Source organism: Myroides odoratus (assembly GCF_965118575.1).
In the GTDB taxonomy this organism is placed as follows: domain Bacteria; phylum Bacteroidota; class Bacteroidia; order Flavobacteriales; family Flavobacteriaceae; genus Flavobacterium; species Flavobacterium odoratum_B.
The window spans coordinates 1-57,671 of record NZ_CBCPHW010000022.1 but is presented as its reverse complement, the minus strand read 5'-3'; the positions used below and the strand labels follow the sequence as shown (position 1 = coordinate 57,671).

At 33.6% G+C, this 57,671-nt stretch carries 44 protein-coding genes and 5 tRNA genes (1 of these 49 running past the window's edge); 28 read left to right on the top strand and 21 right to left on the bottom strand.

The window, feature by feature from the left end:
- Positions 1 to 1,313 carry the final stretch of an MBG domain-containing protein gene (locus ACMHJ2_RS15615; protein ID WP_413513800.1) on the top strand. It extends 3,148 nt beyond the left edge of the window, so only the last 1,313 of its 4,461 coding nucleotides appear in the window; the start codon falls outside the window, past its left edge; the stop codon is at positions 1,311 to 1,313.
- A gap of 493 nt (positions 1,314 to 1,806) precedes the next feature.
- Here ACMHJ2_RS15615 and ACMHJ2_RS15610 read toward each other — a convergent pair whose 3' ends face one another.
- Together ACMHJ2_RS15610 and ACMHJ2_RS15605 are read right to left on the bottom strand one after the other, a co-directional pair.
- Positions 1,807 to 2,520, bottom strand: a complete 714-nt coding sequence (locus tag ACMHJ2_RS15610; protein ID WP_413513799.1) for a hypothetical protein — start codon at positions 2,518 to 2,520, stop codon at positions 1,807 to 1,809.
- A gap of 219 nt (positions 2,521 to 2,739) precedes the next feature.
- Positions 2,740 to 4,026: a hypothetical protein gene (locus ACMHJ2_RS15605; RefSeq protein WP_413513798.1), complete on the bottom strand. Its 1,287-nt coding sequence runs from the start codon at positions 4,024 to 4,026 to the stop codon at positions 2,740 to 2,742.
- A gap of 147 nt (positions 4,027 to 4,173) precedes the next feature.
- On the opposite strand from ACMHJ2_RS15605, the gene ACMHJ2_RS15600 reads away from it, so the two are divergent.
- Entirely contained in the window at positions 4,174 to 9,510 is a 5,337-nt protein-coding gene (locus ACMHJ2_RS15600; RefSeq protein ID WP_413513797.1) for a hypothetical protein, read from the top strand.
- A 117-nt stretch (positions 9,511 to 9,627) separates the two neighbouring features.
- Here the strand turns inward: ACMHJ2_RS15600 and ACMHJ2_RS15595 are convergent, their stop codons facing one another.
- The 4 genes from ACMHJ2_RS15595 to ACMHJ2_RS15580 form a co-directional block, all read right to left on the bottom strand.
- Positions 9,628 to 10,611 (bottom strand): hypothetical protein, encoded by a 984-nt coding sequence (locus ACMHJ2_RS15595; protein ID WP_413513796.1) that lies wholly within the window; start codon positions 10,609 to 10,611, stop codon positions 9,628 to 9,630.
- A 204-nt stretch (positions 10,612 to 10,815) separates the two neighbouring features.
- Positions 10,816 to 12,627, bottom strand: a complete 1,812-nt coding sequence (locus ACMHJ2_RS15590) for a hypothetical protein (RefSeq protein WP_413513795.1) — start codon at positions 12,625 to 12,627, stop codon at positions 10,816 to 10,818.
- Positions 12,628 to 12,803: 176 nt separating this feature from the next.
- A complete protein-coding gene (locus ACMHJ2_RS15585) occupies positions 12,804 to 13,115 on the bottom strand; it encodes an ATP-binding protein (RefSeq protein WP_413513803.1) in 312 nt (103 codons plus the stop codon).
- Between the two features lie 41 nt (positions 13,116 to 13,156).
- Positions 13,157 to 13,777 (bottom strand): hypothetical protein, encoded by a 621-nt coding sequence (locus ACMHJ2_RS15580; protein WP_413513794.1) that lies wholly within the window; start codon positions 13,775 to 13,777, stop codon positions 13,157 to 13,159.
- Positions 13,778 to 14,039: 262 nt separating this feature from the next.
- Between ACMHJ2_RS15580 and ACMHJ2_RS15575 the strand changes: the two genes are divergently transcribed.
- From ACMHJ2_RS15575 to ACMHJ2_RS15490, 18 genes are all read left to right on the top strand, one after another.
- Positions 14,040 to 14,402, top strand: coding sequence for a hypothetical protein (locus ACMHJ2_RS15575; protein ID WP_413513793.1), 363 nt, complete (start codon positions 14,040 to 14,042; stop codon positions 14,400 to 14,402).
- Between the two features lie 491 nt (positions 14,403 to 14,893).
- The gene (locus ACMHJ2_RS15570; protein ID WP_413513792.1) at positions 14,894 to 16,087 is read left to right on the top strand and encodes a hypothetical protein; all 1,194 of its coding nucleotides are present in this window, start codon (positions 14,894 to 14,896) and stop codon (positions 16,085 to 16,087) included.
- Positions 16,088 to 16,091: 4 nt separating this feature from the next.
- The gene (locus tag ACMHJ2_RS15565; protein WP_413513791.1) at positions 16,092 to 17,279 is read left to right on the top strand and encodes a beta-ketoacyl-[acyl-carrier-protein] synthase family protein; all 1,188 of its coding nucleotides are present in this window, start codon (positions 16,092 to 16,094) and stop codon (positions 17,277 to 17,279) included.
- Positions 17,280 to 17,357: 78 nt separating this feature from the next.
- The gene (locus ACMHJ2_RS15560; RefSeq protein ID WP_413513790.1) at positions 17,358 to 18,278 is read left to right on the top strand and encodes a beta-ketoacyl synthase chain length factor; all 921 of its coding nucleotides are present in this window, start codon (positions 17,358 to 17,360) and stop codon (positions 18,276 to 18,278) included.
- 5 nt (positions 18,279 to 18,283) lie between these two features.
- On the top strand, positions 18,284 to 19,546 hold the full coding sequence (locus tag ACMHJ2_RS15555) for a nucleotide disphospho-sugar-binding domain-containing protein (RefSeq protein ID WP_413513789.1): 1,263 nt from the start codon (positions 18,284 to 18,286) through the stop codon (positions 19,544 to 19,546).
- Positions 19,539 to 20,606 (top strand): class I SAM-dependent methyltransferase, encoded by a 1,068-nt coding sequence (locus ACMHJ2_RS15550; protein WP_413513788.1) that lies wholly within the window; start codon positions 19,539 to 19,541, stop codon positions 20,604 to 20,606. Before ACMHJ2_RS15555 ends, ACMHJ2_RS15550 begins: the two co-directional genes overlap by 8 nt.
- Before the next feature lie 11 nt (positions 20,607 to 20,617).
- Positions 20,618 to 21,562 carry a hypothetical protein gene (locus ACMHJ2_RS15545; RefSeq protein WP_413513787.1) on the top strand — a complete coding sequence of 315 codons (945 nt, stop codon included), beginning with the start codon at positions 20,618 to 20,620 and terminating at the stop codon, positions 21,560 to 21,562.
- A gap of 8 nt (positions 21,563 to 21,570) precedes the next feature.
- Positions 21,571 to 22,329, top strand: a complete 759-nt coding sequence (locus tag ACMHJ2_RS15540) for an SDR family oxidoreductase (RefSeq protein WP_413513786.1) — start codon at positions 21,571 to 21,573, stop codon at positions 22,327 to 22,329.
- 3 nt (positions 22,330 to 22,332) lie between these two features.
- A complete protein-coding gene (locus ACMHJ2_RS15535; RefSeq protein ID WP_413513785.1) occupies positions 22,333 to 23,037 on the top strand; it encodes a methyltransferase domain-containing protein in 705 nt (234 codons plus the stop codon).
- A gap of 33 nt (positions 23,038 to 23,070) precedes the next feature.
- Positions 23,071 to 25,281, top strand: coding sequence for a TonB-dependent receptor plug domain-containing protein (locus ACMHJ2_RS15530; RefSeq protein WP_413513784.1), 2,211 nt, complete (start codon positions 23,071 to 23,073; stop codon positions 25,279 to 25,281).
- 12 nt (positions 25,282 to 25,293) lie between these two features.
- On the top strand, positions 25,294 to 25,956 hold the full coding sequence (locus tag ACMHJ2_RS15525; protein WP_413513783.1) for a hypothetical protein: 663 nt from the start codon (positions 25,294 to 25,296) through the stop codon (positions 25,954 to 25,956).
- Entirely contained in the window at positions 25,957 to 26,934 is a 978-nt protein-coding gene (locus ACMHJ2_RS15520; protein WP_413513782.1) for a hypothetical protein, read from the top strand.
- Positions 26,935 to 27,167: 233 nt separating this feature from the next.
- Positions 27,168 to 27,440 (top strand): phosphopantetheine-binding protein, encoded by a 273-nt coding sequence (locus ACMHJ2_RS15515; protein WP_413513781.1) that lies wholly within the window; start codon positions 27,168 to 27,170, stop codon positions 27,438 to 27,440.
- Positions 27,441 to 27,463: 23 nt separating this feature from the next.
- A complete protein-coding gene (locus ACMHJ2_RS15510; RefSeq protein ID WP_413513780.1) occupies positions 27,464 to 28,678 on the top strand; it encodes a site-2 protease family protein in 1,215 nt (404 codons plus the stop codon).
- Positions 28,679 to 28,759: 81 nt separating this feature from the next.
- Positions 28,760 to 28,927, top strand: coding sequence for a hypothetical protein (locus tag ACMHJ2_RS15505; RefSeq protein ID WP_413513779.1), 168 nt, complete (start codon positions 28,760 to 28,762; stop codon positions 28,925 to 28,927).
- A 69-nt stretch (positions 28,928 to 28,996) separates the two neighbouring features.
- Positions 28,997 to 29,749: a type II CAAX prenyl endopeptidase Rce1 family protein gene (locus tag ACMHJ2_RS15500; protein ID WP_413513778.1), complete on the top strand. Its 753-nt coding sequence runs from the start codon at positions 28,997 to 28,999 to the stop codon at positions 29,747 to 29,749.
- 102 nt (positions 29,750 to 29,851) lie between these two features.
- A complete protein-coding gene (locus ACMHJ2_RS15495; protein WP_413513802.1) occupies positions 29,852 to 30,031 on the top strand; it encodes a hypothetical protein in 180 nt (59 codons plus the stop codon).
- Positions 30,032 to 30,034: 3 nt separating this feature from the next.
- Entirely contained in the window at positions 30,035 to 30,331 is a 297-nt protein-coding gene (locus ACMHJ2_RS15490) for a relaxase/mobilization nuclease domain-containing protein (RefSeq protein ID WP_413513777.1), read from the top strand.
- 992 nt (positions 30,332 to 31,323) lie between these two features.
- Here ACMHJ2_RS15490 and ACMHJ2_RS15485 read toward each other — a convergent pair.
- The 4 genes from ACMHJ2_RS15485 to ACMHJ2_RS15470 form a co-directional block, all read right to left on the bottom strand.
- A tRNA-Leu gene (locus ACMHJ2_RS15485) sits at positions 31,324 to 31,409 on the bottom strand.
- Between the two features lie 16 nt (positions 31,410 to 31,425).
- A tRNA-Gly gene (locus ACMHJ2_RS15480) sits at positions 31,426 to 31,498 on the bottom strand.
- A 157-nt stretch (positions 31,499 to 31,655) separates the two neighbouring features.
- The gene (mutS, locus tag ACMHJ2_RS15475) at positions 31,656 to 34,256 is read right to left on the bottom strand and encodes a DNA mismatch repair protein MutS (protein WP_413513776.1); all 2,601 of its coding nucleotides are present in this window, start codon (positions 34,254 to 34,256) and stop codon (positions 31,656 to 31,658) included.
- A gap of 81 nt (positions 34,257 to 34,337) precedes the next feature.
- A complete protein-coding gene (locus ACMHJ2_RS15470) occupies positions 34,338 to 34,850 on the bottom strand; it encodes an FUSC family protein (protein ID WP_413513775.1) in 513 nt (170 codons plus the stop codon).
- A gap of 199 nt (positions 34,851 to 35,049) precedes the next feature.
- On the opposite strand from ACMHJ2_RS15470, the gene ACMHJ2_RS15465 reads away from it, so the two are divergent.
- Positions 35,050 to 35,583, top strand: a complete 534-nt coding sequence (locus ACMHJ2_RS15465; RefSeq protein WP_413513774.1) for an RNA methyltransferase — start codon at positions 35,050 to 35,052, stop codon at positions 35,581 to 35,583.
- 47 nt (positions 35,584 to 35,630) lie between these two features.
- Here ACMHJ2_RS15465 and folK read toward each other — a convergent pair whose 3' ends face one another.
- Entirely contained in the window at positions 35,631 to 36,767 is a 1,137-nt protein-coding gene (folK, locus tag ACMHJ2_RS15460; RefSeq protein WP_413513773.1) for a 2-amino-4-hydroxy-6-hydroxymethyldihydropteridine diphosphokinase, read from the bottom strand.
- Between the two features lie 126 nt (positions 36,768 to 36,893).
- Here folK and sppA point away from each other — a divergent pair, with 126 nt between their 5' ends.
- Together sppA and ACMHJ2_RS15450 are read left to right on the top strand one after the other, a co-directional pair.
- The gene (sppA, locus tag ACMHJ2_RS15455; protein ID WP_413513772.1) at positions 36,894 to 38,657 is read left to right on the top strand and encodes a signal peptide peptidase SppA; all 1,764 of its coding nucleotides are present in this window, start codon (positions 36,894 to 36,896) and stop codon (positions 38,655 to 38,657) included.
- An 89-nt stretch (positions 38,658 to 38,746) separates the two neighbouring features.
- Positions 38,747 to 41,404 carry an AsmA-like C-terminal region-containing protein gene (locus tag ACMHJ2_RS15450; protein ID WP_413513771.1) on the top strand — a complete coding sequence of 886 codons (2,658 nt, stop codon included), beginning with the start codon at positions 38,747 to 38,749 and terminating at the stop codon, positions 41,402 to 41,404.
- 49 nt (positions 41,405 to 41,453) lie between these two features.
- Here ACMHJ2_RS15450 and ACMHJ2_RS15445 read toward each other — a convergent pair whose 3' ends face one another.
- The gene (locus tag ACMHJ2_RS15445) at positions 41,454 to 42,251 is read right to left on the bottom strand and encodes a DUF2797 domain-containing protein (protein ID WP_413513770.1); all 798 of its coding nucleotides are present in this window, start codon (positions 42,249 to 42,251) and stop codon (positions 41,454 to 41,456) included.
- Positions 42,252 to 42,359: 108 nt separating this feature from the next.
- Here ACMHJ2_RS15445 and ACMHJ2_RS15440 point away from each other — a divergent pair, with 108 nt between their 5' ends.
- Entirely contained in the window at positions 42,360 to 43,889 is a 1,530-nt protein-coding gene (locus tag ACMHJ2_RS15440; protein ID WP_413513769.1) for a GH3 auxin-responsive promoter family protein, read from the top strand.
- A gap of 52 nt (positions 43,890 to 43,941) precedes the next feature.
- Here the strand turns inward: ACMHJ2_RS15440 and ACMHJ2_RS15435 are convergent, their stop codons facing one another.
- The 3 genes from ACMHJ2_RS15435 to ACMHJ2_RS15425 form a co-directional block, all read right to left on the bottom strand.
- Positions 43,942 to 44,163 (bottom strand): hypothetical protein, encoded by a 222-nt coding sequence (locus ACMHJ2_RS15435; protein ID WP_413513768.1) that lies wholly within the window; start codon positions 44,161 to 44,163, stop codon positions 43,942 to 43,944.
- Between the two features lie 128 nt (positions 44,164 to 44,291).
- Positions 44,292 to 46,448, bottom strand: coding sequence for a S46 family peptidase (locus ACMHJ2_RS15430; protein ID WP_413513767.1), 2,157 nt, complete (start codon positions 46,446 to 46,448; stop codon positions 44,292 to 44,294).
- Positions 46,449 to 47,172: 724 nt separating this feature from the next.
- On the bottom strand, positions 47,173 to 48,417 hold the full coding sequence (locus tag ACMHJ2_RS15425) for a 3-deoxy-D-manno-octulosonic acid transferase (protein ID WP_413513766.1): 1,245 nt from the start codon (positions 48,415 to 48,417) through the stop codon (positions 47,173 to 47,175).
- A gap of 163 nt (positions 48,418 to 48,580) precedes the next feature.
- On the opposite strand from ACMHJ2_RS15425, the gene ACMHJ2_RS15420 reads away from it, so the two are divergent.
- Complete coding sequence (locus tag ACMHJ2_RS15420; RefSeq protein WP_413513765.1) at positions 48,581 to 49,711, top strand: DegT/DnrJ/EryC1/StrS family aminotransferase; 1,131 nt, start codon at positions 48,581 to 48,583, stop codon at positions 49,709 to 49,711.
- A gap of 60 nt (positions 49,712 to 49,771) precedes the next feature.
- Here the strand turns inward: ACMHJ2_RS15420 and ACMHJ2_RS15415 are convergent, their stop codons facing one another.
- From ACMHJ2_RS15415 to ACMHJ2_RS15390, 6 genes are all read right to left on the bottom strand, one after another.
- Positions 49,772 to 50,953, bottom strand: a complete 1,182-nt coding sequence (locus tag ACMHJ2_RS15415) for a multidrug effflux MFS transporter (RefSeq protein WP_413513764.1) — start codon at positions 50,951 to 50,953, stop codon at positions 49,772 to 49,774.
- Between the two features lie 67 nt (positions 50,954 to 51,020).
- Positions 51,021 to 51,893 carry an ACP S-malonyltransferase gene (gene fabD, locus ACMHJ2_RS15410; RefSeq protein WP_413513763.1) on the bottom strand — a complete coding sequence of 291 codons (873 nt, stop codon included), beginning with the start codon at positions 51,891 to 51,893 and terminating at the stop codon, positions 51,021 to 51,023.
- A gap of 110 nt (positions 51,894 to 52,003) precedes the next feature.
- Positions 52,004 to 54,097, bottom strand: a complete 2,094-nt coding sequence (locus ACMHJ2_RS15405; RefSeq protein ID WP_413513762.1) for a SurA N-terminal domain-containing protein — start codon at positions 54,095 to 54,097, stop codon at positions 52,004 to 52,006.
- Positions 54,098 to 54,581: 484 nt separating this feature from the next.
- Positions 54,582 to 55,139, bottom strand: coding sequence for an LPS export ABC transporter periplasmic protein LptC (lptC, locus tag ACMHJ2_RS15400; protein WP_413513761.1), 558 nt, complete (start codon positions 55,137 to 55,139; stop codon positions 54,582 to 54,584).
- Between the two features lie 12 nt (positions 55,140 to 55,151).
- A complete protein-coding gene (locus tag ACMHJ2_RS15395; RefSeq protein ID WP_413513760.1) occupies positions 55,152 to 56,417 on the bottom strand; it encodes a hypothetical protein in 1,266 nt (421 codons plus the stop codon).
- Positions 56,395 to 57,144 carry a type III pantothenate kinase gene (locus tag ACMHJ2_RS15390; RefSeq protein ID WP_413513759.1) on the bottom strand — a complete coding sequence of 250 codons (750 nt, stop codon included), beginning with the start codon at positions 57,142 to 57,144 and terminating at the stop codon, positions 56,395 to 56,397. The genes ACMHJ2_RS15395 and ACMHJ2_RS15390 overlap by 23 nt, the downstream gene beginning before the upstream one ends.
- A 126-nt stretch (positions 57,145 to 57,270) precedes the next feature.
- Between ACMHJ2_RS15390 and ACMHJ2_RS15385 the strand changes: the two genes are divergently transcribed.
- From ACMHJ2_RS15385 to ACMHJ2_RS15375, 3 genes are all read left to right on the top strand, one after another.
- A tRNA-Phe gene (locus tag ACMHJ2_RS15385) sits at positions 57,271 to 57,343 on the top strand.
- A gap of 31 nt (positions 57,344 to 57,374) precedes the next feature.
- A tRNA-Phe gene (locus ACMHJ2_RS15380) sits at positions 57,375 to 57,447 on the top strand.
- A 25-nt stretch (positions 57,448 to 57,472) separates the two neighbouring features.
- Positions 57,473 to 57,545, top strand: a tRNA-Phe gene (locus ACMHJ2_RS15375).
- Positions 57,546 to 57,671: the final 126 nt, after the last annotated feature.

Genomic DNA, 57,671 nt, shown 5'->3' with positions numbered 1-57,671 from the left:
CACGAGCTAATTATTTTGTAGCTTCCTTTACAGGCGCTGATTTTGAAATTAGACAGAGTCAGATTAGTGGACTTTCTCTACCCTCACAAACGCATGTTTACGATGGACAAGTGAAAGCTCTACAAGTAGAAGGAACTAGCTTGCCAGAAGCAGTAATTACCTACACCAATAATAATCAAACGAATGTTGGAATCTATCAAGTAACCGCAGTAGTAGATTATGGAATAGATTATGAACCTTTGACATTGATAGGAACGTTGACTATCACCCAAGCCGAGCAAGTGATTGACTTCAGAACTGTAACAACCGTTGTAATTGAAGATACACCAACTTTACAACTTACGGCCACAGCAAGCTCATCTTTACCCGTTTCTTATCGCATAGATAATAGGGAAGAACAACAAATTGCAGAAGTGGATGCATCGGGATTGGTTCGTTTTTTACGTACAGGAACAGTAACCCTAACGGCTTTTCAATTGGGTAATTCAAATTACAAAGCGGCGCTACCTGTTGCTAGAACGATAGAAGTGGTTAGTCGTGATGCGAGTATCTCGAATTTAAGTATTGATGGAATATCCTACGGAAAACCAGAGAAAGAAGTGTATGTAATCATTGGCTGTGATCGTGCACAAGAGGAAGTAATAATTGAAGTTGAGGTGGCTGAGGGAGCACATGTAAGTCCTTCAGACTATCTAACAGTGGCGGTAAAAGAATATGGAATATATGAACAAATACTTACAGTTATATCTCCGAATGGAACCGTTACCGAAACCTATAAAGTAGTGATTGAAAAACGCATACCTACAGAAAAGATTGTCGTTCAAAAATACGATAATGTACTGTTGGTTAATAATAACAAACAAACGAATGGAGGGTATGTTTTCCAAGCCTATCAATGGTTTAAAAATGGAGAACCGATTGGAGATAAACAAGCGTATTCTGCAGGGGATGCTTTTGGAACTACCCTAGAGACAGGTGCAGAGTATTATGTAGAATTAACCTTGTACAATGGCAAAAAAATTACAAGTTGTCCAATTTTTATTCAAGATAAAGCACCAGCGAATTGGGGGTTATATCCAAATCCAGTAAAAAAGAATCAGTTGCTGCATATCCGATTAGATGAAGATAAACAACAAGCAACCAGTTATGTTATTTATAATGTAAAAGGACAGACGATAAAACGAGGAGAATTTATAGAAGGCAATACCAATAAGAGTATTGAAATACCTACTACAGTCGCTTCAGGATCGTATTTCTTAGTGCTCAAAGTAGACGGAAAACAACAAAGTGTACAGTTTATTGTAAAAGAATAATTGTAAATAAAAAAACCAGAGCTAGTAACTCTGGTTTTTTTTTTGGAGAATAGTTTCCAAAAAAAAAGTCCTAAGTTAATACTTAGGACTTTTGTACTCCTAAAAGGACAAATATCGAACAATTTTATTGAAGATGTCAAACGTTTTCAGGAATTATTTTAGTCATGAGATTAAGTATAAAAAGTTAATTTAATCAAAAAGATCTAGCCAAGTTGGTTAGATCTTTTTTTTACCAAACATTAAATAGTTGTAATCCAATTTTTTCATTCTGATTTTTTACTGTTTACTCCTTCTAATGAACGTTTTTATCAATCGTTAGATTATAAAACATTAGCCGAAATGTATTACAAAAAATATGTACCATAAAATCAGAACAACTTTTTAGGTCTTTTAATTGACCAAAAGTTATTTCCGATATTAGCCTTAAAACGAAAAAAACTATCTTAAGTTTTTGAATAAGTTGTATCAGAAAACGGGCTCAGCATATTAAGTATTAAAAATCAACATAGACTTCTTCATTAAGCGTAAGGTAGTTATTTAAATTAGCCGTTTCGATTAATAATTTTTGTACCTGATTTCTTCCTTGTGTATAATTATTTTTCTCAATTAAGCTCCAATAGAATTTATTATTATAAACAATCAGCTTTAAATCATCAGTAGCAATTTTAAGATATTTCGTTCCTAAATCATATATCTCACAAATAGTAGTTTGTTGGAAATGCTCGATATTTCCATGCGGAAAATTATCCGTTGTAATTATTCTCATAGTATTATCCAATGTAAATCCTACGCAATACTTAACATTTTTGATTGGCTCAAAATAGTAATAAATGGAATATTTAGCAGAACAATGTTTCATATCTATTGAAGGGATATGGTGTTTAAAATCATCAATTCTATCAGGAGAAACAATATCTAAACAATAAAATTTCAAATTATCCAAAAAATAATTAGTTGTTTTATTTAATATATGTTGTCTTACTATGGACTCCACATTCAAAAATTCCTCTTTTACTAAATCAATATTATTATGATTTAAAATATTTAATTCTACTTCATTATTATGAGGAGTGAAAGAATATTGGAATGCTGGGCAAGGCAAAATAAAACGTACATTATCAAAAGTTCCAGTCAATAATTTAGCACCGCATTGGGAGTATGTAATATTGGAAAAAATAACACCTATAAATAACAGTAAATATTTCATGGTTGTAGAATGTATTGTTTATGAGAAAGAGTCTCCGTAAACTTTGGAAAAATATCAGTAAATATAGGGTTTTCAACAATTATCTGTTAACAGGTGTACCCATAGGGTAACTTGCAGAGCATTAAGCTATTTGACAAAGATAAGCTATTTTTTTTTGACCAAAGCTGCAGATAGTGGGAATATAAATAAAGCTATAGCAAACTGAATCAAATTAGCTAATCAGCTAACATCTTCTTCAATTTTGTTAAAGTATTCTTTTATCAACTCTGTATTTTTAAATTTCATTCCGAGAATGGTAAATAAGATATTTGAGTGATCATTTACCAAGATTTTACTTCCGTCAATTTTAAAAGTCTTTATCCTTGTCATGGCTTCTCCTTTCTGAATGGGATTTACCAATCGATTTTCAAATTCTTCCAGCGTGTAGAATATGAATTCATGATCTAAATGGGTAATGTAAAAGTTGGAGCCTTCAGTTATAAACTGACTGTGTAGGACTTGTGTAACGACCATATCTTCATAAATTTTAAAATCCTGTATAATTTCTTCAAAGGTCAAATCATTGCCGTCTATTTTTATCCAAAGATTGTCATAGGATTCATTGTAGAGTTTTGTTAATAGGTTGCCTTTAAAGTTATCGATATGAAAATACTTCCCGGTTTCTAAATGTTCATAAACAGCCGTCGCATTCTCGTAACCATCTATAAAATATAATGAGCTCGGTTTCAATGACAATTGAAAGATATTTGTTTTTGATAATTGGATGAGATATTCAAATACATGATTTTCAATTCCATTCAGGAAAATTGTTGTATCCAGATCTTTATTATAGATCCTGGCAGGGTACGATTCTACAAGTTCATATTTGTCATCAATCGTTATAATCTTATAGCTTGAAAATTGAGGGTCGCTCATTAGGTCGTATCCTTTTGAGAGACAGAATTCTTTTAAAATGCTATAATCATTAGAAATTGCCTCAACAGGATCTGATGCTTTTTCGAATTCATTGTCGATAAGGATTACTGCAAGTGCAAATGCTCTCTTATGTTGGGTATAAATCGTGTTATCACTTAATAGATGATCAAATGTGCCAATACTAGACACGAGAACCTTTTCAATTTCACTATCAGCCTTGTAATCTACTTTTGAAACTATTACATCTTTTGGATTACTTAATGCCAGTTCTAATTCATTTTCGTCAAGTAAGATACCTGAATTTTGGTAAAGCAAATCTTTGAATTGCTCTAGTTCCATACCGTTATTCAAACACGTCTTTAAGGTGAAATTAAATCCTTTTTCGATGTCTTTCAGTCGTCTTTTTTCCAATAAGGGTTTATTGGCTTTTATTGTAGCCTCAATATCTTTGTCTATTTCGAGTACAACAGCTTCCATTGAAGGAGAGTCATAATATTTTGTGATTTCGATTCCTAGTGGGGTAATCTTCTGAAAGCTTTTTGTAGCTTCCTTTATAAAAGAATTAATAGCTGTCTTTATAGATGTATTCATGAGAAAAGTTTTTTACTGGTAATTTAAGCTTAAATTTTTTATTGGTATATTCAAGTATATAAATACCTTATATTTTTTTATGTTGGATTACCTTTGGGAATCAGACGGTTCCTTTTATAGTATTATTGGAATCAACACAAAAGAGGCATGGGTAAGAAAAATAGTAAAAGTTCAGTACGTGAAGTCGCTACGGCGAAGCAGACTGGCGGTGGCGGATTTGTATTTGAAGGTAAAGCAGCAGCATGGTTTGTTGCCCACTTTCTGGCGGACCAATTTCCATTCAGTCCTGAAATGGGAAAAATCAAGAGGATTGACTTTCAGGTCCGGCCTGAAGGTTGGCTGTTTGACGATCTACTGCTTACACTTGGAACTGCTGATGGCGACATTAAAGTTGCCATCTCAAGCAAAAGTAATGTACAGGTAAATAGTAAAGGCCCGACAGATGATTTATTGAACGATTTGTGGAACCAGTATCTAGGTTTAGATTCAAAGATATTTAATCCTGTAAAAGATTATTTGTGCATTGTGAGCGCGCCTTTACCAAAGGGCGTGGCCGACGACCTCAATGGTTTGATAATGTCTGCCAAAACTATGGACGGGTCCGTATTTTATGATAGGATTTCAAACGAGGGAAAAGGATTTTCAAAGTCAAAACGGGATCTATTTAAACTATTTCATTGCCCTCTGCCCTTAGCAGCTGCCCACGGTGTAAAGCCGTCCGATACGGCAACAGTCCTAAGCAGGTTGCTTTTGCTTGAGTTCGACTTCCAAAGTGACACTTCAAGAGATGCTACCGCTGTCATTGCGCTGGCAAGAACATGCCTCAAGAAACCTCACGGCGAAAATGAAGTCAGGCTTTATGAATCTATGTGTGCTGTCCGTTCTGAGCTGGCTTCTTCGGGCGGATTTATAGATTATGAAAAACTGGTTAACCGATTCAGGAATAAATTTGATTTGATCGATTATTGGAATCATGTAAATGACTGGGAGAAGATTCGCAAAGCCAGCATGGCGAGGATGAATTCAATACTTGATAAAATTGGCAACAAGGTCAGTTTACCCCTGGCAGCTCAAATCGGTGCGCTTAAAGAAGAGCTGACCCAAAATAACGTACTATTTGTATTGGGCAAATCTGGGCACGGTAAATCAGTATTGGCAAAAAAGTTCATTGGTGCAGAAATCGGTGAACATTCTAATTTCATATGGATAGACTCGCAAAGCATAGAGCACGGTAACCTGACGCGGTATTTTGGGCTTGAAAACAGCATTTCGGATATCATTATAAATATACAGCAGGCAGAGACCTATCTGGTTATTGATGGAATTGACCGCTTTTTCAAGGAGGAACAATTAAAAGGCCTATACGAAATCCTTGATCTGGCAATAAAACCTGGATCGGGATGGAAAGTCATTATTACCTGCCAAACAGACGACTACAGCGATGTCATTGAGCGTCTGTATAGGATAAATATTCCTTTAAACGCGGGAAACTTCAGGCTTAGCCTTGATGTTTATAAGCATTTTCCTGAGTTGAGAGAGCATTTTCCAGGGCTGTCAGATTTGTTTAAGCACGAACATTTGAGAAGCATTCTTAACAACCTCAAGTATCTCGACCTTATGGCTTTTAAATTGTCTGCGGGATTAAGAATTTCTGATAAGGATCTTTTGGGTGAAACGACATTGATAGACTGGATATGGAAAGAAGAAATCGATAGTATTGGCGCCGCTAATGCAAGGCTATTGCAGGACTATGCAGAAAAGCAGGCACAGCGATTTTCAGCAAGTATTCCCATTTCCGATTTCAATGCTGCCGAATTATCGTTCCTGGATGCATTGAAGCAGCGGAAAATTCTATATGATGTCGATGACAAGCTTTACCTGGTCCATGATCTGTTCGGAGACTGGGCAAGGTATAAACTAATACGTTCCAACAGCGAAAATCTGAATTCCTATCTTTTGTCTAAAGAACTGGCCTCTTCGCTTTGGCGCAAAGCAGTACGCCTGTACGGAATATACCTGCTTGAGAAAAATGATAGGGGAGCATCCTGGATTGCATTTTTCAGAAGCCTTTCTGCCCATGAACCAAAACAAAAAATCATACAGGATCTATTGCTTGAATCAATTTTGTTTTCCGCTTCCACGGCCGAGCACTTAATTACGCTTTTTGATTTCCTGAAAGATGAAGATGGTGCCATGTTCAAAAGGTTTTTGGACCAGTTCTTAATGAGTGCCACCCTGCCGAATCAGGGCGTAATGAAAATAGCCAAGGATATTCCCGGAATTACGATTGCGGAAGCTGCTTCTTATCACAGGATACCCAATTACCTGTATTGGCCGCAAGTAATCGAATTTCTTTTTAGCCACAAGGCTGAGGCTATAGAATTTTCAAGAAAAAAGGTCGCCATAATTTGTGAAATGTGGCTCAGCAATACTGCTATTGTTTTCCCATACCGTGAAGAACTGGCTGCCATCGCGCTCGAAAACGCCAATTTGATGTTTACCCTCAAGCATGAGGGAACTTATGTTCGCGATGACGTAGATGAGTTTATTTACAAAGCTTTTCTAGCAGGAATCAACGAATATCCTGAGGGTGTCATTGAATTGTCATTGAAACTTTGCAAACGGATCAAGGTTGAGCGTAAACCAAAGCCTATGGCTGCAGAAACAGGGACTGATCTGATTTCAAGTGAACCTCGACAATCGATCTTTTCTAGGATGAAGGTCCGGGATAGAGTACAATGGCCTGATGGGCCTTACGAAAATCCGGATGATGCCTTTGAAAAAATATGCATCAATAGCAGCGCAATCAATCCGTTGATCTTGGCGTATCCTGAAAAGGCGAAGGAAATTCTACTTGCATTATTTATTGAGCCGCCGAGGGAAATCTCATACGGTTTTGATTCGACCCATTACGGACTGGATATAAACGAGCCAAGCCAATGGTTTCCGCCATTTTATAACAGGGGACCTTTTCTGTTTTTCCTGAAAAATCAGCCAATGGTCGGATTAAGGTTTGTGATTGCCCTGATAAACTTTGCCTGTGAGCAATGGACAAACGATTACAAGCATAAGCAAAAGGAAATACCAAGGCTGGCGATTGAATTTCCTGACGGCAAGCGTGAATATATCGGTGATTCCAGAATATACTTCTGGTACCGTGATCACGGGCAGTGTCCACATGCTATCGTAAGTGCGTTACAGGCTTTGGAAAAGCTTCTGATTGATACCATTGATAATGATGGTCCTGTAAGTGATTATATTGATATTGTTTTAAGGGAAGGCAATTCGACTGCTTACCTGGGCGTGATCAATTCTGTGGGCAGGTATGACGCAGACTTGTATCGGACCGCACTAAAGCCCTTGTTAGGGATCCTTGAATTCCATTTATGGGAAAAGAATCTCGATTATGGAGCTTTGGATATTGAAGGGCATCAGATGATAGGCTCTAATTTTTATGACAGAACCACATGGAAGCTGGCCAAGGAATGGAACGAATTGCCTCACCGCCGAAGGTCAATTACAAGCACCGCGCTGACCCTGTATATGAGTGATTCGGAGATTCGAGAATACTTTGTAGATGTAGTTTCGAAATGGACAGCCCTCCTAACTCAGATTGAGGATCAGGGCGAAACTTTTCCCTACCTGACGCGGCTCATTACCTTTTTCAATATAGAAAACTATGAAATTAGAAATGACGGCACAAATACCTTTTTTGAATATAAAGAACCTGAATCAATTACAGTTGAATTTGAGCATGCTCGGGCGGAAATGAAGGCGGGGAATGACCTCTTTATGTTCCCGTTCAAGTGCCTGCAGGATATTGAGAAGGGTGTAAGATATGATTTGGAGCAAAGTGAGGTACTGTGGAGGTCGGTTCAGGAGATTGCTGAAACCGACGACGAGGATCCTTATGAGTCTTTTGGTGGAAAACACAGATCCGTATTAGGAGGGTGCGCTGTTATGCTTTACAATGAGGAAAGCTGGATTTTGGAACATCCTGAAATTATCGGTTGGATAATTTCGTACCTTGAACAAGTCCTTGATGGTTATCAAATCGATTCTTATGGCAGGACGCAGGCTGACATGGGAGATTCTTGGACTGCATTTGCAGCACGCATCTTGGGAATACTATGGCCAGGAAAAGCTAAAGACAAGCAGCTAAGGAGACAAATAGGGCAGCTTGTTTTGAAATCGCCCTACGATACCACTAATGTTTTGTTTACAGTTGTCTCTAAAAAATTAGGATGGTCTGATAAGAATTTTGTACAAGTCCAAAATTTTCTGATACAGTTCAGCATTGGATCCGATAGAAATTATTCCTTAAATAGCCGAAGATATCTGCACCTTAGCCAACAAAAAGAAGAGCAGACCACATTAGGACGTTTTTTGAAATTTACAGGGCTAGGCCGATTCATCAAACATGAAGGAAAGGGATTCGATCTGGATAAATATACCGATAAGATATTGAAAGCCTTTATTGATAACAAGACCCCAACTGAACTCGTAGACTGGTCAAAATTAAGGCTGTCGCTTCCTAAAGCAAGACAGCATTGGAGGTATGAGGAAGATGATACCCTTGGAAATGAGCCTGGATTGGATAAAAAAATGCTGCAGCATGCCCTTGTATCGATGCCTTCGATAGGGGGGCTCGCTATCTCGGACCGAAGGCATCTGCTTACTTTTTGGAAACAGGTGGTAGAACAGATAACATTTGAACTCGGCGATATAACTGAGCAGTCTGTCCAGCATGACTCTTATCCGCATGCTTTCGATGTATGGGCTATGGAAAAGATTGCTAGGGTTGTATTGGATATCGGACCTGATGACACATGCGCTCCTGAAAGCTTTTGGCAGCCTATATTTGATTACGGCTACCAGGCCTGCGAATGGATTGACAGGTTCTTACTATATTATTTCGTGAACGGTGCTGAAAAAAAGGTAAGCCCAGACCGATTCTTCACGGAATTATCTAAGATGATCGCTTTTGCGGATCAATGCACCAGGTGGGATACGAAACGGCATTATCGAGGGAAAGATGTATGGGAATCATTGGTTGGCGTTTCAGGACCAGTATTGCCTTGGTGGAAAGATGATGACTGTGCTGCCTTCTTCGTGAGGCTCGTGCCCGAGACCATGAAATGGGGGAAGAAACATTCCTACGACCAGGATGCTGTCTATAAAATTCTTTATATACTTAGGACCAAGCCTGGCGGAACAGTCTTGAAGGACGGGATTGCAATTGTCAATAGGCATCTGAACTTTATCAAATTCAGCGACAAGACAGGTACACCTGACGGTTATGTGAGGGTAGGCTTTAAGCATGAGGATTTTCTGGCCGGAACGGCGAGCCATCTTTGGGAGTATTGTAAAGAGCAGATTAAAAATGATGCAGAATTATTGGCCGGTTTTAAAGAAACCATAACCTTCCTTGTCGCAAGGCAGAATCTGATCGGGATTGAGTTGCAGGAAAGGGTGATTTTGTAATTGGTGATTCAAGACTATCCATGACGGACCTGTAAATTTGGCAAGCGTAACAAAAAGCAAAAACTTAGACAGTAATAAAATGTTGAGCTAAGGCAATTTACATTATAGGTATAAACATTAAGGATATTTTATTCTTAAATCATCAAAGGCTTTTACACTAGAGTTAGTTTCCCCTTTTTTGTTATATTGGTTCAGTAGCGCTTCATATTCCGCCATATTTGCCTCAAATGATTTTCCATTGCGACGTGAAATATCGCTGATACCATTTTTAATAAAATCAGCCGCCAGCAGGTTGGTGAACATTTGTGTATATTTTTTATAAAACATATCTGGCCCAACGATAATTTTTGTTGATTCCTGGTTTAAAAGATTAAAAGCGCCTTCGAATAAAATTGTATCCTTTTCCGGGATTTCGCGCGTATAAAGTTGCACAATCACATCACATAAAAAGAAAATGTATGGAGGATCAAAGGTATTTGATGTGCCGATATGCAAACTTTCATCAGAAGTTTTATCGAAGATTATCGAGAGCTTATAGTGCTTAATCTTATCTGTATAGTCTTCCTGTGAAGCATATAAATAGCCATGGACAAATTCTTTTATTGCATCCAATTCCTGTGATGTCAAATATTTACCCTGTCCTTCGATTTCGTATACTCTGCACGTCCTGTAAATGATCGAATAAAAGTAGGCCAGAATTTCAAGATGGCTTATCTTATTTGGCTCATATACTTCGAGGTGTGCGGTCTTGCTCTTGGTAAAATTTGCTGCATATTTATCTTTTCTAAATTTTGTCAGGAATTCAGCCGAGAATCTTGATTCGATGGCTGCCAGCCTGCTTTCGCACTCCTTACAAAGTATGTGATCTCTCTTATAGGGATTTGGTTTGATCTCGGTCGAAGTATTTTTAAGGTTGTCCCGGCCAAAGTAAACGTCGCCTGCTGCTTTTTTTACATCAATCTCATAGGACTCTTCTCTGTAATGCTTACCAACACAATTTTTGATCAAACTGGCAGGAACAATATGCGAGCCGGTCTCGTCTGCTTCACGGTCGCAAATGAAACAGGCTTTCTTTTCTATATTTGCCGTGGTCTTCATCATATTTTTTACTGACGATATTGATCTGTAATGATAAAATGCTATGGTAACAATTCCAATAAATATAAAAAATAAAATAGGTTCCATAAGCTAATGAAAGGTTTGTTGAATCAATTTTACAAATGTCACTATAAAATAGTCATTATTGAAATGAGTATTTGGTTTTTAGCAAAAGATCGAAACGGCAAGGGAACAAAGGGAAATCTTTTAATTCCTTTTTTCAAATTCCTCAATAGTTTTAAAATCATCGATAATATTATCTGCATAGCTTCTTAGCTCTTCGTACTCTTTTTGATGTTTATTGATCAGTTCAGAAATTGTAACCAACCTGTCTTTTACTGCACTATATAAGTCAAAACGCTTATTATTCGATTTTTCAAAGTTCTCTTTCAGGATAGAGTAGGTGTCAATAATGTCTCTTAGGCATTTCTCTACATTTGGATTCTCTTTTAAATTAAAAACACATCGTCGGGCAATTTGCCCCAAATCTCCTTCCCAAATCAAGCCTCCAAAATCTAATCCGCCGAGAAACCATCTGTCCAATTTCTCAAGTTCTTGAAGACGCAATAATAAATAGCAATATTTTTGAAGTACGGAAAATGAATACAATTTTTCCTTCCTTATATCTTCTTCCAAAAGCGTTGGCAGAAGTCCACTTGTGTCGCTACCTGTAGTAAACAGATTCTCTTTAAAGGCACTGTATGCATAGTCGGTTATCATTCGCGAAGATCTTAAATATAGTAGACATTGTTTATATTTGCCAAGATAATCTTTTCGTTCGATATCTGCATTCAGTTCATTTAGCGTATCAAAGCACTTATTCAATAGTTCCGGCTGATTATGTTTGATAGCTTTTTGCATCAACAAGGAAAAATAGGAGTAAAACTCGATTGCTATTTCCGACCAGTGCCTGGATTTCTCATGTGCATCTTCTGCATACTCTACGGGGTAGCTGAAATCTTCTTCTACTTGCGACCGTAGGCTATCTACATTGTATAATTCTTCATCAGGGGGCATGTTTGATACCATCTGATTGTAGATAATATCCCGGATGGTTTCGATTCCTATAAAGATTACTTCTTCCTTATTGTTTTCGATTAAGCGATTAAAATAGCGTTCGAACAAGTTCCCTCTAAAATCTGCCAGATTGTAGGCATACTTCTTTTCGGTAATCAGTAGCCCATAGATTGATTCGACTGAATGCCAGATGCTATTGAGCATGCCGGAATTATTAGGTTGCAGTAAAGTATAATCAATTACATTTATATAAAAATTGACCAGTCTTTCGGAAATATATTTTTGTTCCTCCACATTTTTACTGTCAATTATTAATCCTCCGATTTTAGTTGCACACTTCACAATGATAGCCTGGGCTTTGATCTTATCAGAAACTGAGATTAAAGCAATGACGATGTTTTGGATCTTATTTAAATGATCATCCTCTATGCGCTCAACCTGTGCATCAATACTAGCGTCTTTTTCGTGAATTATGAAAATTGTCCTGTAATCAATCTTTTCTAATTCTTCACTGGCAAGTTTTCCAGGATTTAATGACGAAAACAGATTGAACGCTACCGGAAAGAGCAAAAACAGGACAAGAAAGAACAGTATTGAATTGTAATATATTATAGAGACTTCATTGTAGTTTGGGGTTTGAAGGTCTATCACTAAGCTGGAAACAAAAACAACAATAATGGTAGAGACAGAAAATGAAATAAATATTGCATTGGTTTTATTGATAAGAAATGATTTTTGAAAATCAATTCCAGATTTTTGTTTAAAAAACTCGTATGCAACTAACGAAACGGTTATGTAAATTCCGATTAACGAAGTAAGAGAACTGATTATCAGATTGAAAAGTTCATATGTTTTTGAATAATGTTTTAGATCAAAAAAGTCCGGGAAGATTGAAAATTGAATTGAATAAATGCCGACCCCGGTTGCTAAAACAACTACAGCGGGAAAAATGGTGAAGGTATATTTATTTAAGTTTTTTGTAAATGGCCGACCTAATTTCATAATTAAAATATTTACTGCAAATTCCAGTGATATTGAGCACCTCATTCCAGTTTAAAGTAAGCACCTCATTCCAGTTCAAAGTGAGCATGTAATTCCAGTTGAAATTGACCACCCTAATTTTTATTAAAAAACTACTTTTATCTGCTGTTATAATTTATTCAAATATACTTAAAAATTTATCCGATATTTTTACTCCTTTTTTTGCGCATTGATTCACCTGATAATTCAATTCTGTGTGCATTATGGATGAGTCGGTCCAAAATTGCATCGGCAATGGTTTTCTCTCCAATAATGTCGTACCAGCCTTGAACGGGTATTTGCGAAGTGACAATAATAGAACCGTTATTATGCCGGTCTTCGATTATTTCCAAGAGCGTAATTCGGTTCTGCCCATCTAGTGCTTGAAGTCTAAAATCATCTAATATAATCACGTCTTGACGTTCCAGTTTGGTAAGTTCTTTCAAATAGGAGCCGTCTGCTTTGGCTATTTTGATAATATTTTCACAGCTCCTTCCACTAGCGACTTATCTCATGGCTTGTAAGCTCTGGCAGGCAATATTGTGGTTTGATAATGGTCTGCAAAGTCGGCTAAAGATTCGTTGATCGTAGGTTCAAAACGACTGCTCTTTATCACGGCCGATTTTAAATTATCGGGAACAATGGCCGCTGGTGTGCCTCCAAAAAAGTGGATCGCATTTTCTACAGAAGTCACAAAATCTTCTTTTTGCTGGCTCATCGAAGCTTCGGCATAGGTGTATTGGTTAGCTCCTAAAATCGCCACAAAGAACTGTATTTCCTTGATTTCACCAGTATCTTGATCGATTATAGACCTTGTTTTTCCGGCATAATCCACATACATTTTATCGTCCGCCTTGTGGTTCATGTGCATCACAGGATTAACCCGATTACTCCAATTTTTAAAGTGATACCTAAATTGAGAACTTTTAAGACCGTCAGGGCTTTCTTTATAATATTCTTCCCAAAGATGCTGCACCGTTACCCCAACTTTTTTGAGGTCGCGTTCCATTTTAGGAAAATAGGATTGGAGTTTTTCCAGCGTAGGATTAATCGTTTCCAGCGTAGATTGCGAAAATAAATCCTCTAAATCGGCATCTGTTTTTTTTTCAAGATCCTCTAGATTTAATCCCAAGGCATCAAATAAGACGATATATTTCTTTACTGTATTTCTGGAAAGAGAGAGAGATAATTACTGATAAAGAGTTTGCTCTTGCCACTACAATGGAATTTAATTACTTTTCTAATTTTACTCATGTCTGTTAATTTATTAGCCATAAATCCGTCGTTTTTTAAACGAATTTAAGGGCTAACAACATGAAAAAAGTAGTCGTTTTTTAGGTGGTCAATTTGAACTAGAACTGGGTGGTCAGTTTCAACCGAAACAGGTGGTCAATTTGGACTGGAATTGGGTGGTCAATTTGACCATTTTTTCCAATCATAACTCAAAAAGTGTCTATAAGGGATCTGATCTAAGTAAAAGCTTATCTGCTAATATGCTGAATCAGAAATGGAGTAGTACAGAAAAACAATCTAGCTCAGCTCTAATAATACAAAAGCATATAATTAATACGGCTCACATTAACCTAAGAGAAACCTCTGAAATACACCCTTTATTTGAGTATCTAAATTCTGATTCATTGAGTTTAGATAGTTGTGAATTTATTTCATTGTTTAATCTGCTATCTAACAGCCAAGAAGCGGATTACGAAGAATTGAGTTTCCAGCAAAAGATGAAACGAAAAAAAAGAAGAAAATAATTAATCATCATTCAATTTTTTTTGTTTTCCAGTTTCTAACAATTTTTAAAATACAAAATTCCAAGTAGGATTATTTAATTCTGATTGCAAATAGATAAGGCAGTATTCATAATTTACTTATATTTTCATATAGATAGCGAAATTTTAATAATATATTATTTTATACGTAAGATATCTCTAATTTATTTTAAAATAAGTTTATATATATATTAAATTTTAGATTTTTTTAACAAATAGTAAGGTAAAAGATCCTCCTTTGTTAAATATTGGATGAGTATTCGGTTAGGCCATTTTGTTTATATAATTTAGTAAAAAATATAAGAAATATTAACTAGATTTAATAAAAAAGCACTCTAGAAGAAACCTGTGAAACTTCGAAACCTGTGAAAAATTTTCGAATTAAATCTCAATAAGTTTTTTTATTAGCTATTTAGAGAAGGTAAGACCTTAATTTATTAATATCAAAATAATTTTGATTTGAATAATAAAGTATGATAGAAACATATGAAAAGTATTTATCAGCTATTGACAAGATTAAAAAAGAAGTTTTAGAAGATGAAAATATTGATAGTTTAGTTGAGAACCCTTTCGTTAATATAAAAACAAACACCGATAAGTTTCTTACCAATCTAAATTATTTTCACTTGTTAACTTCTAATGATGACTTTGATAGAAAATCTTTGTTTTATAAAGAAGTTTTATTTTATCAACTAATTAATCAATTAGATACGATTTGTGATTATAAGCTTTTTATTGACGAGTTAATTAGTATTGAAAATCAAGAACTTATAAGTGTTGGGAGCTTGTATTGTTCTTTTCATTATGGTGCATATATCCAGGTTCCTACAGTTTTAAAGATGTTGAATGTAGATTTTGTTATTGTTTCAATGGGTATCGATGGAAATGATGTTATTAGTTGGGAAATAAATTGTGACAACATTGATGCGAAGTTGAATCAGCCACATTCTATTAATCCAATGGATAAAGAAAGTATTTTTCAAATTTTCAAATATTTGAGAAAAGGAATAAGCGTGTTGATATATATAGATGGTGTACAAGCAAGTATGGATCAGCAAAATAAGAGAAATCAAAAAATTTTATTTTTAGAACAACAAATCTTGCTTTCTACTGGCATTATGGAAGTAGCACGTAAATTAAAAGTTCCAGTTATTTCGATAGTAGCTGAAAGATTAGAGAATTTTAAAATTTTAGTTTCTCTTTATTCAATAAAGACAGTTGATGATTATTCTGAAAAAGTAGATGTTCAAAATTCTATTCAAAAAATGATGAATATTCTAGCAACATATGTAACAAAAAAGCCCGGACAGTGGCAAGAATGGTCAAATATTCATCAGAAAATGATTTTTAGTCCCAGAAAAAATAGAAAGAAATTTAGTGAGTATGTTGTATTTCGTGATTTATTTAAATTTTTAAGTTATAAGAGCATTTCTGGTTCATGGAAGCCGTCTTTTAATTGTGAGAAATATGAAATTTTGGAGGTTAATTCTGAGTCATATGTATTATGCATTGATAATTATTTGAGTTTTAAGATTACATTTAATTTAGCTCAAATATTATTGTCTTTAAATAAGATGGATATTACTCAGAATCAATTAAAACAGATATTACCATATGGATTATTACAAGATTTGTTAAGTCATAATATTATATATAAGAGATCATAATAAGATGGGGATTAATGTAGTTGTTACTGGAATTGGTATTATTTCTGCCTTAGGAAAGGGGGTAGAAGTAAATAAGAAAAATATATTTTTAAAAGATTCATTTATTGGTTATCCTGAATTTCTGAGATTAAAAAACAAAGAAATTGTTGCGGGAGAGGTTAAATATAATGATGATGAATTGCAAAAATTTGCAAAGTTAAGTAAGAAATTTTCTAGGACTAGTATGCTTTCTATTATTGCAGTTCAAGAAGCGGTAGAAGACGCAGGGTATCAATCGAGTTTTAGTAATAAAGAGGTGGCAATAGTATCAAGTTCCACTGTTGGGGGAATAAGAGAAATTGAGAATAGATATAAAAAATATATACTTGGGGATCTTTGTGATCCTTATCTTGATAGTCATGAGGGTGCTAGTATAACAGAAGATCTGGCAAGGCTATTAAATATTAATCAAAATGTATCAATTAACACAGCATGTTCGTCATCTCTTAATTCCATTATGTTAGGAGCCAGAATGATTAAAAATGGAATTTGTGATGTAGCTATTGTTGGAGGTTCAGATGCTTTATCTAAGTACACTCTAAATGGTTTTAATTCTCTTTTTTTATTAGATAAAGATGTTTGTAGCCCCTTTGATAGAAATCGAAAAGGTATCAACCTTGGTGAAGCAGCGGGATATTTGATACTTGAATCGGAAGAGTCTGCAAAAAGTAGAAATAAAATCGCGAGAGCTACAATAAGTGGGTATGGTAATGCTAATGATGCTTTTCATGCGACATCTTCCTCATCAGAGGTGACTGGTTTGTGTCTGGCTATGGAAAAGTCATTACAAATGGGCAAATTAAAAGCTTGCGATATAGATTATATCAACGCACACGGAACAGGTACTCGTAACAACGATATAACAGAAATTGCAGCGATGAAGAAAATATTTGATCAGGTTCCAATATTTAGCTCGACAAAATCTAAGACTGGTCATTGTTTGGCTGCTGCAGGGGTTATAGAATCCATATTCTCAATTTTCGCACTTCAAATGAATAAACCTATTATTAGTTATAACTTCAGTAATCCAATGGATGATGATTTACTAACTCCTTATACTGGGGAAAATTTTGATAAGGATATTTGCCATGTCATGAATAATTCAATAGCTATGGGTGGATTCTGCTCAAGTTTAATTTTTTCTAAAGTATAATTCGCAATGAGGATGTATATTAAAAGTTCGTGTAGTGTTGGACCTTATAAGCAAGATAAATTCCAAAACATTCAATTTTTGTATAATAAGGAAGATGAGGTATACCATATAGTTGAGCCCGATTATTACGAATACTTGACCACTCATATAGTTAGAAGAGGGTCACGAAGTGCTAAATTTGGTATGTATGCAGCTCTCAAGTGTGTAAACAAAAAAAATATAGAATTATTAGATGGTATATTAGTAGCGACATCATTAGGCGGGCTTAAAAACAGTGAAGATTTCATGATTCAATCGATAGATAATGAGGAGTCAAATCTCTCTCCAAATTATTTTATACAGTCTTTACATAGTACTTTGTCAGGAAATATGGCTATAGAACTTTGTGTTAAAGCATATAACATCACTTATACTAATAGAGGTAATGCTTTTGAAATGGCCTTATTAGATGCAAGTATGCTTTTTAATGAAGGAAGCAAAGACTTATTAATTGGTGCTTCAGATGAAGTTTCTGATAATTATAAAAAGGCTGTTATAAAAGATTGTTTCTTGGGAGAGTCTTTGGGAAAACCATACCAATTTGGTGAAGGTGCCTCATTTTTCAGATTGTCTAAAGTTAGAACTAAAGATGCAGTATCTATAATAGGCGTGAAGACATTTTACAAACTAGTAGATAATAATACATTCAGTGAAAAGATTTTTGATCTTTTAAATGAAAAAGAAATGACAATTGAAGATATTGATATATTAATTTCTGGAGTTACAAATGTTTCTTGGTTTAAAAAGAAGTCTAATATTAGTCCAATTATTTTATATAAAGATTTTGTAGGTGAATATCCTACTTCCATTTCATTTGCAGTTTGGTTAGGAGAACAAATTATAAAAGAACAATCAATACCGTCACTCTTTAGTATTGAAGGTCTAGAATTAGTAAAAACAATAATGGTTATTAATAAGTATAAAGAATATGAGTCGGTAATTATTCTTTCTAAAAATTAAATATTGTGGCAAAAATAGGTATCATTTCTCCACCGACACTAGGGCATGTAAATCCTTTACTTATATTAGGGAATAGACTCTTAAATAATGGTCATGAGGTTGTTTTTTTTCAACAAAAAGAAATGCAAGAACGAATTGAAAAAGCAAGTATTAAATTTAGTAGATTAGGGAAAATTCTATCTGAAAGTTCTATCAGAGATGTGCAAATAGAGTTGGGTACCATGTACGGCATTGAAGCTATGCGATATTGGATGAAACAACAAATAGGTCTATTTAAGATATGGTTTATTGATTTAGAAAAGAGTATAGAAAGTGAAAAAATAGATTTACTGTTAGTTGATCAAAGTGATCCAGTTGGAGCTTGTATCGCAGATTATAAAAGAATTCCCTTTATCACAGTTTGTTTGGGTTTAGACTTAGATTGGGAAGAAAGTATACCGCCTTTTTTCCTAGATTGGCAATACGCAGAAGATGATAGAACGGTCATTAGAAATAAAATAGGTTTTAAAAATTTTGTAAAAGACTTTAAGCCATTATTTGACTATATTAATAAAAAAAGAATTGAATTTGGACTTGAAGAGTATGATTACACAAAATCATTGTATCCCGTTTCTGCTATCGCGCAAATAGCACAATTACCTAGTTTTCTTGACTATCCTAGGAAAAACAAATCGAATATTTTTCATAATGTCGGTCCTTTCTTGGATGAGAATAATACGGTAGATATGGCTTTCCCTTATGAAAGACTAAATAATAAACCCTTGGTTTATATCTCACTAGGGACAATTTTGAATATGCGATCTGATGTTTTTGAGATAATTGCATCTAGTTTTTTTGATATAGATGTACAATTAGTAATCTCTACAGGTGATAAATTATGTGTCTTAAATGAGGATTTACTTCCCCTAGAATCCATCGTTTGTAGTTATGTTCCGCAAAGAGAGATTCTTTCTAAAGCTGTATTATGTATAACGCATGGGGGATTAAATACTGTAATGGATTCTTTAAGCAATGGAGTTCCTTTAGTAGTAATTCCAATATCTTTTGATCAACCTGGAACAGCAGCTCGGATAAAATATAAAGGAGTAGGAGAATATCTGAAATATAGTTCACTAAGTAAAGATAACATTAAGACGTGTGTAATGAATATTTTAAATACTCCAAGTTATTACGAGAAAGCATTGGAGATGAAAACTCTTTTCTTAGAACTTGATGGGCTATCAAGAGCAGTGAATATAATAGAAAAAAAGATAGTAGAATATGTTTGATAAAGATAATTTGACAGCATTAGAGGCACAAAAACGAGCTAGTTTTATATGTTATTCCCCGATGATATTCCAAGCTGTAAAAACTATGCTTAATTTAGGAATCATTGATTTACTTAAAAAAGCAGGAAATAATGGGATGACAATAGAAAATATAGCAGATGAAATTACTATTTCAAAGTATGGAGTAAGAGTTCTTCTGCATTCAGCATTGGGCGCAGAAGTTGTTTATAAGAAAGATAATAATTATTTTCTCACTAAAGTTGGAGTTTTTTTAGTTTCAAAACAACTTGCATCTCAGATTCATATCAATTTTGTAAATGATGTTTGTTATAATGGAATGTTTTACTTAGAAGATAGTATTAGAAATAACAAACCAGAAGGATTGAAAGTTCTTGGTGATTGGGACACCATTTATGATGGGCTTCAGTTTTTACCACCTCACATTAAAAAAAGCTGGATGGATCTAGATCATTATTTCTCAGATATTTCCTATGAAAAAGCATTTACCATATTGAATATGGATAAATTTAAAACAATATTAGATTTAGGAGGAAATACTGGTAAGTTTTGTCGATTTCTCATCAAAAAACTTCCAAATATAGAGTTTACGATTGCGGATTTGCCAGGACAAATTGAAATGGCAAAAATTGAAATGAAAAACTTAAAAATAGATGTTTCAAAAGTAAAATTTCAAGAACTAAATGTACTAGATATTAATACTGAAATTTCAGGAAAATACGATATTATCTGGATGAGTCAGTTTCTCGATTGCTTTCATGAAGATGATATAATCACAATACTTGAAAAATGTAAAATTGCATTAAATGATGATGGAATAATTTTTATACAAGATGCTTTTTGGGATAGACATAGATTTGAAGCAGGAGCTTTTTCGCTCCAGCAATTTTCATTATATTTTACTTCCATGGCTAATGGAAGAAGTCAAATGTATGATTTTGATACTTTTAAGAAGGCTTTAGAAAGTGTAAACCTAGAAATATTGGAAATTACTGATCACATAGGACGAAGTAATAGTTTAATAAAGCTAAAAATAAAGTAATTTTAAAGTTTATGTATTTTCTTCTATTCTCTCATAATGTTATTGTCTCAGGCAAAGAAAAATCTGCAATATATGATTTGCAACATGCAAGAATATTGTATATACCAAATGTTTTTGTTGCAATTTTAGAAGAGTTAAAGACAAATCCAATAGATTTAGTTAAGAAAACAAAATTTAGTAACAATTCTTTTTTATTGGATGCCTATTTAAAAAAGCTTGTTGATAATAGAATGGGGCATTTTGTTAATCAGATTGAAGATTTCCCTGAATTAGATTTTGAATATTATTTTCCAGGAACTATACATTCTGCACTGTTAGAGACAAATTTAAAGAATTATAATATTTTTAAAGTTATTGATACTTTAGATCTATTAGGTTGTAGACATGTTGAGTTAAGACTGAATATTAGCATAATTAATATAGAGACATTGAAGAATGCACTTTCCATTTGGGAGAATAATTTGTTACAATCTATAGATCTTTACCTAGAACATGAAAAGTCTATCTCTAAAGAAATTATACTAGAACTTTACAGAACATTCAATAAAATAAATTCAATAGTTATAGTTAATTCCCCTATAGACGCTCTATTACAAGAAAAGCAAATTTGTTTACAAAAGTGTTCACTAGTAGTCCTTGATGAAAAGGGATTGAAAAATAAGAAGCTTATTTTAGATCTTCGATACTATTCGGAGAGTTTAAAATATAATACTAATTATAATAATAAAGTAAGAATTGATATAGAAGGGAATATAAAAAACACCTTGTTTGACCAAAGAATTTATGGAAATGTTAAGTCAGATGTATTACTTGATATAATAGAGAGCGAAGAGTTTCAGCAATTTTGGAGAATAACTGTAGATAATATTGAAGAACTGAAAGATTCACCTCTGCGGCATGCAATTTTTTCTCCAAACGCTATGGAGAAAAGAGAAGGAAAATATTATTTAATTTAAGATGTATAATGAACAATAAACTAGCATTAATAACAGGAGCAGCAAAAGGACTTGGGAGACATATTGCCATAGCTTTAGCAAAGCAAAAAATTGATTTAATTCTTCATTACAATACATCAAAAAAAGAAATGGAAAGTTTGCTTTTAGAATTAGAGCAGTATGAGATTTCGATATTTCCGGTACAGTTAGATTTCATTGATGGTGCTAAAGTAGAATCCTTTTTTATGGAAAAAATAAACCCAATTTTAATTAAAAGGGACAATAAAGGTTTGGATTACCTTATTAATAATGCTGGTATTTATGAGTTTGATTATTTAAATAAAATCACTTCGGACTACATTGACAAAGTCTTTAGTATAAATTTTAAAGCACCTATGTTATTAATAAGAGATTGTATGGATAAACTAAATGATCATGGACGAATTATAAATATACTTTCCACTACAGCAGATCGACCATATAAGAGAATGATTATCTATGGTGCTTCTAAGGCTGCACTTAAAAATGCCGTTATAGCTATGATTTCGGATTTTGGTAAGCGAGGAATTACAGTAAACAATATAATTCCTGGATTGCTTGAACAAGATAGTTGTAAATCCAAAATTAATGAAGGTATTATGAATAAAATATATGAGAAAAATTATGCTATTAAAAGAAAAGGTGGTGTTGATGATGTAATTAAACTTCTTTTGTTCTTGATAAAAGATGAAACAAATTGGATCTCTGGTGAGAGCATTGAGATTTCAGGAGGCTATTTATACCAATAAATTATGAGAGACATAGAAAGTAAGTTGAAAATTTTAAATAAATTATTTGTTAAGTACTCCGATAAATCCGATGTGTATTTTCATGCTGAATATCTTCATAAAGATGTAAGGTCCGCAGAGATTATCTTAGCCTTAGTGCACGAGTTACTAACTGTTAATAGTGCGGTTGATGTGGGGTGCGGTTTAGGGGCTTGGTTGTCTGTTTTAATGAATCAAGGGATTGATGATGTTTTAGGTATAGATGGGAAGCATCTTCCTTTAGATAAAATTCTTATTCCTTCAGAGAAGATATTATTAAATGATTTAGATGTTTCTTTTCCGAAAATTACGCGGAGATATGATTTAGCAATATGTTTAGAAGTGGCTGAACATTTAAAACCAGAATCTGCGGAAAAGTTAGTTAGGTATCTCACAGACGTAAGTGATACCATTTTATTTTCAGCAGCTGTTCCGTATCAAGGAGGGATTAACCATATAAACGAGCAATGGATAGAATTCTGGCAAGAAAAATTTGAAGTTCTAGATTTTGAATATCACGATTGTATTAGAGAGTATATATGGAATAATAATCAAGTGAAATGGTGGTATAAGCAGAACTGTTTTATAATTGCCAAAAAAGGACTTTATCCTACCTTAAAGAAAAAAGAAATACTAAATATTATTCATCCTGAATTGTTTTTACAATATAGAATACTCGATATCAAATAGTCGTCGTTTGAAAGATTCAATGTATAAAAAATAATGAAAAAAACGTACCATATTATTGTGAAATTGTTTTGGCTAATTATTATATGTTTTCCAGTTGATGTTGCTGCACAATTTACGATTCATGGAAAAGTAGTCGATAAAGATATGAATGCTATTAGTGGAGTAATTGTATATGTAGAGAATGATTTTATTGAATTTGATACGAATGAATTGGGGGAGTTTCAATTAAATATAGAATTGTTGGAGTCGGTACAGATGTTTATCATTGGAGCCTATAAGAAAGGGTATGAAGAAAAGAAAGTAAAGGTTGTACCTAAAGAAAAAGATATTTATGTTACTATTAATATGGGGAGTAAAAATGCGATAATAAATGAAATTTTTATAGTTAGTAAAAAAACTAGTAAAGAAATATTAGAATCAAATTTTTTTTCCAAAAATGATTTGGAAGTAATTATAAGTTCTCCGGAATCTTCCATAATTTCTGCAATTAGTTATTTACCAGGTGCGCAAGTCGTAGGGGAGACAGGAGAGTTGTCTGTAAGAGGAGGTGATGGCAATGAAACAAAATACCTTTTTGATGGTATGCTCATGAGTAGTATGATTGGAAGTAATGTAAGTGGTCAAGCAGGATCTTCACGATTATCACCTGCTTTATTTAAAGATATGAATATACTACAGGGCGGTTACTCAGTAGAATACGGAAATGCACTTTCTTCTATTATAGAGATGACTTCTAAGGATGTAGCGTATAATAAAAGTATGAGTATTCTTCTTTCTCCTTTTGCTTTGGATATTCAGACAGCACTACCGTTAACTAAAGAAAAAAAAGCATCGTTAGAGGTTGGGATTAATCTCATGAATTTTGATTTGTATTCCCAAATTATGAAGAGCGATCTTGATTATCAATCATTAAAGAAAGGACCTTATAGTGCTTCGTCTAATCTTTTTTATAAAAACAACATTTCTGAAAATTTAAAATTTAAGTTTTTTTCTAATCTCTCATTTACTCATATCGAGGCTATATCTAATGATATTGATGAACCAGCAATCGAATTATTCACAAATATTAAAAATCAGCATTACTTTAACCAAGCTACGATACAATATGTTATGAATACTAATACCGAGTTTTTCGTTGGTATTAATAATACTACAGAAGTAGATGATTCACGCTTTTGGAAGCTAAACAACTCATTTACTACTGATAATAAATTTTCCGTTACACAGTTAAAAACAAATATGAGTAATAAATTAATGAATGATATATATTTGAAAAGTACTGTAGAATATTTTATCGAACAAAGTAATATGCAAAACGGGGATCAAATTTTAGATTATAGTAATAATAATATTGGTATAGCTACGGAATTGTCAGCAAAATTATTTAGAGGTATTTATGCTAAAGTAGGAATTAGGGGGGAGTATTCTAACCTACTAAAAAATAATAATATTGGCGGACGATATGATCTAAAATATATTGATAACGGAAATAATCATGAAATAGGTGTTTCTTATGGTGATTTTTTTCAACAACCACCGGTGGTTGTTTATGGTACTGATTTTAATGATATGAGATTTTCAAAAGCAAATCAATTTAATATTTATTATAGATATAAAGATAAAGGGAAAACAACTTCATTAGATATCTATCATAAAAAGTATAAAAATCTATTAACCTATAATTCAAGGAATATAGATTACGATGGAAAAGGGTTTTCTAAAGGATTTGATGTTTATTTTAAGGATAGTGAGACTTTTAGTAATTTTCAATATCAAATTTCTTACTCTTACAATGATGCCAAACGAAAGTATCTTAACTATCCAATTGAAGCTCCTTTTCATCTAAGTTCAAGACATAAATATTCGATGGCCATTAATTATTCCGCGTTTAAAGGGAGCTTAATGGTGGGAATGTTTTATAATTATACTTCAGGAAGGCATTATTTTAATCCCAACCTAAGTGAAGAATTTTTTAATTCTGACAAAGCCCCAGATTTACATGATTTATCATCAAATCTTATTTACTCATTTAATATAAAAAATAAACCAATGTTGTTGATCCTTTCTGTGAGCAATTTATTAGGAGCCAATAAAGTATACGGATATAGTTATTCCGATAATAATTTTTCTAATAGAAGAGAAATCGCTCCTATGAATAACCGATTCGTTTTTATAGGATTTAACATAGCTTTTGGCCTAAAGAAAAATAATGCTCTTATCGATGAAATCTTAAATTTTAAATAAAATTTTATACTTATGAAAAATATTACAAGGTACCTTTTATTATTAATATTCATTGTTTTCACTTCGGGTTATGGACAGTCTGTAAAGCAATCACAAAATTACGATCAGGCACTTATACAAATAGTAAAAGAATTAGCTAATTCAAAAAGTGAAGATGCTTACGATAAAGTCTTTTATAAATTAGAAAGACTAAATCAAATGAAGGACGGAAAAGATTGGATTTTGTTATATCATATGGCTTATTGCAAGACAGTAGTTGCACAAACAAAAAAAAGTTCGGAGGCAAAGATGGATTTAGATGATGCTATGAATTACCTCCAACAAGCTAGCGAAATAACGAGTGATAGTGAGATTTTTACTTTGTTAAGTCGAGTATACATTGCATTAATAGGACTAAGCCCTTTAGAGAATGGACCAAAGTATACCGCTAGTGTTACATATAATTTAGAAAAAGCTATTAAATTAAATAAAAACAATCCGAGAGTCTATTTAGTATATGGGATGTATTATGTTCATTTTCCAAAATTTATCGGTGGTGATGTAGAGAAAGGGTGTAAGTCTTTTGCAGAAGCAGTTAGTTTATATGATAAAATGAAGTTAGAACCTGCTTCTACAAAACCAAATTGGGGAAAGGAATTAAATGAATGGTATTTAAGTACACAATGTCCAAAATAGATGATATTAATACTAGGTTCTTCAAATTATGAACAGGGGACCGACCCTGTTATAGATTGGCTTATTTTTTATAAGGCTCCCTTTTTAAAAATTACTTTAAATGATTTATTTTATAGTGATAATAAAATTAAGGTAGATATACAAAATAAACAGATTTATTATAATAATATTAATCTAACACAAGAAGTAACGGTTGTTTTCTATAGACATTTATTAGAATCTTTCCTCCCAATTTTAGAGGAAACCTATTCACACAATAGACGAATTAATAAAGAGACGTATGGTGAAATTGAATGTTTTATAAATTTATTAGGTCAATATCTAAATTGTAAGAAATGGTTTTCTAATATGGAGAGTATATATCTTAACAAACTAACAGTTCTCAATGTAGCAATGGAATCGGGTTTAAGTATTCCTTATTCAGAAATAGTATCGTGGAAGGAAGATGGTTTAAATCTATTTAAGAAAAAAGAGTTTAAAAAAATTATATTAAAACCCTTTTCAGATCGGAATAAGTCATATTATACATTTGGTAGTGAATCTTATTTATCGTTTGCTAAAGAATTTACCATCGAAGATATTCACAAATTGGAAGATTATTTCTTTCCATCTCTTTTTCAGGAAAAATTAAATACTGAATTTGAAATACGTGTTTTTTATTTAGATGGAGAGTTTTTTTCTTCTGCTATATTTATTGAAGGGGGGTATACCATGGATGATCGCAAGAAAGTAATGGATAATGAAAAGCTTTATGTAGTTAGATATAAACTTCCTGTATCTATTGAAAACGCGATAATAATATTAATGAATAAATTAAATTTAAGCATAGGTGCTATAGATCTTATTTATACCACTGATGGGATGTATTATTTTTTAGAAGTTAATCCTATTGGTCAATATTTATATGAATCCGAAAAGAATAATTTTTTTATTGAAAAACGTATTGCAGAGAAGTTGATGAAATATACTTTGGTATGAATTTGGTTTAAAAAAATATTTATATATGTTAAAAAAATTTAATTTAGTGTATAAAAACTATAGATTACCATTATTTTATAGTTTTCTAGAAAAAAAAAACAATGTTGAACTTCAAGAACTAAATGTTAATAGAAGATTTGCTAGAAGTGAAAGGCATCAGTGCATTAGTTATATAAAAAAAACAAGTTTTAAACCAATTTCAGTAGTCAATATTTAAAATTAATTAAATCAGTATGGAAAATAAAAATTTAGATCAACTTTTGAATGAGTTAAAGTTAAGTATCTTAAGAGAATTAAATCTTGAAAAGATTAGGCCAGAAACTATAGATGAAGCTACTCCTTTATTTAGGGAAGGATTAGGGTTAGACTCTATTGATGCGTTAGAGTTGGTCGTTATTTTTGAAAGAGATTATGGTATTGAAGTAGAGGATATTGAATCATTATCTCCACATTTTGCAACACTTGGAACGCTTACTCATTTTGTAAACAATAATAGAACTAATTAGACCAAAAATTTAAAAATATTTTTATGATTATAAATCGCGATCTTCTTTTAGAAATAAATCTTATAAAAGTAAATGATTCATTTTATACTGTTGGTTATGGGAACAACGTGTTTTCAGTAGGCGCTATATTGTATGATACATTGAAACATGTAAAGGAAGGAGGTTCTATTAGTGACGCGAAAATAAAAATTAATGAAAAGTATAAAACTGAAATCAGCGAGTCTTTTATCAACGAAGAAATTGTGAAATTCACCCGTAAACTTACAGCTTCTCAAGAGAAAAAAGGTTCAAACGAGCAGTATATATATATGAAAGTAAAAATATTAGGTAAAAAGGCAATCAACTTATTGACTTATCCATTTTTGTTTTTATTTAATAAATTTTTCTTTATTTTTCTAGTACTAACAGCAATCGGATGTAGCTTTCTTTTATTAAAAAATATTTATAGTGAAGGAATTTTGAATAGTGAAGTGTCTTTGAGTTACTCTTTTTGGGGTATTATTCTAACTTATCTTGGTTTTTGCGTTTTAGGCTTGTTTCACGAATTAGGACATGCGACGGCATCGAGGTATTTTGGTAAACCATCACAACAAATTGGTTTTGGTTTTTATTTAATTTTCCCAGTGTTTTATACAGATGTAACTCAGATATGGCAGATTAGTAACAGTAAGCGCGTTATTGTAAATCTTGCAGGGATATATTTTCAACTATTAATTAATATACTGTTATTTGTATTATATGTGTACGCTTCAAGTATGGATTTGAAAATAATTATTAAGTTTTTCTTTGTATCAAATGTTATACTCTTAGTTTATTCATTGAATCCCTTTCTGAGGAATGATGGATATTGGGTTTACAGTGATTTATTTAATATTCCAAATTTGATGAGTCAGGCAGCTTTATATCCAAAGAAAATGTACAGTATTTTAAAGAATAGAACTACATTAAAAGAAAAGCTCAAATTTATTTTTAATAATAAAGCATTAGGCGTCTACTCAGTCTTTTTATATATTGTTTTTAGTTTATTTATATTCCTATTTATATGGCTTACCTATCAAAATATTTTAGGAATAATTCAGATTTATTTTGCTTTTGACACTTTAGACTTGTACTCGTATCAAATATATTTTAAGCTTTTTAGGTTGCTATTTGGATTGACTATCAATGTGTATTTTTTAAGAGTTATTTTGAAAAGATTTTTTAGAAAGAAAAGAAATCTTTTATACAGCAAACAATAACGAAAGACGTTATTTGTGTTTATAATTACATTTAAATTAAATTTTATGAAGAATCTTGAACAACAATTAGTTGAGGGTTTCATGTCTGTAGAACTAGAAGAAAGACTTGAAATGGTGAATTTAACAGTGTTAGCAGGTGAGGCTGCAGCTAGTAGTGCACTTTGTGATTTTAGTACAGCTCCTGCTTCGCCAGGTGAATTAACATTAGCACCAGTGGAAATGGTTCAATTTAGTAGCCCACTACAGTAGTGTGAAATTTCACGATTATTTTTTAGACAGTTTTTTTATAAAACTGTCTTTTTTTAATTTATAGATATTATGATTTTTAATATAAAATGGGTAAGAGCTTTGGTGTTTTTTACCTTAGCAATAGTTATTTCTAATATTTTTAGATTTAATGTTTTTTTAGTGAAAGATTACCTTAACATAGAGCCAGTTTGGTTTTATTTGATTTCAATTTCTTTTTTGGAAGGAAGTGGTATTCTTATAGGTGTTTTAGTTGTGATTTTATTACTATATAAAAGAGAAAGGATTAAGATTAGTTTATTTGGAACTTCAGTTAAGTATAGTTTATTGATGTTAGTTGTTCCTCTTTCACTGTTTTTAATTATTGGAGTTGATAATGAATACGATATGGATAAACATTTATATGGTCTCTTGTCTTTTACTAGCACATTTTTATATTGTATTTTGGAAGAGTCAGGTTGGCGTGGTTATCTACAAGGAGAATTTAAAGAAATGAAGTCATGGAGAAAATTCACTTTAATTGGATTTATGTGGTATTTATGGCATTTACCTTTTTTAACGAACAGTGATTTTTTTAGCAATATACTTTTCTTAGGTTTATTAATATTTGGTAGTTGGGGTATAGGACAGGTTCTAATTGCTACAAAATCAATAGTTGCATGTGCATGTTTTCACTTAGTAGTCCAAATAATATCTTTTAATTCTTTAATAAAAGATGGATTAAATATTAATGCTAAGTTAATAATCCTCGCAATCTGTATAACTAGTTGGATTATTATTTTAAAAAGATGGGAAAAGATAACATTAAGCAAAGGAGTAATATAATGAATAGTTATAATAGTATTTTTAATTCTTAAAGATATTTACTTATATATAATGTTGATATATGTTAGTGAAATTTATTATGGAATTGCAAGTTAAGTATAGATAGTAGGAGTAAACTACAATCAGATTGTAAAGCTGTGTAATCAGTACTTTTCTCAAGATAGAGCTAAGCGTTCTATTTCAAAACTTGAACAGTACACCAAAGATTTAACTAAGTTGTGTTACTATATCATAAAGCTAAGTAAAGAATTTGAAGAGAAACATCTTAATTCTAACCGATAAGTTATGATTGCAAAGATTAGAAAAGGAAGTAATCTAATAGGAGGAGTCTTGTCTTATAACCAGCTAAAGGTTGATAAGGTTGTTGGGACTGTAATAGCTACCAATCATCTACCTGAATCTAACAACTCGTCAAACTATATTAATTCACTTTATAAGCATTTTGAACCATATCTAATTGTGAAAAATAAAACTGAAAAGATAGTAAGACATATTTCTTTAAACCCCAATCCTAATGATAAGCTAACTGACGATGCATTAAGTGAAATAGCTAAGCGGTATATGAAGGAGATGGGGCTATAAGTTATTCTGTAAAACAAAGTGGTCAATACGCTCAGTATATATGCTTATAAATCCAATGATAAAAAAAGATTGATTTATATAGTCATAAAATATCCCGTAAGAATTGAAATTTAATTAGTGTCAGTGAATCAATAATACATTGAAAGACCAAGTACTACCTTTAATAGCCGAAATTCTCAGTAGGTTAATACACTGCTTACTTTTCAAGTAAATAGTAGTATAATGACAACAAAACTTGAAATTCCAAAAATCTCAATAGAAGAAGGTAGAGTTTACTTTAAGAAAGAGGGAATAAATTTAACTGAAGAAGAAACTACCATTGTATTGGAGTTTATGTACTAAGTGCAGTAGAAATTTAACAGGTAGTTTGTCAAAGGGTAGAAATAGTAGTTATTACTATTATCATTGTACTGGTTCTTGTGGATTTAGACAAAGCGCAAATAAGGCAAATTTAATATTTGAAGAGGGATTGAATCAAATACAATTAAATGAAGTGTTTTTAACCCGTTTAAAGAAACTACTATTAGATACCTATAAGAAGACATTAAAGAATCCAGTTGACGAAAAGAAAACGATACTGAGCGAGATAGAAAGATTAAGCACTCAACTGAGTATGGCGAGAACAAAATTATTAAGTGGTACGCTTGAAGACGATGATTATCTTGAAATCAAGAAAGAGAACAAGATGAAGCTTGAAGTATTAGAAGGGCGATTAATGAAGGAGAATAGCAAAGTAAAGATTGATATTAACGCAATACTGAACAAAGCACTGAAAGTTGTTGCAAACATAGGTAAACTGTACACTCTGGGAGATACGAAAACGAAAAGAGAAATAATTGGTTCAATTTTTCCTGAGAAAGTAGTTTTTGATGGAGAGGTATATCGAACCGAGAGAATTAATGTTTTAGTGAAGTCTATCTTGTTGATCAACAGGGAAATGAATGAAAATAAAAACGGGAGAAATGAACAAAAAATTCAATTCTCCCGTTTAGTACTCGAGGCGGGACTTGAACCCGCACGAACATTACTGTTCACTGGATTTTAAGTCCAGCGTGTCTACCACTTCCACCACTCGAGCCTGATAAAAACTCTCGAGCGAAAAACGGGATTCGAACCCGCGACCTCAACCTTGGCAAGGTTGCGCTCTACCAACTGAGCTATTTTCGCAAGCGTTTATAAGATCGTGCATTTTTGTGTAATGCGAGTGCAAATGTAAAATAATTTTTAACGTATACAAGTGCAGAATACTATTATTTTTTGCTTATTTCGTCAAGTCTTTGGCTTTCAGAAAGTAAAAAAGGATATTTTTTCTACTTAATTGCTCTTATTGAATCATTTTTTTAAGTTCATGTAGCTTCATTAAAGCTTCTACAGGCGTAAGCGTATTGATATCAATTACGGATAATTCATCTTTTATACTGCTTAGTAAAGGGTCATCTATATTAAAAATACTCAATTGCAAATCCTGCTCAACCGGTTTTAAACCTGTGTTTTCTTCTTTGTGATGTGTCTTTTCTAGTTGTTTTAGCATTTTTTGCGCTCGATTGATTACAATCTGTGGCATTCCTGCCATCTTTGCTACGTGAATTCCAAAACTATGCGCACTACCGCCAGGTACTAGTTTACGGATAAATAGAACATTGTCTTTGAGTTCTTTTACCGAAACATTATAGTTCTTAATGCCTTCAAAATGTTCTTGCATATCATTTAATTCGTGGTAATGCGTGGCGAATAAGGTTTTAGGTTTCGAGGGATGCTGATGTAAGAACTCAGCGATAGCCCAAGCAATCGAAATACCATCATAGGTACTCGTTCCACGTCCAATCTCATCCAATAACACCAAACTGCGTTCAGATATATTATTCAAAATAGAAGCCGTTTCATTCATTTCCACCATGAAAGTAGATTCACCCATCGAAATATTATCTGAGGCACCCACACGTGTAAAAATCTTATCTACAACTCCCATACGTACCGCTGCAGCTGGAACAAAACATCCCATTTGCGCTAAAAGTACGATTAATGCCGTTTGGCGTAGGATAGCAGATTTACCAGACATATTGGGTCCAGTTATCATAATAATCTGCTGAGAGGTCGTATTCAAAAATACATCGTTGGTAATATAAGGTTTGTCCAAAGGCAATTGTTTTTCAATCACTGGATGACGTCCATCTTTGATTTCTAAATCATAACTATCATCTAAAATAGGGCGAACATAATTATGCTCTAGGGCCAATTGAGCAAAAGAGGACAAACAATCAATTTGCGCAACTAAATGGGCATTTAACTGAACCGGTTGAATGTATTGGGCACACCAATGAACAAATTCATCATACAGTTTACTTTCAATTTGACTGATTTTTTCCTCTGCACCTAAAATTTTATTTTCATACGCTTTTAGCTCTTCTGTAATATAGCGTTCCGCATTAACTAGTGTTTGCTTGCGAATCCATTCTGTAGGTACTTTATCTTTATGCGTATTGCGAACTTCTATATAATAACCAAAAACGTTGTTGAAGGCTATTTTTAAGGATGGGATTCCCGTGGCTTGACTTTCTCTTTGTTCCATGGCATCCAAATAGCCTTTGCCTGTTGACGAAATATTGCGCAATTCATCTAACTCCGCGCTAATTCCTGGAGCAATGGCATTTCCTTTGCTAATCGCTACAGGTGCATCAGGATGGATTGTATGTGCAATGCGTTCTCGCAACAAACCACAGTCATGCAATTGATCCCCCATACTTTTAAGGGAATTGTTTTGGCTTTTTAAGGCCTGCTCTTTGATGGGAATAATAGCATCTAAAGACTCTTTTAAATATATAAGTTCTCGTGGCGATACTTTTCCCGTTGCTATTTTAGAAGTTAAGCGCTCTAAATCAGATATTTTTTTTATTTGTCCCTGAAAATGAGTCAATACCTCCTGTTTTTGAGTCAGTAATTCAACAATATTGTGTCTTTCAACAATGTCTTTCTTCTTTTTTAAAGGAAGAGCCAACCAGCGTTTTAAAAGCCTTCCACCCATAGGGGATAAGGTTTTATCAATGACATCGAGCAAGGTAATCGCATTGAAATTACTGCTTTGATACAATTCTAAATTGCGAATCGTAAAGCGATCCATCCAAACATAAGCATCTTCGGCTATGCGTTGGATGTTGGATATATGTTTGATACGGGTGTGCTGTGTTTCTGATAGATAATGCAAAATAGCTCCACAGGCAATAATGCCATCCGTTAAATCTTCAATGCCAAAACCCTTTAAAGAATTCGTTTGAAAGTGTTTGGTTAGCGATTCAAAAGCAAAGTCTTCTTTGAAAACCCAGTCATCCAAAAAGAATAAATTATACGCAGATCCAAATTGCTGTTGAAAGGGTACTTTGTTGTTTTTTTGAACCAGAATCTCACTGGGATTGAAATTTTGTAAAAGTTTATCGATGTATTCCTCATCTCCTTCGGCGGTAAAAAACTCCCCCGTTGATACATCTAAAAAAGCAATGCCCAAGGCTTTTTTTGTAAAGTGAATGGCACTTAAAAAGTTATTGGATTTCGATTGAAGTACTTCGTCATTTAGTGCTACTCCAGGAGTTACTAATTCAGTAACCCCTCTTTTTACAATCGTTTTGGTCATTTTAGGATCTTCAAGCTGATCACATATTGCTACGCGAAGTCCGGCTTTGACTAACTTGGGTAAATAAACATTGATGGCGTGATGTGGAAAACCAGCGAGCTCAGTTTCACTAGAAGATCCTGCGCCGCGTTTGGTTAAGGTAATACCTAAAATCTGAGCAGTACGAATGGCATCTTCCCCAAAAGTTTCATAAAAATCTCCTACACGAAATAACAAACAAGCATCTGGATACTTGACTTTTATATCGTTATATTGTTTCATCAAGGGAGTTTCTTTTGTAGCTTTTTCTTTAGCAGCCATAGCTTTGCATGTTTAAGTATTAAGACGAAAAATACAAATATACAGTAAGATTGCTGAGATAGCTAAAAGCAAAAAGAGTTTTTACAATAAAGGAATATTGTAATAGCGCTTTAAACGACGAATAGGGATAGAGGTTAGGATTACAATAATTAAACCAATCAAACAACCTAGAGTTACGGATAAAAAGCGCAATAAAGGTGTCAGCTCGGCTACTTCTGTTACAGGCTGAACTAGAATAATCACTAGAGCAACTAAAGCAACACGAGCCATATTTAGAATTTTAAAAAAATAACAAATCAAGATTGTTAAAACGATTCCGAAGAGAATCACATACAAGTTAGGAGAGTGAATTTCTAAACAGATTAACCCGACAATCGAACCGATTAAATTGGATTTAAATCGCTCAATAGAGAGCCTTTTCGAATTTTGACCTTCGGGAGAAATAACAAGGATAATAGAAATAATCATCCAAAGCGTTTGATAGTCTTTAAAGTGAATCAACAGGTAATAACCAATAGAAAAAGCCAGCAAACAACGGATTGTGTATATCGTTACAGCAGAAGTAATTACTTTTTTTATTAATTCGTGAATCATAGTCAAATTTTCAGCTTACAAAAGTATTTAACTCAAAAAGATTTAACAATTATTCCATCTGAAAGATAAGTTAAAAAAATAGTTCTAATCCAAGGACGAGTGGAATTCGAGGGTTGGTTTTTGCTTTGAATTTTCGTGCCTTAAATATTAGCCTAGTATTGGTAGAATCAATACTTTTGCAGAAATATAGTCATTCATTATGCGAAAATTAGCGAATAGCGAATTAGATAGAAAGAGTATTGACGAGTTTAAATCCTCAGATAAAACACCTATTATTGTTGTATTAGATGATGTAAGAAGTTTACATAATATAGGAGCTGTTTTTAGAACCTGTGATGCTTTTTTGGTAGAGAAAGTTTTTTTATGTGGAATTACAGCAACGCCGCCAAATAAAGAAATACACAAAACAGCTTTAGGAGCAACAGAAACCGTCGTATGGGAATATGTAAACAATGTTCTTGAAGTTGTACAGCGATTAAAAGAAGAAGGCATTCGTGTTCAAGCCATCGAACAAGTGGAGAATAGCATCATGCTGAACGAATTTCAAGTAGAAGAAAAGGTGAAATATGCCTTAGTATTCGGAAATGAAGTAAAAGGCGTTTCTCAAGGCGTCGTAGATGCAAGTGATGGTGTGATTGAAATTCCACAACTAGGAACCAAGCATTCCTTAAATATTTCGGTCAGTGCAGGTATTGTGATTTGGGATTTATTCCAACAGATGCATTCAAAATAAAAGAGAGAATAAAAAGCGCCAAGCATTTAAATGTTTGGCGCTTTTTATTAAGAGGTAAGCTTTGCCTCAATCAAATCTAAAATTTGGATATAATCCCTTTGATTGGCAACAAAGTCTAAATCAGAAATATCGATGAGTAGAACTTTATTCGATGGCAGCGTTTTCATAAAATTGATGTATCCCTGCGTAACCTTATCTAAATACTGCCCTGAGATATCGCTTTCATACGAACGACCTCTTTTTTGAATATTTTCCAATAGACGATCTGTATTTTGATATAAAAAAACATACAGATTCGGTTTAGGCGTTTCTTTATACATAATATCGAAAACCTGTTGATATAAGCGGAATTCGTCTTCTTCTAAGGTGATCTGTGCAAAAATTAAAGATTTAAAGATGTAGTAATCCGCAATAATAAACGCTTTAAACAAATCAAATTGCGCCAGATCATCTGCTAATTGAGAATACCGATCAGCTAGAAAAGACATCTCTAAAGGAAAAGCATACCGATTGGCGTCCTCATAAAATTTGGGTAAAAAAGGATTGTCTGCAAAACCTTCAAAAATACTTTTAGCATTAAAATCCTCCGCAATACGGTGAGTCAATGTTGTTTTTCCAGCGCCAATATTGCCTTCAATAGCCACAAAATTCAACTTTTTTAAAGGATGTTGTTCTAGTTTTGAAGCTAGGGTATCCACTTGTTTGAATACCGTATCATCTTTACATTCAGCTAGGAGTTGTGTACAACTTTTCTTGAAAATAGGATGAACCCAAGTTAACGCTAAATCACACATCGGTTGTAATACAAAACGGCGTTCTTGCATCAAAGGATGTGGAATGGTCAAAGTAGGCGTTTGAATTACCTCTTCATTAAAAGTAATAAGGTCAATATCAATACTCCGAGCTGCATACCCTTCTTGTTGATTGCGAATACGTCCTAACTTTTTTTCTATCTCTAACGTTTGAGTAAGAACGTCTTGCGCTTCTAAAAGCGTATGAATGACCAACGTACAATTAAAAAAAGGTTCACTTTCAAAACCCCATGCAGGAAATTCGTAGATAGGCGAAACTGTAATCACAGTGCCTACTTCGTTATGTATGAGACTGATAGCTTTAGTAAGATTTGTTTTTTTGTCTCCTTGATTCGTCCCAAGGGATAAAACGAGAATGTTCTGCGTATTCATAGCACAAAAGTAAGTAAAAGAAATTTTAATTAATACTAACTTTGCCGTAGATATTATATGAAAATAAAACGCGTATTTTGTAACAATCGAAATACAAAGCGTACTAATAGAATAAAAGATAAGAATATGAAGTTTTTAAGAAATTTATTGGCAACAATAGTGGGATTGTTTATTTTTTTCGGTTTACTTTTCTTTGGTTTTGTCGTTATTGCAGCTGCAATGGGAGGAAGCTCAGATAAAGTAATCGTGAAGGACAATTCGGTACTAACCTTAGATTTATCAACCGTACAATATGACTACGGAGGAAAGTTTAGTTACAAAGATTTTAATTTCAGTGATGAAAATAAAGATGGAGTTTCGAATGTTTTAATGGCCATTGAACAAGCCAAAGAAGATAATCGCATTAAGGGAATTTCCATTCTAAATAATGTGTCTTCTTTAGGATTTGTACAACGCCGAGAAATTAGAGAACAATTGAATGACTTTAAACAAAGTGGAAAGTTTGTAGTAGCTTATGCAGATGCGTTGAGTCAAGGTGAATACTATTTAAGTTCTGTAGCTGATACGGTATATGTAAACCCAGTTGGAGGTGTTGATTTTCGTGGTTTATCAACAGAAATCTTATATTTAAAAGGACTTCAAGAACAAACGGGTGTTCACATGGAAGTTATTCGTCATGGTAAATATAAAAGTGCAGTCGAGCCTTATTTAGAAAAACAAATGAGTGCGGCTAACAGAGAACAAATTACCGTGTTTTTAAATTCAATCTGGAATACCTTGGTTGATGATATTTCAAAAAGTAGAAAAGTATCTGTAGATAGTTTAAATGCCATTGCAACTAATCTAGCAGCAAGAACACCAGATCGAGCGTTGCAAGTGAAATTGATTGACAAAGTAGCGTATGAAGATGAATATCATGCGGGTATTAAAAAAGCCTTAAACGTTGACCAAGATAAAGACTACAACACAGTTGATATTTTGGACTATGTAAAAGCAGGTTCTTCAATAAGTAAAACAGCAACAACCGATCAAATTGCCGTTATTTATGCACAAGGGCAAATTTTAAATGGAGAAGGGAATGTGAGTTTTATTGGAGAAGGATCAATTAATAGAGCCTTGAGAAAAGCGCGTAAAAATGACAAAGTAAAAGCCATTGTATTACGTGTAAATAGTCCAGGTGGTAGTGCATTAACTTCGGAGTTGATTTGGAGAGAAATTGAATTGACTAAAAAAGTAAAACCAGTTATTGTATCTATGGGTGATTTGGCTGCTTCAGGGGGCTATTATATCGCCTGTGGAGCAGATCATATTTTTGCAGATCCAGCAACCATTACAGGTTCTATCGGTGTATTTGGGATGTTGCCAAATTTCAGTACACTCGCTACCAAATATGGAGTGAATGCTGAACAAGTGAAAACACATCAAAATGCAGCTTCTTATAGCCCATTCAGAAAAGTAGATGAATCGTTCAAATCGGAAGTGACTGAAAGCATCGAGTTTATTTATGATACTTTCGTAAATCGCGTAGCGGCAGGCCGTGGAATGACTTTTGAAAAAGTCGATGAAATTGCACAAGGACGTGTTTGGACTGGTGTAGATGCTTTAGAAAAAGGATTAGTAGATGAATTAGGAGGCTTGGGAGATGCAATTGCGTATGCTGCAAAAAAAGTGGAAATTGACGATTACAAAGTAGTGAGCTACCCTGAATATGAATTAAAATTCAATGATTTATTGCGCAATTTCTTAGGAGCCTCAATCATGCAAACCCAAGATGAATTGCTGAAAGAAAAAATTGGACAAGAGAATTTTGAAATGATGGAACGATTAAATTACTTCCAATCTTTAAAAGGAGCACAAGCGATTATGCCTTTTGAGATTAAAATTCAATAGGTTAAGATTTACTTAATTAACAAAAGAGTCAACTCAAATAAGATGAGTTGACTCTTTTTTTTGTTATTTTGTATGAAAATAAAATGAATATGAAGAAAAAAATTTGGTTATGGATTGGTGGTATAGTAGTGGGATTATTCCTGTTACTCCTTACGGCTCCTTTTTTATTTAAAGGGAAAATTCAAGATTTAGTACTTAAAACGATTAATGATAACCTTACTGCAACTGTTTCATTTGATAAGGTCAATCTGAGCTTGTTGAAGAATTTTCCAAAAGCCACCGTTACGATTGATGGACTGGCAATTGTGAATAATGAACCTTTTCAGGGGGATACCTTAGTATATGCAAAGACCATCGGGCTGAAAATGTCAGTAATGGAATTGTTTAATGGCGCGGATAAACCCATGAATATTGAAGAAATTCAGGTGAAAGAGGCAGCGATTCATGTATTGATCAATGAACAAGGGATTGCCAACTACGATATTGCGTTAAAAGACGAGGACGAAAAAGAAGAAGACGAAAAAGAAGACAAACCCTTTTCTCTAGCTTTAAAGCATTATCAAATTGAGAATACTAAAATTACCTACACGGATTTGAGTTCTAAAATGCAATTTATAATTGATGAATTTAACCATGAAGGACAAGGAAACCTAACAGCAAATATTTTGGATTTAGACACTAAATCTACAGCGAAGGTTTCTTTTGTGATGGATGGCACTTCTTTTTTAAACCAAGTTCAACTGTCTTTAGATGCTTTAATTGGGATGGATATGGATCAACAGATTTATACATTTAAAGAAAATAAAGCCTTGATCAATCAATTGCCCTTGCAGTTTGATGGAAAAGTACAGTTGTTAGAAGAAGGACAAGCTTTTGATATGTCGTTTGCAACACCAGATTCGGACTTTAAAAATTTCTTAGGACTAATTCCAGAAACCTATGCTGGTGGATTAAAAGGGGTAACAACAACCGGAGATTTTAAAGTTAAGGGGCTTGTAAAAGGAAATTTAACGGAAACGACAATTCCTACTTTAGCAATTGAAATGGCAGCCAATAAAGCTTCATTTAAATACCCTGACTTGCCTAAAGCGGTAGAGCAAATTGTATTAGATATGCAAGTGGTAAACCAAACAGGATTGATGAAAGATACCTATGTTAATTTAAATAAACTATCTTTTAAAATTGATCAAGATGTATTTAATGCAAGTGCGACTCTTAAAAATCTAACGGAAAACCTATTGGTGGATGCTAAACTCAATGGGATAATTAATTTAGCCAATGTTACAAAAGCGTATCCTATCAAATTAGATACGCCTTTAACGGGTATTTTAAAGGCGAACGTAACTACGAGTTTTGACATGAACTCCGTGGAGAAAAGTCAATATCAGAATATTAAAAATGCAGGAGATATTAGCTTAACTAATTTCCATTTTGCTACAGATGCAATGGCTAAACCTTTGGATATTAAAGAAGCGTCGATTACATTTAATCCTAACTATGTTAGTTTAAATCGATTTTCCTTAGCTACAGGAAAAACGGATTTAGCAGCAGATGGTCGTTTAGATAATTTGTATGGATTTCTTTTTAACAAGCAAACGTTGAAAGGAAACTTCAATGTTCGTTCAACTAATTTTATTTTAGCAGATTTGTTGAAAGAAGATACAACAGCAGCAACAGAAAAAACCAAAACAGAAGAAAAAACAGATACTACTAAACTCAAAACTACGGCGGATGCATTAAAGATACCTGCATTCTTAGACTGTACAATTAATGCAGATGCAAAAACAGTAGTCTATGATAATTTAACGCTGAAAAATGTCAAAGGACGATTGATTGTCAAAGATGAAACGGCGCGTTTGGAAAATATGACCACGGATATTTTTGGCGGTAAATTAGCATTTGCTGGAGAGGTATCAACCAAAGAAAGCCAACCTAAATTCAAGATGGATTTAGGATTGAAAACCTTGGACATCAAAGAGACCTTTACTCAATTCGAGTTTTTAAATAAAATTGCACCTATTGCGGGAATTATTGCAGGAAATATTAATGCAAATGTGCAATTAGATGGCCAATTAGACGGTAGTGATTTCTCACCCATAATGAATACACTTTCAGGGGATATTACAGGAGATCTACTAAACTCTCAAGTGAATGTAGCCAATTCAAAATTGCTGTCTTCCTTAGATTCTGCAGTAAAATTCATTGACTTAAGTAAATTAGATTTGAATAATAAACGCATTCATTTAAAATTTAAAGATGGTAAAGTACAAGTATCCCCTTTTGATTTAAAAGTACGCGATATGAATGTTCAGATTTCGGGTGAACATGGCTTTGATCAACAAATGAATTACAATTTAGATTTCAAAGTTCCTGCGAAAATGTTAGGTTCAGATGTGGCTAATCTTTTAGCCAAATTGAGTCCACAAGAAAGCGCTAAATACGAGGCTATTCCAATAAAGGTGGGCTTAACCGGTAATTTTAGTGCACCTAAAGTCGGAACTAATATGAATGAGGTAGTGACTAATTTGACCAAGCAAATTGCGGAAGATCAAGCAAACAAATACTTGGATAAAGGTAAAGATGCGTTAAAGGATTTATTGACAGGTGGAAATAAAGGAAAAGAAAATACAGAGCAAACCCCAGAAGCAGAAGCGAAGAAAAAAGAAACGGATGAGGTTGTAAACAAAATAGGAGAAGGATTAAAAGACCTTTTTGGCAAAAAGAAGAAAGAGCAAGCAAAAGAGTAAATAAATAGAATAAAAACGGGAAGCCCTTGAAGCTTCCCGTTTTTTTATATTAATCAAGGGTTATTTGAACCACATAACCTTCATAGGTTCTAATATTGAAAACAGTACCATCTTCAAATAGTAAATACTGCCCTTTTACACCTTTTAAAACGCCCTCGTAGGAAGGTGTTTTATCCAAGTTTAAACTTTTTATTTTTGTGGGAAATGCTAAGACAGGATAAGTCAATTGGTATAACTCATGGACTGTGGTAGAAAAATAAGGTTTTACCTCTTCAGGTAATTGGGGTAATAATGTATTTCGAATTGCGGTTAGATCTGGAGTAATAATGTCATTTTGGAGCATTTTGCGCCAGTTAGTTTTGTCTGTAAAGTGATCTTTCAATGCAACCTCAGTAAGGCCTGCTAAATAGCGATTCGGTACTTCTACAATCGGAATTGCACGTGAGGCACCTTGGTCAATCCAACGCGTGGGAATTTGGGTCTTTCGAGTAACTCCAACTTTTACATCACTCGAAGATGCTAAATAAACAACATGGGGTTGTAATTGAACCTTGCTTTCGTAGGCTAAATCTCTATCTGCAATACCTAAATGGGCGGTACTTAATTCGGGACGCATGATCCAGTCACCAACTGCTGGACTCGCATAAAAACAGTCATAACAAAAGCCTTGACGAAAAATCTTTTTGTGCATTCCACAATTCAAGCATTCGTAATCCACAAATGAAATCTTGAATTGACGATTGAGCATTTGATTTAGATTGATGAAGTTATTTTGGAATACCAAGTAGTATTCTATTGGGCTACTCCACTCCGTTTGCATTTTGTTTAAAACTCCTTCGTATTGCATAAATAAAATTGTTATTTTTGGGTAAGGAGTAAAAGTACAAAAACAATTTTTATTGTTTAACTACTCTTTTTTCATGAAAAAGAGGTTTGCTTTATTAATACTGTATATATGGCGCTGACAATTATTAATTCTATTGCTTCATGGATTCTTAAAAAGAGAATTCATCAAATAGATTTATTTAGAAAATACCCCAATGAGGTACAAAATGATGTTTTTTTAAGCTTAATAAAAGCCAATGAGAAGACTTTACTAGGAAAGCAATACGATTATGCTGGTATAAAGAATTACGAAACGTTTGCTGAACGGGTGCCAATCTATACCTATGAAGAATTTGAGCCTTTTATAGAAAGAGCAAGGAAAGGAGAAAATAATATCTTTTGGTCCGATCCGATTCGTTGGTTTGCTAAATCAAGTGGAACAACCAATGCAAAAAGTAAGTTTATTCCAGTTAGTAATGAGGCATTAGAGAATTGCCATTACAAAGCTGCAAAAGATTTGCTGTGTCTTTATTTGAACAACAATGAAAATTCACAACTTTTTACAGGTAAAGGGCTGCGCTTAGGAGGTAGTAAACAATTGTATGAAGATAATAATACCATCTTTGGAGATTTATCGGCTATTTTGATTGATAATATGCCTTTTTGGGCGGAGTTTAGTAGCACGCCATCCAATAAAACCTCGTTGATGGCGGAGTGGGAAACCAAAATGAACGCCATTATCAATGAGGTGCGAGATGAAAATGTAACGAGTTTTATGGGAGTTCCTTCTTGGATGTTGGTGCTTTTTAATAAGATTATGCAAGAAACAGGAAAAGGCAGTTTATTGGACCTATGGCCTAATGCAGAGGTATATTTTCATGGCGGTGTAAGCTTTGAACCGTATAAAGAACAATATCAAAAGCTATTGCCTAGTAGTGGGTTTAAATACTATGAAATCTATAATGCCTCTGAGGGGTTCTTCGCAATCCAAGATCAAAATGGATGTAATGAATTATTGTTGATGCTGGATTATGGTATTTTTTATGAGTTTATTCCAATGGAAACCTTCGGAACAAGTACACAAAAGATTGTTCCCTTAAGTGGTGTAGAGTTAGGTAAAAATTATGCGATGTTAATTACAACGAATGCTGGATTAACGCGCTATTTAATTGGAGATACAGTTCGTTTTACCAGTTTACTCCCTTATCGAATTAAGATTACTGGAAGAACAAAACATTACATCAATGTGTTTGGAGAGGAATTGATGGTCGAGAATACCGATCGTGCTTTAGCGAAAGCCTGTTCCTTATTTCAAGTAGAAATTGCAGAATATACGGTGGCACCTATTTTTATGGTAGATAAAGAAAAAGGAGCCCATGAATGGCTGATTGAATTTACTAAGGCACCGATTGATTTAGAGAAATTTGGCGAAGTTTTGGATCGATGTATTCAAGAGGTAAATTCCGATTACGAAGCCAAACGCTATAATAATATGACTTTAAATCCTCTGGTCTTACATCAAGCACATCAAGGATTATTTTACAATTGGCTCAAGGAAAGTGATAAGTTAGGAGGACAACATAAAGTTCCTCGTTTATCAAATGATAGAAAAATAATAGAGCGATTAATTGAATTGAATCAGGAAATGAAAAGGATATAAAAAAGAAAAGCTCTCACTAAGTGAGAGCCTTTTTTTTATTTGCTGGAGCTAATTATTTAGCTGGAGCTTCTGCTGGAGCTTCTGTAGCTGGAGCCTCTTCAGTTACTGGAGCCTCTTCAGTTACAACTTCTTCAGTTACAACTTCCTCTACTGGAGCTGCTACTTCTTCTGTTGTTACTTCTTCTGTTGTTGGTTCTTTTGCAGTATCTTTACAAGAAACAAAAGATACACCCATCATAGCTACTAAAGCAATGCTTAATGCGATTTTTTTCATTTTACTAAAGTTATAAAAGTTAATTATTAATTCGATACAAATATAATAAATATTTCATTCAATAATTTGTTTTTGTAAATTATTTTTATATAAAAAAAATAATTTACAAAACATTGATAGTCAGGTATTTATTTTTTATCTTTTTTCGGATTTACCAATTTCATCTCATTTATGAGGTGTTTTGCATCTGCAAACTTATCAATAATGAATAAAATATAGCGGGCATCTACCATAATATTTCTACAAATAGCAGGGTCATAATAAATGTCACTCATTGTCCCTTCCCAAACGCGGTCAAAGTTTAATCCGATTAGATTCCCATAAGCATCTATAGCCGGACTTCCTGAGTTTCCACCTGTTGTATGATTCGTTGCAATAAAGTTTACCGGTAGTTTGCCGTTGTCTGCGTACGCCCCGTAATCTTTAGCATTGTATAAGTCAATTAATTTGGCAGGAACGTCAAATTCGTAATCGCCAGGTACATATTTTTCTATGATTCCTTCTAAATGAGTCACTGGTTCATAGTAAATCGCATCTTTAGGTGCATAGCCATCTACTTTACCATAGGTTATACGCAAGGTACTATTTGCATCAGGGAAAATTCGAGCATCTGGATAAAGTTCCAATTGTGCTTTCATATACGTACGCTGTAAAACGTTAATTTCTGTATCTAACTCCTCGTATTTAGGAAGAATTTTAGTTTGATAATTTTCAATTAAGCTTTTCGCAAATACATACCCTTTATCTGCTAATAAGGCCGCTTTAACTTGGCTGGCATCGCCTTGGAGTAATTCTTGCAGCCCTTCATAAGAAGTTAATTTACTTGTTGAGTAAATTTCTTTCGTTAAGGTAGCAATATCCGCTTGTTGTAATTCTGGCGCTAAATAAGCTTTAGGCGCTTTCTCTTTATATAAAGTTACAATGGCTTTGAATACATCTTGATCTACGTCTTTGTTGTAGTTTTTGTAAAAGCGCTCTTGTGATTTTAATAAATTATTTTTTCTACTTTTAAATTGTGCCTCATTCGTTAAGGAGCTTTCTACTGCGGATAGTTTCCAAGCCGTAGCTAATAGCTCTCCATTTCGAAGTGCAACCTCTATAAAGTAATCTCTACTTAATGAATAAGGAGCGATATCGCGATATAACTTTTCGAATTTAGGAAGAATAGCGGTGTATTCTTTTGCGTTTTTGCTTTTCTTAGCTCTTGTTATAAAGTCTTGTTCAAATGCTTTTTTAGCAGCTACAGCATTACTTTTTTTCAAACCTTGACTTTCGCCAATCCACTTTTTCCAGTAATTTGCTGTTCCAGCATATTTAGAGGCATATTGAATTTTAATGGTTTGGTCATTACGCATATATTCATCCGTAATTTTTAAAGCAACATCACGTACGCCAATTTTTGCAGGATTCAAATCATTGATGATTTGTTCAATGGCATAAGAAGGTAAATATTCTTGAGTTTGACCTGGATAACCAAAAACCATCGTAAAATCATCTGGCGCTACGCCATCCAATGAAATAGGGAAGAAGTGTTTGGGTGTATAAGGAACATTGTCTTTTGCATAAGCTGCAGGACGGTTGTTTTTGTCTGCATAAATACGGAATAAAGAAAAATCTCCAGTATGACGAGGCCATACCCAATTGTCCGTATCAGAACCAAATTTACCAATAGATGATGGCGGTGCTCCAACTAATCGTACATCTTTAAATGTTTCAGTTACGAATAAAATGTACTGATTGCCTTCATAAAAGGATTTGATTTTGTTTTCTTCCCAATCCTTTTTAGGAAAAGTAGCCACGGTACGAGAAATATTTGCATTGATTTTCTCTTGTTTTTGACTTTCTGTGTCTTTGGCTTTTACACCCTGCATAACGGCACTTGTGACATCTTCAATGCGCACGATAAACGTAACTTCTAAGTTGTCATTTGGCAATTCTTCTGCTTGGGATTTAGCCCAAAAACCATTCGCTAAGTAATCGTGTTCTACGGATGAATGAGCTTGAATTTGACCATAACCACAGTGGTGATTGGTTAGTAGCAAGCCTTGAGCAGAAATTACTTCTGAGGTACACCCACCATTAAAATGAGGCACAGCATCTTTCATGCTAGAACTATTTACATCGTAAATATCTTGAATTGACATCTTCATTCCTAAAGTTGTCATTTCCTTTTCATTCATCCCCTCTAATAAAGATGGGATCCACATACCCCCTTGTTGCGCATAAATGGGAACAGCAAGTAGTGCAACGAGCAGTTTAAATGTGTTTTTAAGGTTTAATTTCATAAAAGTGTTCGTTTTTTTTAATTCTGGCAAGATACAACTATTCAGGTAATAGCAGTTATTGTTTGCGTATCCATCGGTTATTTTAAGTCTATTTTGAGAAAAAGAAATCACTTGTGAAAGAGCAAATCATAAATTAATAGTTTTTTAGGATAAGAACGAAAGAAAAAAGGAGGTAACCCCCATGATTTATCCTTTTTTCATAAGCATTGCGGACAGGAAATTCACATTGAATCGCTAAATGAGAATTTAAAAGAGGGATAGGGGAAGCAACTCATATAAAATTTGAGAAAGGAAGTGTGACGATCCCGGTCGTGTTAAAAAAAAATAGAATTGGTAAGCGTTTCTAGGTTAAAGGATAAAAGTTAGGAAATACTTAGGGGATTGGGTGTTTAAAAATTAAAATACCCCTCTCGATGAAGTTTAATTTTACAAATATTTATAAAAGGGTTGTGGCAATCAATAATTTGCCTTATATTGCTCATTCGGTATTGATCAAAATTTTATATACCTCTAACTTTCTATAAGTTATCTATAGTGTAATTATTAATTCATATAATAAAGGTAAGTAAACAAATGCGTTTACTTACCTTTTTTTCTTTTATATAGGATGACTTTACTTCTTTTACGTATAGTTATCAACAGAGATAGGATAACTTGAATTCTGTATTGTTAATAACTTTTAATCGTACTGAAGTTTAGTTACTTTACTGTAATTAGCTTATTATTACTTAAATACATGGTCTATTATCTTTTTTGTAGCTAATTTATTTGCTAAAATGAAGGAGGAACTAAGTTGATTTAATTCACAACGATAGGCTTCATTTGTTAATAACTTTGATAAAATGTTAATAAAGTCGGCTTCATTGTTAATAACTATACAACTGCCTCGATCAATTAGATCTTTCGCTTCTTGAAATTTCTTGTAATTGGGACCAATAAGAATGGGAACACCAAAAGTTGCCGCTTCTAAAATATTGTGAATACCCGTACCAAAACCTCCTCCAACATAGGCTATAGTCGCATAGCTATACGCTTTTGTCAATAAACTATAGGCATCAATAATGTAAACTTGAACCTTTGAGAGATCCGTAATTCCTTCTTCATACTGAGAATGCAGCTGTTTAGGTTTTTGAATGGCATGATACAATTGTTTGATTTGATCGGGTTTGATATTGTGCGGCGCAAGAACAAACTTTATGGTCTCATCTTTAGTTTGATTAATGTAATCAACAATTATTTTCTCATCCTGAGGCCAAGAACTTCCTACAACTATCGTTTGTTTTGTCTTGTGATGGGTAAGTTCTTCGAGGAAAGGCAGTGTATTGTCATTTTCTAAGATTTGACTTACTCGATCAAAACGTGTATCCCCAACAACTGCGCAGTTATTGAATTGGATAGAGGCAAGTAGTTGTTTAGAAGGGGCATTTTGAACAAAAAAATAGGTAAACGCCTTTAATGCATTTCTATAAAATCCGCCATACCATTTAAAAAACACCTGATTAGGTCTAAATATACCTGAAACTAGATAGGTTTCTATTTTTTGTTTTTTCAATTGATTGAGGTAGTTAGGCCAATACTCATACTTTACAAAAAATACTTTCTCAGGATGAGCAAGTTTTAAAAAGGCTTTAGCCTTTCTTTTTGTATCCATAGGTAAATATAGCGTGGCATCTGCCAGCGTACTGTCTTTTTTAACCTCATAACCCGAAGGAGAAAAAAAAGTCAATACAATTTTATGCGAAGGGAATTTCTGTTTTAAAGCTTCCATAAGAGGTAGGCCTTGCTCATATTCACCTAAAGAGGCAACGTGTACCCAAAATACACGATCCGTTGGTTGTATTTTTTGTCGTAAAATAGAAAAAGAATGTTTTCTGCCTTGAACAAATAACTTGATTTTTTTATTAAACACTGCAATCAGATGCAATACAGCAATGGCAATACAAATAAGCAAATTGTAAAGAAATAGCATATCGAATAGTTTATCTAGCGAAATTACGTTTCTTTTAGTAAAGAAAAGATTTTTGAAGTAAAGAAATTAGTATTTTTGTGGCTGTAAAACATATCGATAGTCAAGCTATTTTGTTCTTAAAACTTGAAAGAACAAAGTGCTTAGAGATACTAAACCTAAGGCGATGAAAAAAATTCAAATGGTTGACTTAAAAGGTCAATATGAAGGAATTAAAGAAGAAGTAAATCAATCTTTTCAAGAAATTTTAGAATCTTCAGCATTTATCAACGGACCTCAAGTACATACTTTTCAAGCTAATTTAGAGAAGTATTTGGGAGTAAAACACGTGATTCCTTGTGCTAATGGAACAGATGCGTTGCAAATTGCTATGATGGGACTAGGGTTACAACCAGGTGATGAAGTAATTACAGCAGATTTTACTTTTGCAGCAACTGTAGAGGTAATTGCCTTATTGCAATTAACGCCTGTTTTAGTAGATGTTTGCCCGAATAGTTTTAATATTTCTGTTGAAGCTATTAAGAAAGCAATTACGCCTAGAACAAAAGCAATTGTACCCGTACATTTATTTGGTCAAGTTTCTAATATGGAAGAGATCATGAAGATTGCAGTAGAGCATAATCTATATGTAATTGAAGATAATGCACAAGGAATTGGCGCTAGTTATACCTTTTCTGATGGAACAAAAGTAAAAACAGGTGCTATAGCTGATGTGAGTGCTACTTCATTTTTCCCCTCTAAAAACCTAGGTTGCTATGGAGATGGTGGAGCAATCTTTACCAATGATGATGCCTTAGCACATCGTATTAGAGGAATCGTGAACCATGGGATGTATGAACGTTACCATCATGATGTAGTAGGAGTGAACTCTCGTTTAGATAGTTTACAAGCGGCAGTATTAAATGCAAAATTACCTCGTTTAGATCAATATAACAAAGTGAGAAGAGAAGCTGCAGAGCAATACTCTACCGCTTTGGCAAATCACCCAAATGTGATTACACCAAAAGTTGAAGGAGATGCAGATAGCCATGTTTTTCATCAATATACGTTGCGTATCGTCAATGCAGATAGAGATGGATTAATGGCTCATTTACAAGCAAAAGGAATTCCTTGTGCTATTTATTATCCAATTCCATTGCACAACCAAAAAGCGTATCTTGATCCTCGTTATAAAGAAGAAGACTTCCCTATTACCAATCAATTGGTGAAAGAAGTTTTATCTTTGCCGATGCACTCTGAATTAGAGGCGGATCAAATTAAATTTATTACAGATGAAATTAAAGCTTTCTTCGCTTAATTGAAATGTAAAATTTATACATAAGCATAGAGCCTTGAGATTTCTCAAGGCTCTATGTATTTATACTTTTTTGTACAAGGTATTAATCAATAAAGAAGCAAAGGCACATGCAGCTAAAGAAAGAGCAACAATACCCATAGAACCCTTATTTAAAGTATTGAGTAAGACCGAGGTTAAAAAGGTAAAAGCTAATTGAGAGGCACCAAATAAAGCAGAGGCAATTCCCGATTCAGCTTTAAAAGGCGAGAGTGCTAAAGTTGTCGCTGTTGGGAACAACATCCCTAAGGGTAAAACGAAAAAGAATAAAGGCACTAATTGATAATAAATAGACACTTCGCTACTTATCAATGCACCCAAGGCAAGAGCTGAAATAAGCTGAATACTTGTTCCTAAAGTAATTATTTTCTTCGGTTCCAGCCGTTTTCGCAAAATAGAGGAAGTTAGGAAGGACCCTAGCATTAAACCACATGAATTGAGCATAAACACAAAACTAAAGGCCGTACTACTTAATCCCCCCACATCCATGACCAAAACGGGTGAATTGGAGATGTACAGCATCAAACAGCTGAAGGCTATACTACCAATAAGTGTATTAGTCAAAAACGTTTTGTTTTTAAACAGTTGAACGTAGTTTTTAAGAATTGATTTTACTTCTAAAGTAGGTAAGCGATTTGAAAAGTCTTCTTTTAAAAAGAAAGAAGTCATGGCTATACTAAAGAGAGCAAATAGACCCATAGCCGTAAAAATATGAGGCCAATCAAAGTATTTTAAAACCACATTCCCCAGAATAGGTGCTAGAATAGGTGCAATGCCTCCAACAATAGCAAGAATGCTAAATATCTTTAATGTTTTTTCCTTGTCAAAACGCTTGTTTACAATTGATCGAGCAATAACAAGACCACCACTACTTCCGAAAGCTTGTAAAAAGCGAAACACCCACATCATGTGGATATTAGTGACTGATAAACAAGCAAAGGAAGTTAAAATAAAAATAGTTAACGAGATGAGAATTGGTTTTTTAGCTCCATATTTATCCGAAATTGGCCCCCAAAATAATTGACCGATTGCCAATCCCCCTAAAAAGGTAGATAAAGAAATCTGTACGTTGCTTACATTTGTTTCTAGATCAGCGGCTATTTTAGGGAAAGAAGGAAGGTACATGTCAATGGCTAAAGGGCCTAAAGCCGTAAGGCTTGCCAAAGTAAAGATTAGTATCCACTCTTGAAGTGATAATTTTTCCATGTTGCATGAAATAAGAAAATCCTTGATATGTGAAACATCAAGGATTTGAAAGGATTGTTATTTTATTTTAGACGTTAAAAGTCTCTGCGTCTTTATCAATTTTTTTAATTAAACCAGTTAATACTTTTCCAGGCCCTACTTCTGTAAATAAAGTTGCTCCATCAGCAATCATTTGTTGAACAGATTGAGTCCATTTTACCGGTGCCGTTAATTGTATAATTAAGTTCTTTTTAATGATTTCAGGATCACTTACAGCACTTGCAGTAACATTTTGGTATATTGGGCAAGTTGGGCGACTGAAAGTAGTTGCTTCTATTGCTGCTGCTAGTTCTGTACTTGCAGGTTCCATCATTGGAGAGTGGAATCCGCCACCAACAGGTAGTAATAAAGCTCTTTTTGCACCAACCTCTTTTAATTTCTCACAGGCTTTTTCAACCGCAACTGTTTCGCCTGAAATTACTAATTGTCCAGGACAATTGTAATTAGCGGCTACTACAACACCGTCAATTTCATTGCAAACTTGTTCAACAATAGCATCATCTAAACCAAGTACAGCCGCCATTGTAGATGGAGTAATCTCGCATGCTTTTTGCATAGCCATAGCTCTTTGTGCTACCAATTTTAAAGCATCTTCAAAAGCTAATGTACCATTGGCTACTAAAGCAGAAAATTCACCTAAGGAATGCCCTGCTACCATTTCTGGCTTGAAGTCTTCAATTGTTTTGGCTAGTAGAACGGAATGTAAGAATACAGCTGGTTGCGTAACTTTTGTTTCTTTTAATTCTTCCGCAGTTCCTTCAAACATAATGGTTGTAATATCGAAACCAAGGATGTCGTTTGCTTTTTCAAATAATTCTTTTGCAAGTGGAGAACTTTCGTATAAATCTTTACCCATTCCAGTGAATTGAGCCCCTTGACCAGGAAAAACGTATGCTTTCATAGATGTAATATTAAATATAGGATTGACGGCAAAAATAAGGTATTTTTCTTACTTAAACGAAAACCAAAAAAAAAAGCCATCTATTGTTTAGATGGCTTTTTGATATTGTTTTATTGGATCATTCCAATTCGATTGTCTTTTATTTTTGCTTGATCTTTTAAAGCTTGTAATACTTTAGTAGTAGCAGTTGATCGAACTACATTATCCGTTTTTGTTTTGTAGTTGTTATAGTTGTCTAAATTTGGTGCTAAAGCAACTCTAGTTGTTTTTACCATATAAACTCCATTTAGACCATCAATTAGTTTTGAATTTTCATTTAAAGGTGTTCCAAATGCTGTACCTACAACTAAAGGTTCATTGCCAATATTAGTAAGTGTCGGATTTTGTCTTGTAACTTCCATTGCTATAGAAACAGAAGCATTGGTTTGTTTAGAAACTTCTTCAACCGTTGATGCCGTCATTTTTTGTCTAATGATTTGAGCTTTTTTCTCGTTCATTAAAATTGGCTCAACTACTTTTTTAGCTTCTTCGATAGGCAATAGACCTGAATCATTTACAGAAGTTAGTTTAGCAACAATATAGCCATCAGGAATATCAAAACGCTTTACATTCCCGTCTTTGGTTTCTTTATTAAAGGCCCATGATACAATTTCACTTCTTGCTCCAACCGCTTGTAAGTATTCGTCAAAAGGACGAACCGTAACATCTTGTTGAACAATAACATTTAATTTTTCAGCTTCAGCAACAAAATTAGCTGAAGATGCAAGAGATTCGATAGTGGTTGCTTTGGCGAAAGTATCATCAGCTGTTGCTTCAGAAGCTTCAACTTTTCTTGCTACTGTAGCAATTTGTACACCTTCAGCTTTACCTAAAACTTGAATCACGTGGAATCCATAATCCGTTTCTACAATACCAATTTTACCCGTTGGATTGTTAAAGATGAAATCTTCAAAAGGTTTTACCATTTGACCTTTGGCAATATCTTCATATTTACCACCATTTGTTTTTGATCCTGGATCTTCTGATTCTACTTGTGCAAGTTCTGCAAAATTAGCAGCAGTAACTTTTTTCAAGATTTCTTCTGCTTTTGCTTTTGCTTCTTCTTTCGTTCTTGTAGCCGCACTTTGAGGTGCTCCTGCATAGGTAATTAAAATATGAGCTGCATTTGCTTTTGCACCTGCTTTTTTATCAACTACACGAGAAATACAGTAATGATCATTGAACAAATAAGGACCAAATACTTCTCCAGGTTGTAAGCTATACAATTGCTCTTGAAATTCTAAAGGCAAATCTTTTTTAGCATAGAAAACACTGTCAAATTTTACATCTGAATTTGCATTTACAAAAGCAACTAAGTTTTTAGTTGTTTTAAAGCCTGCAATTGTATCGTTTTTCTTGCTTTCTGCATTGTATTGAACCGTAGGTAATAAGTAAGCCTCAACGGTTTCTTTTACTGCCTCTTTATCTTGATCAGAAGGTTTACTTTCAATATAAGCATACGTCAATTCACGTGTAGGTTCTGATTTGAATCTATTTTCGTGTTTTTTCATGTAGCTCGTGATTTCAGTATCATTTACTTTTGCCTGATCATCATTGATTGTGCTGTATGGAACAGTTACATAGTCAAAAGTTACTTTGCTGTTTTCACCGTGGTATGAATACTTAGCTTCTGTTTGTGTAGTATATAAACCACCACGTACTAAAGCATTGTACATTTGTTGTAAACCGAATTTTTCCAATTCAACCTCATAGTTTAACCAAGCTTGCCATTGTTCTGGTCCAGCTTGTTTCATACCCATTACCCATGCATTGAATTTAGCCATGTCGAATTGTCCCAATTGATTTTGGAATTCAGGGCTATTGGCAAACATTGGATTGGTTTTTACTACATTGATTAATTGGTCTTTTCCAATTTGCAAACCTAGTTTTTCGAACTCTGTTTTAAGCAGTATATTATTAACTTCGTTATTCCAAACCATTTGATAAGCTTGGTTTCTACTCATTTGGTTTCCTTGTTCTGCTTGGGAAACTTTCTGTTGAAAAATCTGCGTATTGATGTCTTCACCATTTACGCTTCCAACATTTCTTGATGAACCTGCACCGCCGCTTCTAACTACGTCTCCAATAACGAATGCTAATAAAGCAATACCAATTACTGCAATTAACAGCGCCGACTTTTGTCTAATTTTTGATAAAACTGCCATGTTTTTTTATTATGTGTAATTTTTTTCAGAGAGCGAAAATACAATTATCTCTTTAATAATAAAAGTAGTAAACCTATTATTTTGACTAAAGAATCAGTTTCTTGATGATTTTTACTGTTAAAAAACAAAATTTTTTAGTTAATGCTTGATTTTGAAAAGTAAAATTGGTTATAAAAGGAAAAATGAGACCGTGTAAGGTTCTATTTTTATCGAAATAATAAAATAAAAAAAAGCCGTAGAACAAAACGTGTACTACGGCTTTTTAAACTTTTTATTGAACTTATTTTTTATTGTAATGATCAACCATTCGTTGACTATATTTTCTTCTAAAGAAGAACATAAATATTGCGATAACTGCTATAAAAAAGCTTAACCAATAATTCGATAGGGATTCACCTGCTATGATTTTAGTAATTCCATCGTAAATAAATAAAATGGAAACAAATAAATATAGAAAAGGTATAATGCGTAATGCTTTCATAAGTTAGTTCTCTTTTTTAATACTTTCTGCATAGCTATTTCTAGCTTTAATAAGGGTTAATTTTCCGTCAAAATCAACACCAACACCTTGAGTGAAGTTTTCGATATCTGTAGAAGCCTTGTATTTTCCATTGGTATAAAACCAATCGCGTTTCTGATCATAGTATAACTGATCCGATTCTAATTTTTTATTATCATGTGTGGTGATAACAACATTACCTCTTAAATCAATAAGTTCAGTAGCTGTATACTGTATTGCATAATCAGCCACTACGGTGTTTTTATTGTTGTTGTTATCAAAGAACGTTAGGTGTAAACCTTCGGGGAATTCGGTGAATTTATATTTTACCGTTGAGTAATCGAGCATTTTGTCGCTAACTAAAATGGCTTTGACTCTTCCTGAATCAACATATTGACCCTGCATCTTTTCTGCTATTCCAGCGGGATAAAAAGGAGCTTTGTCATGTATTTTTTGAATATCTCTAAAGTTACTCTCACAAGATACTATCGTTAGGAGAAGTAGTACTAAAAAGATAAAAGGTGTTTTTTTAGCTAACAACATGAGTAAATTATATTAATCAAATTTACGTTTTAAGAACCAGAAATCGTTTAAGGATAAACCTATTGAGATATTAAAGTAATTTTCTTTAATTAATCCACTGTTTTTAGTCCCTCTATTTCCGTATTCAAGACCTAGGTTGATGTTGGATAACGTACGTCCGAATAAAGGAAAACCTGCACCTACTGAAAACGCATAGTCATTGATTGCTTCATTTTTTAATACCAGTCCTGTATTTTCGTAACGGAAACCAGCACGGTAAACAACGCGATCAAAATAACTAGTAAAAGAATTGTATTTTGGAATATAGAAACCACCAACCGAATAGCGTTTGGTATCCTCAAAACCAGAATACTGAGACGCATTCCAAGAAGAAGCTAATTTACTGTTTTCAATGTACGTAAATTGCCCGGAAACAAACCATTTTAAATTTTTACCAATACCCGCTCCAATAGCAAATTCTTGTGGTTTTTTCAAGTTTGTACTTTCATTGAAAATTTCTTTCATATCTACAATACCACCTGATGCATTTAAAATTCTCAAATTAGTTACATTATCTGCAGTTAATTTGGTTTCTGGGCTATAGGTAAGGTTCGCTTGCCAATCGTACTCCTTAAATTTTCCTTGGTATTGAACGGCACCTCGAATTTCAAATCCCTTATAGTCAATTCTTCGAGTTTCGTTTGTTCTATTGGCTAGACCAAAACCATCTCCTGTATCTGCTAGGGTAAGTAGAGTTGTGTGATCTGTATTACCAAAAAAGTAACTCGCTTGAACACCTACTTGGAAATTTTTGTTGATTTCATAACCTGTACCTAAAAACACACGGTTAATTCCACCATTTCCTTCTAACTGACGAGATACTTTCTGATTTAATTCGTTGGTTTGTAGATTTTCTATCTTATAACCTACATTCGAATACGGTTGTAATCCAAAAATAACACTGTATTTTTTAGAAAGCGGTAATCCTACGGCAATGTAGTCTAAGGATTGACGTTGTACATTACTTGAGCTTTGGTCAGATTTAAAATTGTAAAACTTTGAAGTAGAACCAACAGTGAATGTAGTCGCTTTTAGTTTACTAATAGCAGCTGGGTTCTTTAAATTTAAGTGCAAACTATCTGCATAGACACTATTACCCCCCATCGCTTTGTATTCATTTGTACCATTGTAACTGAGATCTCCTATTCCGTAAAACGAATAAGGGGATGCAGTTCCTTGTTGAGCGAAAGCTTGAGCGGATAAAATAAGGCTAAAGCTAAGAATGATTCTTTTTACCATTTTCAATTATGTATTGATATATATAGTTCAGACTTTCAGAAAGAAAGTTTGAATTAGCAAATATTATATTTTTTAATCTTCTAGCCAAAAAAAGTGTATCACCTCCCGTTAAAATTATTGTTAAATCGGAATAATTTTTTTTATATTGGTCAATAATGCTGTCGATTTCGGCAATAATTCCATTGATTACACCCGATTGGATGGACTCCTGAGTATTTTGTCCAATGAGGTAATTAATTTCTTCCCTTTCAAGATAGGGAAGCTTGGCGGTATAATCATTGAGCGCTTTGTATCTCAATTGAAAACCAGGAGAAATCGCTCCGCCTAAGTATTCATCCTTGGCATTTACAAAATCATAGGTAATACACGTACCAGCGTCAATGATTAAGCGCGGAGTATTGGGATATAGAATAGTTGCTCCTACCGCTACCGCTAATCGATCTAGGCCTAACGTATGAGGCGTTTGATATTTGTTGGTGATAGGAAGGGGAGTTGCATGTGTAATTTGGATAAAATCCGTGTGGGTTTCTAACCATTTTAAGAGGGTTGGATCGATAGGAACAACACTAGCCATGATAATTTTAGGCTTTGTCTCTATTTTTTTTAAAAAAAATAAAAGCTCTTCTTGTAAATTTTTCGTTGAAAGATATTCGGTATTTAACAAGCTATTGTTTTCAAACATAGCGAGTTTGGTTCTTGTGTTCCCGATATCAAGTGTATAGATCATGGTTTGCTTCCTTTGTGCAACAAAGATAAATAAAGAAAATTTGACTTAGAAGTTTTGTAAGAATAAAAAAGTATTATATATTTGCAACCGCTTAAGAGAACAAAAGTTCACTATTAAAAGTCATTGGGTGCCTTAGCTCAGTTGGTAGAGCAAAGGACTGAAAATCCTTGTGTCCCTGGTTCGATTCCTGGAGGCACCACAAAATACTTTTAATAACTTAGTTTAAAACTGGTGCCTTAGCTCAGTTGGTAGAGCAAAGGACTGAAAATCCTTGTGTCCCTGGTTCGATTCCTGGAGGCACCACAAATTTAAACTAATACAAGCAACTGGTGCCTTAGCTCAGTTGGTAGAGCAAAGGACTGAAAATCCTTGTGTCCCTGGTTCGATTCCTGGAGGCACCACACCAGTAAAAAACCGATAACATATGTTATCGGTTTTTTTGTTTTACAATTAACGGTAAATTTAAATTGGAATTATGATTTACAACCAGCAAGAATTTGAAATTCGAACAGAATGGGGATTAAGAG

Excerpts from the sequence above, each read along its gene's own strand:
- ACMHJ2_RS15405 (WP_413513762.1), bottom strand. The coding sequence starts at position 54,097 with ATGGCAGTTTTATCAAAAATTAGACAAAAGTCGGCGCTGTTAATTGCA.
- ACMHJ2_RS15465 (WP_413513774.1), top strand. The coding sequence starts at position 35,050 with ATGCGAAAATTAGCGAATAGCGAATTAGATAGAAAGAGTATTGACGAG.
- mutS (WP_413513776.1), bottom strand. The coding sequence starts at position 34,256 with ATGGCTGCTAAAGAAAAAGCTACAAAAGAAACTCCCTTGATGAAACAA.
- ACMHJ2_RS15535 (WP_413513785.1), top strand. The coding sequence starts at position 22,333 with ATGAGAGACATAGAAAGTAAGTTGAAAATTTTAAATAAATTATTTGTT.
- ACMHJ2_RS15520 (WP_413513782.1), top strand. The coding sequence starts at position 25,957 with ATGATATTAATACTAGGTTCTTCAAATTATGAACAGGGGACCGACCCT.
- ACMHJ2_RS15500 (WP_413513778.1), top strand. The coding sequence starts at position 28,997 with ATGATTTTTAATATAAAATGGGTAAGAGCTTTGGTGTTTTTTACCTTA.
- ACMHJ2_RS15440 (WP_413513769.1), top strand. The coding sequence starts at position 42,360 with ATGGCGCTGACAATTATTAATTCTATTGCTTCATGGATTCTTAAAAAG.
- ACMHJ2_RS15490 (WP_413513777.1), top strand. The coding sequence starts at position 30,035 with ATGATTGCAAAGATTAGAAAAGGAAGTAATCTAATAGGAGGAGTCTTG.
- sppA (WP_413513772.1), top strand. The coding sequence starts at position 36,894 with ATGAAGTTTTTAAGAAATTTATTGGCAACAATAGTGGGATTGTTTATT.
- ACMHJ2_RS15515 (WP_413513781.1), top strand. The coding sequence starts at position 27,168 with ATGGAAAATAAAAATTTAGATCAACTTTTGAATGAGTTAAAGTTAAGT.
- ACMHJ2_RS15530 (WP_413513784.1), top strand. The coding sequence starts at position 23,071 with ATGAAAAAAACGTACCATATTATTGTGAAATTGTTTTGGCTAATTATT.
- ACMHJ2_RS15595 (WP_413513796.1), bottom strand. The coding sequence starts at position 10,611 with ATGATGAAGACCACGGCAAATATAGAAAAGAAAGCCTGTTTCATTTGC.
- ACMHJ2_RS15610 (WP_413513799.1), bottom strand. The coding sequence starts at position 2,520 with ATGAAATATTTACTGTTATTTATAGGTGTTATTTTTTCCAATATTACA.
- ACMHJ2_RS15605 (WP_413513798.1), bottom strand. The coding sequence starts at position 4,026 with ATGAATACATCTATAAAGACAGCTATTAATTCTTTTATAAAGGAAGCT.
- ACMHJ2_RS15420 (WP_413513765.1), top strand. The coding sequence starts at position 48,581 with ATGAAAAAAATTCAAATGGTTGACTTAAAAGGTCAATATGAAGGAATT.
- ACMHJ2_RS15445 (WP_413513770.1), bottom strand. The coding sequence starts at position 42,251 with ATGCAATACGAAGGAGTTTTAAACAAAATGCAAACGGAGTGGAGTAGC.
- ACMHJ2_RS15430 (WP_413513767.1), bottom strand. The coding sequence starts at position 46,448 with ATGAAATTAAACCTTAAAAACACATTTAAACTGCTCGTTGCACTACTT.
- ACMHJ2_RS15390 (WP_413513759.1), bottom strand. The coding sequence starts at position 57,144 with ATGATCTATACACTTGATATCGGGAACACAAGAACCAAACTCGCTATG.
- ACMHJ2_RS15570 (WP_413513792.1), top strand. The coding sequence starts at position 14,894 with ATGATAGAAACATATGAAAAGTATTTATCAGCTATTGACAAGATTAAA.
- ACMHJ2_RS15395 (WP_413513760.1), bottom strand. The coding sequence starts at position 56,417 with ATGGTAAAAAGAATCATTCTTAGCTTTAGCCTTATTTTATCCGCTCAA.
- fabD (WP_413513763.1), bottom strand. The coding sequence starts at position 51,893 with ATGAAAGCATACGTTTTTCCTGGTCAAGGGGCTCAATTCACTGGAATG.
- ACMHJ2_RS15565 (WP_413513791.1), top strand. The coding sequence starts at position 16,092 with ATGGGGATTAATGTAGTTGTTACTGGAATTGGTATTATTTCTGCCTTA.
- ACMHJ2_RS15470 (WP_413513775.1), bottom strand. The coding sequence starts at position 34,850 with ATGATTCACGAATTAATAAAAAAAGTAATTACTTCTGCTGTAACGATA.
- ACMHJ2_RS15590 (WP_413513795.1), bottom strand. The coding sequence starts at position 12,627 with ATGAAATTAGGTCGGCCATTTACAAAAAACTTAAATAAATATACCTTC.
- ACMHJ2_RS15510 (WP_413513780.1), top strand. The coding sequence starts at position 27,464 with ATGATTATAAATCGCGATCTTCTTTTAGAAATAAATCTTATAAAAGTA.
- ACMHJ2_RS15435 (WP_413513768.1), bottom strand. The coding sequence starts at position 44,163 with ATGAAAAAAATCGCATTAAGCATTGCTTTAGTAGCTATGATGGGTGTA.
- ACMHJ2_RS15415 (WP_413513764.1), bottom strand. The coding sequence starts at position 50,953 with ATGGAAAAATTATCACTTCAAGAGTGGATACTAATCTTTACTTTGGCA.
- ACMHJ2_RS15545 (WP_413513787.1), top strand. The coding sequence starts at position 20,618 with ATGTATTTTCTTCTATTCTCTCATAATGTTATTGTCTCAGGCAAAGAA.
- ACMHJ2_RS15525 (WP_413513783.1), top strand. The coding sequence starts at position 25,294 with ATGAAAAATATTACAAGGTACCTTTTATTATTAATATTCATTGTTTTC.
- ACMHJ2_RS15600 (WP_413513797.1), top strand. The coding sequence starts at position 4,174 with ATGGGTAAGAAAAATAGTAAAAGTTCAGTACGTGAAGTCGCTACGGCG.
- folK (WP_413513773.1), bottom strand. The coding sequence starts at position 36,767 with ATGAATACGCAGAACATTCTCGTTTTATCCCTTGGGACGAATCAAGGA.
- ACMHJ2_RS15505 (WP_413513779.1), top strand. The coding sequence starts at position 28,760 with ATGTCTGTAGAACTAGAAGAAAGACTTGAAATGGTGAATTTAACAGTG.
- ACMHJ2_RS15425 (WP_413513766.1), bottom strand. The coding sequence starts at position 48,417 with ATGCTATTTCTTTACAATTTGCTTATTTGTATTGCCATTGCTGTATTG.
- ACMHJ2_RS15550 (WP_413513788.1), top strand. The coding sequence starts at position 19,539 with ATGTTTGATAAAGATAATTTGACAGCATTAGAGGCACAAAAACGAGCT.
- ACMHJ2_RS15540 (WP_413513786.1), top strand. The coding sequence starts at position 21,571 with ATGAACAATAAACTAGCATTAATAACAGGAGCAGCAAAAGGACTTGGG.
- lptC (WP_413513761.1), bottom strand. The coding sequence starts at position 55,139 with ATGTTGTTAGCTAAAAAAACACCTTTTATCTTTTTAGTACTACTTCTC.
- ACMHJ2_RS15450 (WP_413513771.1), top strand. The coding sequence starts at position 38,747 with ATGAAGAAAAAAATTTGGTTATGGATTGGTGGTATAGTAGTGGGATTA.